The 56302-nt window shown below is 71.8% G+C and carries 52 protein-coding genes (1 of these 52 cut by a window edge); 23 read left to right on the top strand and 29 right to left on the bottom strand.

Annotation, left to right across the window (positions count from 1 at the left end; all coding sequences use genetic code 11):
* Positions 1-54: 54 nt before the first annotated feature.
* From MFF64_RS08040 to MFF64_RS08050, 3 genes are all read right to left on the bottom strand, one after another.
* Positions 55-639, bottom strand: coding sequence for a hypothetical protein (locus tag MFF64_RS08040; protein ID WP_099904799.1), 585 nt, complete (start codon positions 637-639; stop codon positions 55-57).
* Positions 640-831: 192 nt separating this feature from the next.
* On the bottom strand, positions 832-1062 hold the full coding sequence (locus MFF64_RS08045) for a DUF6894 family protein (RefSeq protein ID WP_099904801.1): 231 nt from the start codon (positions 1060-1062) through the stop codon (positions 832-834).
* 240 nt (positions 1063-1302) lie between these two features.
* Positions 1303-1623 carry a hypothetical protein gene (locus tag MFF64_RS08050; protein ID WP_099904803.1) on the bottom strand — a complete coding sequence of 107 codons (321 nt, stop codon included), beginning with the start codon at positions 1621-1623 and terminating at the stop codon, positions 1303-1305.
* 286 nt (positions 1624-1909) lie between these two features.
* Here MFF64_RS08050 and MFF64_RS08055 point away from each other — a divergent pair, with 286 nt between their 5' ends.
* Positions 1910-3586 carry a formate--tetrahydrofolate ligase gene (locus tag MFF64_RS08055; protein ID WP_238190359.1) on the top strand — a complete coding sequence of 559 codons (1677 nt, stop codon included), beginning with the start codon at positions 1910-1912 and terminating at the stop codon, positions 3584-3586.
* Between the two features lie 60 nt (positions 3587-3646).
* Here MFF64_RS08055 and MFF64_RS08060 read toward each other — a convergent pair whose 3' ends face one another.
* The 6 genes from MFF64_RS08060 to tsaD form a co-directional block, all read right to left on the bottom strand.
* Positions 3647-4300 (bottom strand): translational initiation factor, encoded by a 654-nt coding sequence (locus MFF64_RS08060; protein WP_207768007.1) that lies wholly within the window; start codon positions 4298-4300, stop codon positions 3647-3649.
* A gap of 136 nt (positions 4301-4436) precedes the next feature.
* A complete protein-coding gene (locus tag MFF64_RS37810; RefSeq protein WP_207768008.1) occupies positions 4437-4958 on the bottom strand; it encodes a PE family protein in 522 nt (173 codons plus the stop codon).
* Positions 4959-5492: 534 nt separating this feature from the next.
* A complete protein-coding gene (locus MFF64_RS37815) occupies positions 5493-6962 on the bottom strand; it encodes an outer membrane protein (RefSeq protein WP_273557144.1) in 1470 nt (489 codons plus the stop codon).
* A 183-nt stretch (positions 6963-7145) separates the two neighbouring features.
* A complete protein-coding gene (locus MFF64_RS08075) occupies positions 7146-8141 on the bottom strand; it encodes an NAD(P)H-dependent glycerol-3-phosphate dehydrogenase (protein WP_099903044.1) in 996 nt (331 codons plus the stop codon).
* Positions 8142-8822: 681 nt separating this feature from the next.
* Positions 8823-9740, bottom strand: coding sequence for a GNAT family N-acetyltransferase (locus MFF64_RS08080; protein ID WP_238190362.1), 918 nt, complete (start codon positions 9738-9740; stop codon positions 8823-8825).
* On the bottom strand, positions 9737-10813 hold the full coding sequence (tsaD, locus tag MFF64_RS08085) for a tRNA (adenosine(37)-N6)-threonylcarbamoyltransferase complex transferase subunit TsaD (protein WP_099905567.1): 1077 nt from the start codon (positions 10811-10813) through the stop codon (positions 9737-9739). The genes MFF64_RS08080 and tsaD overlap by 4 nt, the downstream gene beginning before the upstream one ends.
* A 117-nt stretch (positions 10814-10930) precedes the next feature.
* On the opposite strand from tsaD, the gene MFF64_RS08090 reads away from it, so the two are divergent.
* The 3 genes from MFF64_RS08090 (at position 10931) to MFF64_RS08100 (ending at position 15758) form a co-directional block, all read left to right on the top strand.
* Entirely contained in the window at positions 10931-11746 is an 816-nt protein-coding gene (locus MFF64_RS08090; protein ID WP_238190363.1) for a uroporphyrinogen-III synthase, read from the top strand.
* 121 nt (positions 11747-11867) lie between these two features.
* Positions 11868-14132: a COG4223 family protein gene (locus MFF64_RS08095; protein ID WP_099905571.1), complete on the top strand. Its 2265-nt coding sequence runs from the start codon at positions 11868-11870 to the stop codon at positions 14130-14132.
* A gap of 147 nt (positions 14133-14279) precedes the next feature.
* Positions 14280-15758: a heme biosynthesis protein HemY gene (locus tag MFF64_RS08100; RefSeq protein WP_238190366.1), complete on the top strand. Its 1479-nt coding sequence runs from the start codon at positions 14280-14282 to the stop codon at positions 15756-15758.
* A 237-nt stretch (positions 15759-15995) separates the two neighbouring features.
* On the opposite strand, the gene MFF64_RS08105 is transcribed toward MFF64_RS08100, so the two are convergent.
* The 4 genes from MFF64_RS08105 to MFF64_RS08120 all read right to left on the bottom strand — a co-directional run bounded on the left by MFF64_RS08105 (position 15996) and on the right by MFF64_RS08120 (position 21691).
* Positions 15996-17846 carry an ABC transporter ATP-binding protein gene (locus MFF64_RS08105; protein ID WP_238190368.1) on the bottom strand — a complete coding sequence of 617 codons (1851 nt, stop codon included), beginning with the start codon at positions 17844-17846 and terminating at the stop codon, positions 15996-15998.
* A gap of 187 nt (positions 17847-18033) precedes the next feature.
* Positions 18034-18963: an ABC transporter permease gene (locus MFF64_RS08110; protein WP_099903723.1), complete on the bottom strand. Its 930-nt coding sequence runs from the start codon at positions 18961-18963 to the stop codon at positions 18034-18036.
* Positions 18929-19888: an ABC transporter permease gene (locus MFF64_RS08115; RefSeq protein WP_099903721.1), complete on the bottom strand. Its 960-nt coding sequence runs from the start codon at positions 19886-19888 to the stop codon at positions 18929-18931. Before MFF64_RS08115 ends, MFF64_RS08110 begins: the two co-directional genes overlap by 35 nt.
* 9 nt (positions 19889-19897) lie before the next feature.
* Positions 19898-21691, bottom strand: a complete 1794-nt coding sequence (locus MFF64_RS08120) for a peptide ABC transporter substrate-binding protein (RefSeq protein ID WP_238190512.1) — start codon at positions 21689-21691, stop codon at positions 19898-19900.
* Positions 21692-21976: 285 nt separating this feature from the next.
* Here MFF64_RS08120 and MFF64_RS08125 point away from each other — a divergent pair, with 285 nt between their 5' ends.
* The 8 genes from MFF64_RS08125 (at position 21977) to MFF64_RS08160 (ending at position 30392) form a co-directional block, all read left to right on the top strand.
* Complete coding sequence (locus MFF64_RS08125; protein WP_238190370.1) at positions 21977-23395, top strand: M20 family metallopeptidase; 1419 nt, start codon at positions 21977-21979, stop codon at positions 23393-23395.
* A gap of 71 nt (positions 23396-23466) precedes the next feature.
* On the top strand, positions 23467-23823 hold the full coding sequence (locus MFF64_RS08130; protein ID WP_099906887.1) for a tRNA-binding protein: 357 nt from the start codon (positions 23467-23469) through the stop codon (positions 23821-23823).
* 23 nt (positions 23824-23846) lie between these two features.
* Positions 23847-24476 carry an urease accessory protein UreG gene (gene ureG, locus MFF64_RS08135; RefSeq protein ID WP_099906885.1) on the top strand — a complete coding sequence of 210 codons (630 nt, stop codon included), beginning with the start codon at positions 23847-23849 and terminating at the stop codon, positions 24474-24476.
* Positions 24476-25258, top strand: coding sequence for a hypothetical protein (locus MFF64_RS08140; protein WP_099906882.1), 783 nt, complete (start codon positions 24476-24478; stop codon positions 25256-25258). The genes ureG and MFF64_RS08140 overlap by 1 nt, the downstream gene beginning before the upstream one ends.
* A 138-nt stretch (positions 25259-25396) precedes the next feature.
* On the top strand, positions 25397-26623 hold the full coding sequence (locus MFF64_RS08145) for an MFS transporter (RefSeq protein WP_099906881.1): 1227 nt from the start codon (positions 25397-25399) through the stop codon (positions 26621-26623).
* Positions 26620-27456 (top strand): alpha/beta fold hydrolase, encoded by an 837-nt coding sequence (locus MFF64_RS08150; RefSeq protein ID WP_238190372.1) that lies wholly within the window; start codon positions 26620-26622, stop codon positions 27454-27456. Before MFF64_RS08145 ends, MFF64_RS08150 begins: the two co-directional genes overlap by 4 nt.
* A gap of 167 nt (positions 27457-27623) precedes the next feature.
* Complete coding sequence (locus tag MFF64_RS08155; RefSeq protein ID WP_099906880.1) at positions 27624-29168, top strand: coiled-coil domain-containing protein; 1545 nt, start codon at positions 27624-27626, stop codon at positions 29166-29168.
* 27 nt (positions 29169-29195) lie between these two features.
* Positions 29196-30392 carry a TAXI family TRAP transporter solute-binding subunit gene (locus MFF64_RS08160; RefSeq protein WP_238190374.1) on the top strand — a complete coding sequence of 399 codons (1197 nt, stop codon included), beginning with the start codon at positions 29196-29198 and terminating at the stop codon, positions 30390-30392.
* Positions 30393-30519: 127 nt separating this feature from the next.
* On the opposite strand, the gene MFF64_RS08165 is transcribed toward MFF64_RS08160, so the two are convergent.
* The 7 genes from MFF64_RS08165 to MFF64_RS08195 all read right to left on the bottom strand — a co-directional run bounded on the left by MFF64_RS08165 (position 30520) and on the right by MFF64_RS08195 (position 37926).
* On the bottom strand, positions 30520-31509 hold the full coding sequence (locus tag MFF64_RS08165) for a branched-chain amino acid ABC transporter permease (protein ID WP_099906097.1): 990 nt from the start codon (positions 31507-31509) through the stop codon (positions 30520-30522).
* A 28-nt stretch (positions 31510-31537) separates the two neighbouring features.
* Entirely contained in the window at positions 31538-32425 is an 888-nt protein-coding gene (locus tag MFF64_RS08170) for a branched-chain amino acid ABC transporter permease (protein WP_099906099.1), read from the bottom strand.
* Between the two features lie 79 nt (positions 32426-32504).
* Positions 32505-33710, bottom strand: a complete 1206-nt coding sequence (locus tag MFF64_RS08175; protein ID WP_099906101.1) for an ABC transporter substrate-binding protein — start codon at positions 33708-33710, stop codon at positions 32505-32507.
* A 199-nt stretch (positions 33711-33909) separates the two neighbouring features.
* Positions 33910-35124 (bottom strand): ABC transporter substrate-binding protein, encoded by a 1215-nt coding sequence (locus MFF64_RS08180; protein ID WP_238190514.1) that lies wholly within the window; start codon positions 35122-35124, stop codon positions 33910-33912.
* 32 nt (positions 35125-35156) lie between these two features.
* Positions 35157-35891, bottom strand: a complete 735-nt coding sequence (locus tag MFF64_RS08185; RefSeq protein WP_425324401.1) for an ABC transporter ATP-binding protein — start codon at positions 35889-35891, stop codon at positions 35157-35159.
* Positions 35892-35898: 7 nt separating this feature from the next.
* Positions 35899-36720, bottom strand: coding sequence for an ABC transporter ATP-binding protein (locus tag MFF64_RS08190; protein ID WP_238190376.1), 822 nt, complete (start codon positions 36718-36720; stop codon positions 35899-35901).
* Positions 36721-36843: 123 nt separating this feature from the next.
* Positions 36844-37926 (bottom strand): acyltransferase family protein, encoded by a 1083-nt coding sequence (locus tag MFF64_RS08195; RefSeq protein ID WP_238190378.1) that lies wholly within the window; start codon positions 37924-37926, stop codon positions 36844-36846.
* Between the two features lie 259 nt (positions 37927-38185).
* On the opposite strand from MFF64_RS08195, the gene MFF64_RS08200 reads away from it, so the two are divergent.
* Entirely contained in the window at positions 38186-38902 is a 717-nt protein-coding gene (locus MFF64_RS08200) for a DUF4142 domain-containing protein (RefSeq protein WP_099905489.1), read from the top strand.
* Between the two features lie 465 nt (positions 38903-39367).
* Here the strand turns inward: MFF64_RS08200 and modC are convergent, their stop codons facing one another.
* Both modC and modB read right to left on the bottom strand, forming a co-directional pair.
* Complete coding sequence (gene modC, locus MFF64_RS08205; RefSeq protein WP_099905487.1) at positions 39368-40453, bottom strand: molybdenum ABC transporter ATP-binding protein; 1086 nt, start codon at positions 40451-40453, stop codon at positions 39368-39370.
* Positions 40454-40466: 13 nt separating this feature from the next.
* Positions 40467-41153, bottom strand: a complete 687-nt coding sequence (gene modB / locus MFF64_RS08210) for a molybdate ABC transporter permease subunit (protein WP_099905491.1) — start codon at positions 41151-41153, stop codon at positions 40467-40469.
* A gap of 158 nt (positions 41154-41311) precedes the next feature.
* On the opposite strand from modB, the gene MFF64_RS08215 reads away from it, so the two are divergent.
* The 3 genes from MFF64_RS08215 (at position 41312) to MFF64_RS08225 (ending at position 43620) form a co-directional block, all read left to right on the top strand.
* A complete protein-coding gene (locus MFF64_RS08215) occupies positions 41312-41989 on the top strand; it encodes a glutathione S-transferase family protein (RefSeq protein ID WP_099905485.1) in 678 nt (225 codons plus the stop codon).
* A gap of 230 nt (positions 41990-42219) precedes the next feature.
* On the top strand, positions 42220-42984 hold the full coding sequence (locus tag MFF64_RS08220) for an HpcH/HpaI aldolase family protein (protein WP_099905483.1): 765 nt from the start codon (positions 42220-42222) through the stop codon (positions 42982-42984).
* A 21-nt stretch (positions 42985-43005) separates the two neighbouring features.
* Positions 43006-43620: an alpha/beta hydrolase gene (locus MFF64_RS08225; RefSeq protein WP_238190380.1), complete on the top strand. Its 615-nt coding sequence runs from the start codon at positions 43006-43008 to the stop codon at positions 43618-43620.
* A 42-nt stretch (positions 43621-43662) separates the two neighbouring features.
* Here the strand turns inward: MFF64_RS08225 and gatB are convergent, their stop codons facing one another.
* The 6 genes from gatB to MFF64_RS08255 form a co-directional block, all read right to left on the bottom strand.
* Entirely contained in the window at positions 43663-45135 is a 1473-nt protein-coding gene (gene gatB, locus MFF64_RS08230; protein ID WP_099902648.1) for an Asp-tRNA(Asn)/Glu-tRNA(Gln) amidotransferase subunit GatB, read from the bottom strand.
* Between the two features lie 88 nt (positions 45136-45223).
* Positions 45224-45538 carry a hypothetical protein gene (locus MFF64_RS08235; RefSeq protein ID WP_425324365.1) on the bottom strand — a complete coding sequence of 105 codons (315 nt, stop codon included), beginning with the start codon at positions 45536-45538 and terminating at the stop codon, positions 45224-45226.
* Positions 45529-47037 carry an Asp-tRNA(Asn)/Glu-tRNA(Gln) amidotransferase subunit GatA gene (gene gatA / locus MFF64_RS08240; protein ID WP_238190383.1) on the bottom strand — a complete coding sequence of 503 codons (1509 nt, stop codon included), beginning with the start codon at positions 47035-47037 and terminating at the stop codon, positions 45529-45531. Before gatA ends, MFF64_RS08235 begins: the two co-directional genes overlap by 10 nt.
* Positions 47038-47104: 67 nt before the next feature.
* Complete coding sequence (gene gatC, locus MFF64_RS08245; protein ID WP_099905764.1) at positions 47105-47392, bottom strand: Asp-tRNA(Asn)/Glu-tRNA(Gln) amidotransferase subunit GatC; 288 nt, start codon at positions 47390-47392, stop codon at positions 47105-47107.
* Between the two features lie 112 nt (positions 47393-47504).
* Complete coding sequence (locus MFF64_RS08250; protein WP_099905766.1) at positions 47505-47957, bottom strand: hypothetical protein; 453 nt, start codon at positions 47955-47957, stop codon at positions 47505-47507.
* Between the two features lie 148 nt (positions 47958-48105).
* Positions 48106-48807, bottom strand: coding sequence for a metal-dependent hydrolase (locus MFF64_RS08255; protein ID WP_099905768.1), 702 nt, complete (start codon positions 48805-48807; stop codon positions 48106-48108).
* 110 nt (positions 48808-48917) lie between these two features.
* Here MFF64_RS08255 and ruvX point away from each other — a divergent pair, with 110 nt between their 5' ends.
* Entirely contained in the window at positions 48918-49409 is a 492-nt protein-coding gene (gene ruvX / locus MFF64_RS08260) for a Holliday junction resolvase RuvX (protein ID WP_099905770.1), read from the top strand.
* A 54-nt stretch (positions 49410-49463) separates the two neighbouring features.
* Here the strand turns inward: ruvX and topA are convergent, their stop codons facing one another.
* Positions 49464-52247 carry a type I DNA topoisomerase gene (gene topA / locus MFF64_RS08265; RefSeq protein ID WP_099905772.1) on the bottom strand — a complete coding sequence of 928 codons (2784 nt, stop codon included), beginning with the start codon at positions 52245-52247 and terminating at the stop codon, positions 49464-49466.
* Positions 52248-52448: 201 nt separating this feature from the next.
* On the opposite strand from topA, the gene MFF64_RS08270 reads away from it, so the two are divergent.
* The 6 genes in view from MFF64_RS08270 to dprA are tightly spaced (at most 55 nt apart) and all read left to right on the top strand, a layout consistent with a single transcriptional unit that may run on beyond the window.
* A complete protein-coding gene (locus tag MFF64_RS08270) occupies positions 52449-53396 on the top strand; it encodes an aspartate carbamoyltransferase catalytic subunit (protein WP_238190516.1) in 948 nt (315 codons plus the stop codon).
* A gap of 19 nt (positions 53397-53415) precedes the next feature.
* Positions 53416-53634 carry a type II toxin-antitoxin system HicA family toxin gene (locus MFF64_RS38145; RefSeq protein WP_099901134.1) on the top strand — a complete coding sequence of 73 codons (219 nt, stop codon included), beginning with the start codon at positions 53416-53418 and terminating at the stop codon, positions 53632-53634.
* Entirely contained in the window at positions 53631-54017 is a 387-nt protein-coding gene (locus MFF64_RS08275) for a type II toxin-antitoxin system HicB family antitoxin (protein ID WP_165795625.1), read from the top strand. Before MFF64_RS38145 ends, MFF64_RS08275 begins: the two co-directional genes overlap by 4 nt.
* Positions 54018-54062: 45 nt before the next feature.
* A complete protein-coding gene (locus tag MFF64_RS08280; RefSeq protein ID WP_238190386.1) occupies positions 54063-55364 on the top strand; it encodes a dihydroorotase in 1302 nt (433 codons plus the stop codon).
* Entirely contained in the window at positions 55364-55963 is a 600-nt protein-coding gene (gene plsY, locus MFF64_RS08285) for a glycerol-3-phosphate 1-O-acyltransferase PlsY (RefSeq protein ID WP_238190388.1), read from the top strand. Before MFF64_RS08280 ends, plsY begins: the two co-directional genes overlap by 1 nt.
* 55 nt (positions 55964-56018) lie before the next feature.
* Positions 56019-56302, top strand: the beginning of a protein-coding gene (dprA, locus tag MFF64_RS08290; RefSeq protein WP_238190391.1) for a DNA-processing protein DprA. It continues 904 nt past the right edge of the window; 284 of the gene's 1188 nt are visible here — the first part of the coding sequence; the start codon lies at positions 56019-56021; the stop codon falls past the right edge of the window.

The raw sequence follows: 56302 nt of genomic DNA on the forward strand, positions 1-56302 counted from the left end.
CCATTCGGGCTTGCCTGGCGCCTTCGAACGCGCCCGTTCGAAGGCGCGGCGGTATTACCTGCCCCGTACGGCGACGTCGCGCGGGGTCGCGGAGCCGGCGGCCAGGCGGGCGCTCACGGTCAGCCCGAGATCGATGCAGAGCACCAGCAGGATGCCGGCGAGCAGCGCGATGACCGCCGCCTGGCCGCGGGGGCTGAATCCGAGCACCACCGCGCCCGGCCCATCCGCCGCCGGCGGGAGCGGCCCCCCGGAATCCGTCTCGGTGACCGCCCCCGGGGCGGTCGGCACCGCCTCCCGAAGGCCGAACCGGGGCCGGTAGCCGCCGACCGGCACGGCGATGCGGACCTCCAGCCCCTCGGCATGCTGGGCATAGGCGTCGTCCAGCGCCCGCCGCAGGCGTCCGGCCTCGACGCGGACGCTGGGATCCAGGCTCGGGTCGAAATCGGGGTTTCGGCCGAGGGCCTGGGTGGCAATGGTGTACGCCTTGATGGTCGCGCCGCGCCCGGCCAGTTCCTCCTCCACGACGAAGCGCAGGAACCGCGCGAGCTTCGGCGAGCGCAGAAAGGGTGGCGCGTGCAGAAGGATCTCCAGGGTCTCGACCACGCGGTCGGCCGGAACGTCCTCCTCGGTTTCGAGCATCGAATTGCCTTCCCGGCGCGGCCGGAGGCGCGCCCCGGCCCGTCGCGTCCCGCTGCCAGGGGCAGCTGGATCCACCAAACTCCCATCGAGTATAAGGATGGGATCGTGGGATGTTAGTCCCTGTCGAGCGGGAAGGCGATCCGTTCTGGGGACAGATCGCGCGGCGGGTGGTTCGCACGGAAGACGGGGCGCTCAGTGCCCGCTCGGCGGGAACGGTACGGTGAAGATCAGGGCGCGCGCCTCGTCACGCACCTCGACGCGCCAGGCGCGCCAATCGATCCGAGTAGCTTCCGGACCGTTCATCGCGTCGGCGATCAGGGTCTGCGCCTGGTCATGCGCCTCGTCGAGATCGCGGCAATCGAGCCCGGCCTCATCCGGCACGCTCTGCGCCGAGTCCATGATGTCGAAGAAGTAGCGGGGCACGGCAGTCTGGACTCGAAGGTTTGGATGGACAGACAGAAAGGGCTACCATCGCCTCACCAGTTGCCGGCTCGAGCCCGCAGAGCAATTTCGACGATCGCCTGTTAGGTTCACAATCCGGAAACGGAAGCGGCTGGCCAAAGTTCCGCTTGCTACTCGCCGGCCAGGCATAAGCCGTTCGGTCTAGTATCAGACGACCGCATCGGATCCTTGCCACATTGTCCCGGTTCGGCCGCGGGAACGTCAGCGGGTGTCCCGCTCGGCAGCGCCGCGCCAGGCGGGCTGCCGGTCATGGGTCGTCAGGGTGTCGCGGGAGGGCGACCGACCCGCCTCCATGGCGGTCCGCAGGCCGGCTCCGAGCGCGCGTCCGGCCTCCGCAGCGGCGGCCTCGGCCATCCGGGCGCGCAGGTCGCCCGGCATCGCGTCGAGAACCGGCCCGGCGATTTCGCCGAAAGCCGGCGCGGCCTGCGCCGTCCGGGCCGGGGCGGGGGCCTCGCCGAGGCGCAACGGCGACAGGTAGTAGATCACGCAGATCACCAGCCCGGCCCGCAACCAGAAGGCCATCCCGTTCTCCCGCTCAACCCGTCACCCCGGCGACGGCGGCACTCTGGCGCGACAATCGTGAAGCGTCTGCCGCTCAGGCGCCGGCGATCTGCCGACATGCCTAACAGCCCAGCATCGGCGTCGCGAACCTGTTGGCAACATGCGCGAGGGCCTTCAATTTTTCTGAGCATCCTGCTCAAGCGATTTGATCTTTTCGACAAGGGCGGCCTCCGCCTAAAATCCGCGCCAAGAATCCCCACCACGCCAAGCCGCCTCCCTCCGGCTCCAGAACGACGATCGGGACACAATGCCGACCGACATCGAGATCGCCCGCGCGGCCACCCTGCAGCCGATCACCGCGATTGCCCAGCGGATCGGAATTCCCGACGAGGCCCTGCACCCCTACGGCCGGCACATCGCCAAGATCGACCACGCCCACATCCGGAGCCTCGAGGCGCGGCCGGAGGGCAAGCTGATCCTGGTGACGGCGATCAGCCCGACGCCGGCCGGCGAGGGCAAGACCACCACCACGGTGGGCCTCGGCGACGCCCTCAACCGCATCGGCCGCAAGACCGTGATCTGCCTGCGCGAGCCCTCGCTCGGGCCCTGCTTCGGCCAGAAGGGCGGAGCTGCCGGCGGCGGCAAGGCGCAGGTGGTGCCGATGGAGGCGATCAACCTCCACTTCACCGGCGATTTCCACGCCATCACCTCGGCCCACAGCCTCGCCGCGGCCCTGATCGACAACCACGTCTACTGGGGCAACCCGCTCGGCATCGACCTGCGCCGGGTGGCGTTCCGGCGCGTCCTCGACATGAACGACCGGGCCCTGCGCAACATCACCCAGAGCCTCGGCGGCGTCGCCAACGGCTACCCGCGCGAGGACGGCTTCGACATCACCGTCGCCTCCGAGGTGATGGCGGTGTTCTGCCTCGCCCGCGACCTCGCCGACCTGGAGGTCCGCCTCGGCCGGATCGTGGTGGCGGAGACCCGCGACCGCAAGCCGGTGACGCTCGCCGACCTCAAGGCCACCGGCGCCATGACGGTGCTCCTCAAGGACGCGCTGCAGCCGAACCTGGTCCAGACGCTCGAGGGCAGCCCGGCGCTGATCCATGGCGGGCCCTTCGCGAACATCGCGCATGGCTGCAACTCGGTGATCGCGACCCGCGCGGGCCTGCGGCTCGGCGACTACGTGGTGACGGAGGCGGGCTTCGGGGCCGATCTCGGGGCGGAGAAGTTCTTCGACATCAAGTGCCGGCAGGCGGGCTTGAGCCCCTCGGCGGTGGTGATCGTCGCCACCGTGCGCGCCCTCAAGATGCATGGCGGCGTCGCCAAGGCCGATCTCGGCACTGAGAATGTCGCGGCGCTGGAGCGGGGCTTCGCCAACCTTGCCCGCCACGTCGAGAACGTGCGCCGCTTCGGCGCCCCGGTGGTGGTGGCGGTCAACCACTTCCACGCCGATACGGAGGCCGAACACGCGGCGCTCAAGGCGCTCTGCCGCGACCGCCTCGACGTCGAGGCGATCACCTGCCGGCATTGGGCCGAGGGCGGCGCCGGGGCCGAGGGCCTGGCCCACGCCGTCGCAAGTCTCGCCGATGCGGGACCGGCCGGAACCCCGCGCTTCGTCTATCCGGACGCGATGCCGCTCGAGGACAAGATCCGCACCATCGCCCAGACGCTCTACGGCGCCGCCGACATCCAGGTGGAGTCGAAGGCGGCGGGCAAGCTCGCGGCGTTCGAGCAGGCCGGCCACGGAAACCTGCCGGTCTGCATGGCCAAGACCCAGTATTCGTTCTCCACGGACCCGACCCTGATGGGCGCGCCGAGCGGCCACGTGGTGGCCGTGCGCGACGTGCGCCTCTCGGCCGGGGCCGGCTTCGTGGTGGCGATCTGCGGGGAGATCATGACCATGCCGGGCCTGCCGAAGGTGCCGGCGGCGGAAGGCATCCACCTCGACGCGGAGGGGCGGATCGAGGGGCTGTTCTGACGCGGCGGCGAGCGCCCGGCCGCACAGGCCGGGCGCCGCCTGGTCTCGGTCCGCACCGTCTCAGCGCACCGTGCCGCCGGCACCGCCGGCCCCTCCGACGCCGCCGCCGACCCCGGCCCCGCCGGCCCCGCCCGCACCGGCCCCCGGGCCGACACCGGAGCGGCCGCCCCGGCCGCCGACGCCGCCGGAGACGCTCGGTCCGTCGGGCGCCCGCTCACCCGTGCCGGACGCGGCGCGGCGCGGCGCGTCGGCATCAAGATTCGCCACGTAGTCGCTGCACGCCTCGGGCTCGCCGGGTCGCGGGACGGCGCCGGGCTTGAGCAGCGCCGCGCAGGCCCGGGCCAGTGCGGCTCCGGGCGCCGGCACCTCGTCGTCCTCGGGATGATCCGGCCGGGCCATGGCGGCGAACAGGCCGGCACAGTCGGCAGGCCGGAACCCGCCGGCGGCGCCCGATCGCGCCGGTGCCGCCTCCAGCAGGCCGACGCAGTAGGAACGCAGGCCCTCGCGCTCGGCCGGGCCGCCGCTCCAGCCGCCGACGCGGCCCGGCGCACCGGCCCGGCCCCCGGGCGCACCCGGGAGGCCCGCACCGTCGCCCGATCCGATCCGCACCACCGCGGTGCCGGAATGCGTGTCCGTGGACGAGGGGCCGGCGACGGCGACGGTGCCGGCAAACGCCGCGCCGCCCGCGGCCAGCAGCAGGGAGAAGGTCTTCATCGGATCTGTCTCACGTCCGGGATTCGGCCGCCGCCGAGGCGCCGCCGGGCCACGAAGGGCCGGGCGACGTCGATGCCCTTCCGCAGCGCGACGACCGTGGCCGCGGAAGGAGAGGGGAGGAGCGTCGAACCGCGCCTCAGTAGACGTTGCCGCCCTGGCCACCGGCGCCACCGACGCCGCCATGGCTGCCGTTGCCGCCGGCGCCCCCCTTGCCGCCCTTGTTGCCGTAGCCCGCCGCCGACCCGCCGCCGCCGCCCTGGCCTCCCTGGCCGCCATACGAGCCCATGCCACCCTTGCCGCCGCCGCCGCCCTTGCCGCCATAGGCGCCCGAGCCGCCGCCACCGCCGCCACCGCCCGCGCCGCCGTACCAGCCACTGCCACCGGCCCCGCCCTTGCCGCCCTTGCCGCCGTAGGAGCCGGTGCCGCCCCAGCCGCCACCACCGCCGCCGCCACCGTAATAGCCGCCGCCGCCCTGGCCGCCGTTGCCGCCGCGGCCACCCTTCGTGGCGCCGCCGCCGCCCCCGCCGGCCCCGCCATAGCCGCCGTAGTAGCCGCCGCCGCCCTGGCCGCCGCTGCCGGCGATGCCGCCGGCGAAGGCCTGGGGCGCGGCCGCCATCACGGCGACGGCCGATACGACCGCGAACATCGTCTTTCTCATGACAACCTCCTGCATCGGCACTCGCGGTGCCGGCGTGATGGATCGGGAGAGGGAAGGGGCCGTTGAACGCGCCGGACCCCGTGCGCGGTACGCATCACGAGCGCTTGACTGTACGAACGCCTGACTGTGTCTAAGACGTCCCGGTACCGGCACGCATCCTCAATCTTGAGGAGTTCGGCGGAAGGCTCGTCCTGTTCGCTGGACCTAATCTGGACCTTTCGGACTGAACACGGCCTGAATGTTAACCATGCACTCGGTTCAGCCGGTCGTCCGGTCTATACTATGGCAGAGTTACTTTGATACTCCGTGGATGTTCACGGGCTTCGATCCGTCACACTACCGTTTCGAAGTCTTCGCCGAATTCTTTCTCATCCCCGGCGATGAGGTGACACTACAGGACTGATCAGATGCCGCCGTGCCGTGGCGCACAAGGGCGAAGAGCTGGCGCAGCCGACAGGATATGCTCCGGGACTTCCGCAGGGGCCGCCCGGCACGGGCGGGCACGAACCCGGGCGGTACGGGTCGCCGCTCCCGTCAGGGCTGGAAGCTGAACGAGAGCCGGGTGCGCAGCACGAGGGCGTCGTTGCCGCGGCCCGGGACGGCGATCCGGCCGGGGCCGGGCGGCACGGGCGCGAGGGCGCGGTCGGACAGACCGTAATAGAGCGCCTCGACGCCGGCGCTGACGCGCTCGCTCAGGCGCGCCTCGAGGCCGCCGCCGACCACGAAGCCGATCTCGGTGTCGCGGGGGCGAAAGGCGAGGGCGGGGCCGCCCGTGCCGCTGGCGCCGCCCGGGCCCGCCAGGACGAGGCCGCCATTGCCCCCCGGCCCGCCATCGCCGGCGAAGACCGCCCGCACCCCCTCGTTCCGGGCGAAGGCGACCCCGGCGGTGGCGTAGAGCAGGGTGGCACCGGCGCTCCATCCGAGGCGGCCGCGAATCGTCCCGAGGGTGCGGTGGCTGGCAGCATCGGCGAAGGAGACGTCGCCCTCGGCGCCCAGGACCAGGGCCGCCCGCTGCCAGTTGTAGCCGACATGAAGGCCGCCGAGGATCGCCGGGCTCCGCGCGAGGCCCGCGAAGGCGAGGCCGCCCCCGCCTCCGCCGCCGCCATCGATGCCCCGGGTGCCGGCACCGCCGGGCTCGCCGGTCGCGAGCGCGGACGGGCCGAAGCGCCCGGCCGAGAGCCCGTGGAGCGCCCCGAGATGGCCGCCCAGGTAGCCGCCGGCCCAGTTGGCCGGGGCGACGGCCGCCCAGGCGGGCCCGGGATGCACCGTCAGGCGGCCACGCACCGTGAGGAAGTCCCGCGGGGCACCGAGGAGGCGGGGCCCGTCGAAGCTGTAGTAGAGAGCCTCGACGCCAGTGCTCACCCCGGGTGTCAGCTTGACCTCTATGCCGCCGCCGCCGACCACGCCGATCCCGTCGGTGCCACCCCGCGCCAGCACGGCGGAGCCGAACCCGTTGCCGCCGGCCCCGCCGGAACCGCCCGGGCCGGCATTGCCGCCCGCCCCGCCATTGCCGCCCACGAAGGTGCCGAGGACCAGGGCCGGCACCGTCCGGACCGCGAGGCCGGCGGTGCCGTAGACGAGCACCTGGCCGCTGGCGAGGCCGAGGCGGGAACGGACGCTGCCGAGGACGTCGTCGAGTGGGCCGAGGCTCGCCACGTCGCCCTCGAGGCCCGCCACGACGGCGCCCCACTGCCCGTTGACGCCGGCATGCAGGCCCTGGAAGACGGTGCGGCCCTCGACCGGCGCGACGGCGATTCCGGTGCGACCACCCCGGCCGCCGAACAGCGTCGGCACCACGCCGCCGCCGTCGCCGCTGGCGACACCGCGGGCGCCACGGCCGCCGGCCACGCCGCCGAACTGGCTGCCGACGTAGAAGCCCGACCAGTCCGGGAGGACGGGGAAGGCCGGCGCCGGGAGCGGACGGACCGGCGCATCGGCGGCCTGTGCGGCCTGCACGGCGAGCAGGCTCGCGCCGATCGCGCTCAGGAGGGTGATGCGAATCATGCGTCTCGTCCGGTCTCGGCGCAGTATGACTGTCGGGAATGGGACGAAGACTAGCCAATACTGCGCGAGCCGGCAGTTAAAAAGGCGCTACGGCGCGGCCTTTCGGCACCGACGCGGCTTTTCGGCCACGATACCCCGCCCGGGCTCGCGATCCGGAGACCGAGCTTGGATCGCGGCCCGCGCTCAGGTCTCGGCGCGCAGGGGCCGGCTGAGCAGGCCGGCGATGGCCTCGTCGAGAAGCAGGTCTCCGGCGACCAGCCCGGCCACGGCCTCCGCCACCGGCATCTCGACCCCGCGCCGCCGGGCGAGCCCCACCAGGGCCGCGGCGGTGAGCGCGCCCTCCGCCAGCTTGCCGCCCGACGCCTCCGCAAGGCTCGCCCCCCGGCCGAGGCGCTCGCCGAAGGCGAAGTTGCGCGACTGCGCCGAGGCGGCGGTGAGCACGAGGTCGCCGAGGCCGGAGAGGCCCATCAGGGTCTCGGGCCGGGCGTCCCAGGCGCGGGCGAAGCGCATCAGTTCGGCGAAGCTGCGGGCGACGAGGGCGGCGCGGGCGCTCTCGCCGAGGCCCCGGCCGATGGCGGCCCCGCAGGCGATGGCGAGCACGTTCTTGGCCGCCCCGCCGATCTCGACCCCGCGCGGGTCGCTGCCGTGATAGACCCGGAAGGTCGGCCCGGACAGGGCCACCGCCAGGCGCGCCGCCAGCGCGCCGTCACGGCTCGCGAGCGTCACCGCGGTGGGCAACCCGCGGGCGACGTCCGCCGCGAAGCTCGGCCCCGACAGGACCGCGATCGGAGCGCCCGGCGCGGCCTCGGCGGCGACGTCGGTGAGGAAGGTGTCGGTGCCGCGCTCGATGCCCTTGGCGCAGAGGATCAGGGCGGCGTCTCGCCGGAGAGCGGGATGCAGGGTGGTCAGCACGCCGCGAAGCGTCTGCGCCGGCGTCACCACCAGGACGGCCTCGGCCTCGGCGAGGTCCGAAACAGCGGCGGTCGCGCACACGCCGGGATGCAGCGTCACGCCGGGGAGGTGGCGGGTATTCTCGCGGGAGCGAGCCATGGCGGCGGCGTTGTCGGCGTCGCGCATCCATAGCACCACCCGCCGCGCCGCCGCCGCGGCGGCCGCGTTGGCGAGGGCGGTGCCCCAGGCGCCGCCGCCCAGGACCGCGATCGGGCCGATGCCGGTCATGATGCCCGTCCGAGAATGAGGGAGCGGCATCCGGCCGCCGTCCGACTGAGCGCCCATGTCATCCCATCCGCGACCTCATCCTCAGGTGCGACCAACGGGAGCCTCGAAGGAGGGCTCCAGAAGTCTCTGGGATCTCTGGGGTCCTCCTTCGAGGCTCGCTGACGCTCGCACCTGAGGATGAGGTCGTGGATGGGAAGTCGCCTGTCCGGCGCCGGTTGATACGACCGATCGAGCGAGACCCGCGTGGTCAACGATTGAAGCAAGAGAATGCGTCCCTGGATTTGGTCTTGAATTCGCAAGATCCCGGCACGCCCGTCCGGCGCCAAAGCAGCGGCCTCGCCGCACGGAAGGGCCCAGATCTCCTCAGGCGTCATGTCTTCTGTCATGGTGGCACCGGTCAGCGCTCCGTGTCGGACGAGTTGGCATCGATGAAGTCCTGATCGTCCTGCGCCTGCCGCTGCGCTTCGCATCGGAAGGCCGGTGCGCACCCATCCGGTACAAGGGTCCCGATGCGCCGCTGATCCGGAGCAGCATCCGCCCGGCTGCTCGGTCTCGACGCCTTCGGCTGGGTCCGCTGTCCAGGCTCCCCATCATGCATCCGGGCCTCGTCGGACAGAGCGGCACCCGGCTCACCGCGAGGAGCACCGGGAACGAGACGTCCGAGCCCGACGCGAGCGACCTCTATTCTAGGCGAGCGTCGCCCGGCCCGCCACCGTCGAGGAAATCCGCCGCCGCCAGCCGATACAGCCTGTGCGGCCGTAACGCATGACCCTCGGGCAGGCCGGGATGCTCGAAACCGCCAACCTCGCTCATGCCGAGGCGCTCCATCACCCGCCGCGAGGGCGCGTTCACGTCGGCCGTGTAGGCGACGACCTCGGTGAGCGCGCAGCGGGAGAAGACGTCGGCCAGCGCCAGACGGGCGCCGCGCACGGCGAAGCCCCGGCCCCAGGCGGGCCAGGCGAGCCGCCAGCCGATCTCGACGAGCCCCGTCGCATCGAGGCCGGTCTCCTGGCCGATCAGAGGCCCGAGGGGCAGCGGCCGCGCCGGGCGCCAGCAGCCGACGAAGCCGACGAATCCCTCGGGCGCCTCGACGACCCAGGGGCCGAACCCGTCCTCGTCGAAGCGGCGGGCCAGGGCCCGGGCCTCGGCCTGGCTCTCGCGGGCGGTCTTGGGAGCGGGAAAGAACCGCATCACCTCGGGGTCGGCGCAGAGCGCCGCGAACGGCTCGTCGTCGGCGAGTTGCCAGCGCCGCAGGGAGAAGCCGTCGCCGGGCAGGCACGCGGGCGGCGGCGGCACCCGGCGCTTGCGACGCCACAGCAGCGAGCGGTGGTTGAGCAGAGCGAGGTCCTGCCGGCCGGCCAGCACCGCCTCGCCGAGGCTCACCGCGAGCGCCAGGCGCTCGGGGGGCATGTTGGCCCAGGCGGGCGGGGCCACGCTCTCGCGCCAGGGCCCGCCGCAGGCATTGTCGAGCAGGATGCGGGCGAAGCAGTGATTGCGCGACACCGGCCAGTCCGGATGCTGAGCAGCCGCGGCGGGCAGGCGCTCGTCGACCAGGGCCCGCCAGCGGCGCTGCTGCGCCTCGGCTTCCGCGGGGGTCATCCGGCGGTGGTCTGGGCTTGGGCACCGTCCTTGGCGAGATCCTTGGCTTGCGCGAAGGGCCAGCGCGGCCGGGCCGGCGCCGTGATGTCGTCGGTGAGGCCGAGCCGCAGGCGCTCGATGCCGGCCCAGGCGATCATCGCGCCGTTGTCGCCGCAGAGCGGCAGGGGCGGCGCGACGAGCGGCAGCCCGGCCTCGCCGGCCTGGTGGGCGAGCGCGCGCCGCAGGGCGCCGTTCGCCGCGACGCCGCCGGCCGCCACGAGCGCGGTCGGATGGCCGGCGACGGCGCCGAAATCGCGCAACGCCACCCGCACCCGGTCGACCACCACGTCGACGACCGCCGCCTGGAAGCTGGCGCAGAGATCGGCGACGTCCTGGTTGGTGAGCGGCGCGATGCGCTCGGCCTCGATCCGCAGCGCGGTCTTGAGGCCGGACAGGGAAAAGTTCGGCTCGCGCCGGCCGAGCATCGGCCGCGGCAGGGCGAAGCGTTCCGGGTTGCCGCTCTCGGCGGCGCGCTCGACCTCCGGCCCGCCCGGATAGGCGAGGCCCAGCAGCTTCGCCACCTTGTCGAAGGCCTCGCCGATGGCGTCGTCGATGGTGCCACCGAGGCGCACGTACTCGCCGACCCCCTTGACCGCCACGAGCTGCGTGTGGCCGCCGGAGGCGAGCAGCAGCAGATACGGGAAGGCGAGGCCGTCGGTGAGACGGGCGGTGAGGGCGTGGGCCTCGAGGTGGTTGACGGCGATGAGGGGCTTCCGCGCCACCAGCGCCAGGGTCTTTCCGGTCACGAGGCCGACCAGCACGCCGCCGATCAGCCCCGGCCCCGCCGCCACCGCGATGCCGTCGAGGTCGGACAGCCCCATCCCGGCATTATCCAGCGCCCGGGCGACGAGCCGGTCCAGCACCTCGACATGGGCGCGGGCGGCGATCTCCGGCACCACCCCGCCATAGGCGGCGTGCTCGGCGATCTGGCTCAGCACCTCGTTGGAGCGGATCGCGCCGCGCCCGTCCTCCTCCACCGTCACGATCGCGGCCGCGGTCTCGTCGCAGGTGGTCTCGATCCCGAGGACGTTCATGGTGTGGGCATGGTCTCGCGAGGGGGCTGGCACGCCGCGCGGCGGCCGGTATGGTGCCCTCCAGATAACCCGCCGGCGCAGGGTCGGCAAAGGGGTCGGATGCATGAGGAAGGGTGCGTGACGCGGGCGAAGGAGTGCGGGACCGCCCTCAGGGTCTGGGTCGCGCGGCCGCTGCCGGCCGGCGCGCGCACGGCCGAGCGCGTCGCGGACCTCGGCCATCGCCCGCTCCTCGCCCCGGTCCTCGACCTGGCCCTCAGCGGCGCCCCGGCCCCGGAGGGCCCGTTCGACGCCCTGGTCCTGACGAGCGCGAGCGCGGTGCCGGCTCTGGCGGGCTCCCCCCTCGCGGCGCTTCCGGCCTATTGCGTCGGCGCCCGCACGGCCTGTGCCGCGCGGGCGGCGGGGCTCGGGCCCGTCCACGAGGCCGGGGGCGACGCCCTGGCCCTCGCCGACCTGATCGGCCGCGCCCTGCCGCGGGGCGCGCGCCTCCTCCACGCCGCCGGGCGCGAGCGCAAGGACGAGCCGGGCGACACGCTGGCCGCCCGCGGCTACCGGCTGACGGTCTGGGTCGCCTACGCGGCCCGGGCCCTGCCGGCCCTGCCGGAGCCGGTGGCGGAGGCCTTGGGGGGCGACAGCCTCGACGCGGCCCTGCACTATTCCCGGCGCAGCGCCGCGACGGCGCTGGGCCTCGCCCGGGCGGCGGGGCGGGAGGAGGCGTTTCGACGCGTGGCGCATCATTGCCTGTCGGCGGACGTGGCCGCGCCCCTGGTCGCGGCCGGGATCCTGTCCCATGTCGTCGCGGCGCGGCCGGACGAGGACGCCCTCCTGGCAGGCTTACGCCCGGACGGCTTGCTCTCGGACGGCCCGCGACCCATTCCACCGGACAGTGACGCAGAGGCGTCGCCGGCCCTTCGCCCGGGCCGGGAGCGATGCTAAGGGACGATCAACCAGTGCGCGGCCCGGGCGGGATCCTGCCCCGCGGTCGCGCTCACGCCGAGCCGAACAGGCCGCCTTCCGGCGCGCCCCGGCTCGGACCCACAGGTGAGGATCTTCGGCCGTGACCCCATCCGACAAGGACCAGAAGGATTCGCGCAACCGTCCGGGCGGGCGCGGCGGCAACCCGGCGGATGGGCCGATCATCGACCTGAAGGCCACCCGGGTCGCCGACGCGCCCAAGACCGAGCCGGGCAAGACCGAGCCGGCGAAACCGGCCGAAGCGGCCAAGGATGCTGCCAAGGATGCCGCGAAGACCGACGCGCCGAAGCCCGGCGTGACCGGCGCGGCTCCGAAGCCCGGCGAGCCGCCGAAATCCGCCGAGGTGAAGCCGGGGGACGCGCCGAAGCCCGGCATGACCGGTGCGGCGTCCGGCCAGGCCCCGGCACCCGGCGCCTCGGCGCCGAAGCCGGCCGGCGGCACGCCCGCGTCCGCGACGCCGTCCCCGACGGGAGGTGCCCCGAAGCCTGCGGCCGGCGCGGTGGTGACGGGTCCCGGAAGCGGCCCGCTGAAGGTCGGGGATGCCAAGCCAGGTGACGTCAAGCCCGGCACGCCGGTGACCGGCGGTACCGGCAGCAAGCCGCCGGAGACGGGCAGGCCCCTGGATTCCAAGGCGTCCGACACCAAGCCCCTGGAGACGAAATCCCTGGCCGCCGGCACCGGGGCGACGTCGGGCGCCACCTCGGCGGGCTCGGGTCCGAACCCGGCGAGCCCGGCCGGCGCGACGCTGTCGACGGTGCCCAAGACCGGCCCGCAAGCGACCGGCCCACAAGCGACTGGCCCGCAAGCCGGAGCGACGACGGGCGCCGGCGCGACACCGCCGAAGGATGCGCCAAAGCCCGAGGCCGCCCGGACCGCCAGCGCGATCCCGGCCTCCGCGGCGGCCCCGCAGGCCCGCTCCGGCGCCGGATTCGGCTCGCTGCTGGCCGCCTCGCTCCTCGGCGGCGTGGTCGGGGCGGGCCTCCTCTACGGCGTGACGACCTACGGCCCGGCCTACGGCATCAACCTGCCGAAGCCCGCGACGCCCGAGACCGATGCGGCCGGCACGGTGCCGCTGGAGCAGCGCTTGGCCGATCTGGCGCCGCGCGACAGCGTCCAGGCCCTCGACCGCCGCATCGCCTCGCTCGAGACGACCCTCCGCCCGCTGCCCGACGCGGTGCGCGCGGCCGACGCCGCGGCCAAGACCGCGGGCCAGCGCGCCGACGAGGCCCTGCGCAAGGCCGAGGCGGCGCCCGCCCAAGCCTCGGGTCAACAAGCCTCGGGTCAACAAGCCTCGGGTCAACCTGCGACCAGCCAGGCGGCGCCGGCGACCCAGGCCCCGACGCAGGCCGCGAACCAGCCTTCCGGTGCCGGCATCGACCCGGCCCGCCTCCAGGGCATCGAGAAGCAGCTCGCCGACCTCCAGGGCCGGACGGGCGGCGATGCCGGTCTGCGCCAGCGGGTCGACGGCCTCGCCCAGGCAGTGACGGCGCTTCAGGGCCGCGGCGACGGCGCCGACCTGCGCGGCCGCCTCGACGGGCTCGACAAGGGGCTGAAGGCGCTCCAGGCCGATCTCGGCACCCGCGCGGCGGCCGAGGAGCAGGCCGACAAGGCGCTGGGCCAGCGCCTCGACGAATTGCGCCAGGCGCTCGACGGCCGGGCGAAGGCCGCCGACCAGCGCTTCGACGCGCTCCAGCAATCCGTCGAGGCTCGCACCAAGACCGTCGACCAGCGCCTCGCCGACCTCGCCAAGGCGGTCGAGGGCCGGGCCGAGGCGAGCAGCGTCCAGGCGGCGCTCCGGGTGGTGGCGTCCGACCGGATCGCCAGCGCTCTCGCCTCCGGCGCGCCCTATTCCGACGCGCTGGCGACCCTGAAGCAGCTCGATCCCGGCCAAGCCGGGGCGCTCGCGCCGCTGGAGCCCTTCGCCCAGAGCGGTGCGCCGACCGCCGCCTCGCTCGCCCAGAGCTTCCAGCCCGTCGCCGCCAAGCTGAACGCGGCGGCCCTGGCCGCCCGGCAGCGGGCGGTGGCCGAGCGCGGCAGCATCACCGACCGGCTGACCAGCATGGCCGAATCGATCGTCTCGGTGCGCAAGGTCGGGACCGAGGCCGCGGCCCCGGCGGCGAGCAACGCCACCGACCCGACCGAGGCGGGCGTCGCCAGGATCCAGGACGCGCTCGCCCGCGGTGCAGTGGCGGAGGCGGCGCAAGCCTTCGACGCCCTGCCGGAGCAGGCCCGCCAGGAGGCCGCGGAGTTCGGCAAGCGCCTGAAGGCCCGCGCCGCGGCCGGCGAGGCCGCCCGGGCGCGGCTCGCCGCCTCCTTCGCGGCCCTCCAGGGGCCCGCGACCCGCTGATGCTCAGGCTGCGGCCACCCGCCAAGGTGGCTGCATCGTTCATTTCCGGTGCGGCCGCCACGGCGGCCGCCGTGACCTCCCGGGGCTCGATCGACGCCCCCTCGCGCGCCCGCAGCGGCAGCGCGGCTTTCTGGAGTTGATGGACAGATGTGGCGCGCACTCGCCTTCCTGGCTCTCCTCGCCCTCGCCGCCTACGGGGCGGTCTGGCTCGCCGACCGGCCCGGCGTGGTCACCGTGACCTGGGGCGGCTACGAGCTGGCGACCAGCCTCGCGGCGGCGCTCGTCGGCGTGATGGTGCTGGCGGTGGTGCTCGGCTTCATCTGGGCCTTCGCCCGCGGCATCCTGAACCTGCCGGAGCGGCTGACCCTGTCGAGCCGGCGCCGGCGCCAGGCCCGGGGCTACAACGCGCTCTCGCGCGGCATGGTGGCGGTGGGCTCGGGTGACCCGATCGCGGCGCGCCGCCACGCCGGCGAGGCCGAGCGCCTGCTCGGCGCCGAGCCGCTCGCCCTGCTGCTGACCGCTCAGGCCGCCCAGATCTCCGGCGACCGCGCCGGGGCCGAGCGCGCCTTCCGCCGGATGGTCGACGATCCCGAGACCCGGGTGCTCGGCCTGCGCGGCCTGTTCGTCGAGGCCCGGCGCCAGGACGACGAGACCTCGGCCCGCGCCTACGCGATCGAGGCCGCCCGCCTCGCCCCGAGCGTGACCTGGGCCAACGAGGCGGTGATGGAGAGCCAGTGCGCCGACCGCGACTGGTCGGGCGCCCTCGACACCGTCTCGCGCCGCGCGGCCCTCGGCCTGTCCGACAAGGCGGCGATGCGCCGCCAGCGCGCGGTGCTGCTGACTGCCAGCGCCCTCGACCTCGAGGCGGGCGATCCCGAGCGCGCGCTCGCCCAGGCCCGGGAGGCAGTGAAGCTCGCCCCCGACCTGGTGCCGGCGGCGGCCGTGGCCGGGCGGCTCTTCGCCCGCCGCGGCGACCTCAAGCGCGGCGCGAAGGTGGTCGAGGCGGCCTGGCGCGCCAACCCGCATCCCGACCTCGCCCGGGTCTACCTCGACCTGCGCACCGGTGATTCGAGCCGCGACCGGCTCGCCCGCGCCGAGACCCTGGCCCGGATCTCGTCCTGGCACCCGGAGGCGCGCTTCGCCATCGCCCGCGCCGCCCTCGACGCCCGCGAGTTCGGCCGGGCCCGCGACGTGCTGGCACCGCTGCTGACCGACCAGCCGACCGTGCGCGCCTACGAGCTGATGGCCGAGATCGAGGAGGCCGAGCACGGCGCCCAGTCCGGCAAGGCCCGCGAGTGGCAAGCCCGCGCCGCCCGCGCCCCGCGCGACCCGGCCTGGTGCGCCGACGGCCTCGTCACCGACCGCTGGGCACCGATCTCGCCGGTGAGCGGCCGCCTCGACGCCTTCGTCTGGCAGACCCCGCCCGACCTGCTCGGCCGCGCCCATGCCGGCCCGGCGCACGAGCCCGACCCCGCCGCGGTGACGGGCTCGCTCAACGGGTCAGGACCTGCTCCGAAGGCCGGCAACGGCGCCGCCACGATCGGCACGCTGCCCGGCGGCACCGTGACCCCGCCGGTGGTGCCGGTGTCGGCGAAGGTGCCGGAGGTGGTCGGGCCGGGGCGCTGAGCGCAGTGCTGCGGCTCTGACGGTCGGGGTCTGTCCGATCGCACCGAAACCCTCTGCATCATCCCGGGGCCGCACAGCGGAGCCCGGGATGATGCAGAGGCACTGAGGGTCCTTCAGAAAGACTGGCCGCGTTCCGCCTCGTTCCTTGTCACCTGCACGTCTGGATCCCGGGCTTCGCTTGCGCGGCCCCGGGATAACGCAGAGGGTATCAGAGCCCCGAGCGGGCTGCGCCAGCGCTCAGGCCACCGCCGCCATGCCCGCCGGCGCCTCCCATTCCGGCCCCCAGACCTGCACCACGTGCCCGGGCGCGACCTCGCGATAGAGGCGCTCCGGCGGCACGTAGTCGACCGGGCGGATCGGGCTCTTGATCTCGTCGCTGCGCACCGCGTGGAGCTGGCGCCGGCGGCCGGGATCGGGGACCGGAACAGCGGCGATCAGCTTCTTGGTGTAGGGATGCTGGGGGGCGCCGAAGATCGCCGCGCGCGGGCCGATCTCGACGATCTCGCCGAGATACATCACGGCGACCCGGTGGCTCACCCGCTCCACCACCGCCATGTCATGCGAGATGAACAGGTAGGCGAGGCCGAGCGACGCCTGCAGGTCGAGCATCAGGTTCACCACCTGCGCCTTCACCGACACGTCGAGGGCCGAGACCGACTCGTCGGCGACGATCAGCCGGGGCTCCAGCGCGAGAGTCCGGGCGATGCAGATGCGCTGCCTCTGGCCGCCGGAGAATTCGTGCGGGAAGCGGCTCGCCATCTCGGGCTTCAGCCCGACCCGGCGCAGCAGGTCGGCGGCACGCGCGCGGGCTTCGGAGCGGGAGCACAGGCGGTTGATCAGCAGCGGCTCGGCGATCGCCGCCCCCACGCTCATGCGCGGGTCGAGGCTGGCGAAGGGATCCTGGAAGATCATCTGCATCCGCCGGCGACACGCGCGCAGGGCCGAGGGCGACAAGCCGAGCACGTCCTCGCCGTCGACGAGCACCGAGCCGGCAACCGGCTCGATCAGCCGCAGCACCGAGCGGCCGGTGGTGGACTTGCCGCAGCCCGACTCGCCGACGAGGGCCAGGGTCTCGCCTGCCCGCACCGCGAAGGAGACGTTCTCGACCGCGTGGACCCGGCCGCGCACCCGCGAGAGCAGGCCGCCGCGGATATCGAACCGGGTGGTCAGGCCCTTGACCTCCAGGACCGGGCGCTCGCCCTCCCGCACGGTGTCGGGGAGCGGCACGGCCGCCTCGGGCTCGCCGGTGGCGCGGTCGACGATCGGGAACCGGGCGGGATGCGGCTGCCCCTTCATCGCCCCGAGGGTAGGCACGGCGGCGAGCAGCGCGCGGCTGTAGGGATGAACCGGGCGGCGGAAGATCTGTTCAGTCGCCCCTGCCTCGACGGCGCGGCCGTCGACCATCACCACGGTGCGGTCGGCGATCTCGGCCACCACCCCCATGTCGTGGGTGATGAACAGGACCGACATGCCCTCCTCCTCCTGGAGGAGCTTGATGAGGTCGAGGATCTGGGCCTGGATCGTAACGTCGAGCGCCGTGGTCGGCTCGTCGGCGATCAGGAGCTTGGGCCGGCAGGCGAGCGCCATCGCGATCATCACCCGCTGGCGCATGCCGCCGGAGAAGCGGTGCGGGTAGTCGTGCACCCGCGAGGCGGCGGCCGGGATGCGCACCTTGTCGAACAGCCGCACGGTCTCGGCCTCGGCTTGGCGCTGCGACAGTCCGCGGTGCAGCCGCAGGGCCTCGCCGATCTGGAAGCCGACGGTGAGCACCGGGTTGAGGCTCGTCATCGGCTCCTGGAAGATCATCGCGACGTCGTCGCCGCGGATCCGGCGCATCTCGGCATCGGGCAGGCGCAGGAGGTCGCGGCCCTCGAGCAGCACGCGGCCACCGGTGCGGGTCGAATCGCGCGGGGTGAGCCGCATGATCGACATCGCGGTGACGCTCTTGCCGGAGCCCGACTCGCCGACGAGGGCGACGGTTTCCTTCGGGCCGATGTCGAACGAAACGCCGTGCACCACCGGGCGCCAGGCCTGCTCGGAGCGGAACGCGACGGTGAGGTCCTGGACCGAGAGGATCGGGGTGGTCATCGCGGACTGCCGTACTCACGCAAGCTCCTACCCGCGACCTCATCCTGAGGCGCGAGCGTCGCTCGCCTCGAAGGAGACCTCCAGCGGTCTCCGAGGGATCTGGAGGCCTCCTTCGAGGCTGGGCGATCTGCGATCGCCCAGCACCTCAGGATGAGGTCCAGGGTGGGAATGACGGTGGCGGCGGCTCTCACAGCACCCGCCGCGGGTCGAGCGCGTCCCGCAGGCCGTCGCCGATGAAGTTGATCGACAGGACGGTCAGGAAGATCGCCGCCCCGGGGAACAACGCCCAGTGCGGCGCCACGTCGAGATGGTCCTTGGCGTCGTAGAGGAGCCGGCCCCAGGTCGGGATGTCGGGCGGGAAGCCCAATCCTAAGAACGACAGGGTCGATTCCGCGATGATCGCCGAGGAGACCTCGATCGTCGCCGCGACGATCACGGGACCCAGCGCGTTCGGCAGGATGTGGCGGGTGACGAGGTGCCAGGCGGTGGCGCCTTGCGAGCGCGCCGCCTCGACGAACTCCTTCTCGCGCAAGGACAGGAACTGCGCCCGCACCAGCCGCGCCACCGGCATCCAGCGCAGGCCGCCGATGACGGCGACGATCATCACGAAGACGCCGCCCTCGACCCCGAAGAGCTGCTTCAGCTGGTCGCGGAACAGGTAGATGATGAGGAGCAGGAGCGGCAGCTGCGGCAGCGACAGGAACAGGTCGGTCAGCCACATCAGCACCGGATCGAGAAAGCGGCGCGACATGCCGGCGAGGGCGCCGACGACGATCCCGACGACGGTCGCCACCACCATGGCGGCGAAGCCGACGGCGAGCGAGATGCGCCCGCCATAGATCATCCGGGCGAGCAGATCCTGGCCGAGGTCGTCGGTACCGAGCGGGTGGGCCCAGGACGGGCCCTGGAGCGTCGCCGCGAAGTCGATCTCGTCGATCGCCACCGGCCAGACCCAGCCGCCGACGAGGACCGCGAGGATCAGGAGGCCCAGCACTCCGACGCTGACAACCGCGAGGCGGTGGCGGCGGAAGCGCCGCCATGTGTCCCGCCCCGAGGCCGCCGGAGCGGGCGCCGGCGCCGCCTCAGCGGTAGGAGATGCGAGGGTCGAGCCAGCCATAGAGGAGGTCCGCGACGAGGTTGAACAGGACGACGAGGCAGGCGAACACGAAGGTGACGGCCATCACCACCGGGGTGTCGTTGGCGAGCATCGCGTTGATGAGGAGCGAGCCGATCCCCGGGATGCGGAAGATCTGCTCGGTGACGATGGCGCCGCCGAACACCGCCGGGATCTGCAGCGCTACCAGCGTCACGACCGGGATGAGCGCGTTGCGGGCGATGTGGCGGACCGTGACGGTGCCGTCCGACAGGCCCTTGGCCCGGGCGGTGGTGACGTAGTCGAGGCGGGCGACGTCGAGCACCGAGGCGCGGACGTAGCGGGTGTAGGACGCCGCCTGGAAGAAGCCGAGCACGCAGACCGGCATGATCGCCTGCCGGACATGCTCCCAGGCCCAGCGCCAGCCCGTCGCCGCGATGTCGGCCTGGTAGACGAAGGGCAGCCAGTCCAGCGTCAGGCTGAACAGCAGGATGAACAACAGGCCGGTGAAGAAGGTCGGCAGCGAGAAGCCGACGAAGGCGAGGGTGTTCGCCACCTGGTCGAAGACCGAGTAGGGCCGGATCGCCGCCAGGATGCCGACCGGCACGGCGATGACGAGAGCCAGCACCTGCGACGAGCCGACCACGAACAGGGTGGTCGGCAGGCGTTGCAGGATCAGCTCGTCGACGTCGACGCGGCTGGCGAAGGAGAAGCCCCAGTCGCCCTGGAGCATCGCCGTCAGCCAGTGCAGGTAGCGCACCAGGATCGGGTCATCGAGGCCGAACTTCAGCCGCAGCGCCTCGCGCACCTCGGGCGGCACGTTGGGGTTGGTGGCGAGCTCGCCGAACGGATCGCCGGGGGCGAGCGCCAGCACGGTGAACAGGATGAGGCTGATCCCGAGCAGGCTCGGGATCGCGATGAGCAGACGGCGGAGGAGATAGGCTCCCATCGGGTGTCGTTACGCCTGCTTGTACCACTCGGCCAGGAAGGCCAGCGAGTTGTCCCAGCCACTCGCGGGCGCCTCGAGCTTGCCGTTGACCGCCGAGACCTGGGCGCGGTGGAGGAGCGGCAGGACGTAGTCCGCCACCACCAGGTCGTTCATCTTGACGAACAGGGCGGCCCGCTTGACGAGGTCGAGCTCTCCTTGCGCCGCACGGTAGACCGCATCGACCTCCGGATTCTGCATCCGGCAGATGTTGCGGCCCTGCCACTTGTTAGCCTTGGTGGCGGCCTCCCAGGAGACGTATTGCAGCGCGAACACGGCCGGATCGGCCTGCGTCATGTTCCAGGTGTACATCTCCATGTCGGCGTAGAAATGCGGATAGGTATCCGGGTTCGCCACGTCGGAGGAGAAGAACACCGAGCCGGGGACCGACTTCAGCTCCATGTCGATGCCGGCCTTCTGGGCGGCCTGCTTGATGATGGCCTGGGTCTTCTGGCGCGGCGCGTTGATCGAGGTCTGGAAGACGAATTTCAGCTTCTTGCCGTCCTTGGCGCGGATGCCGTCGCCGCCCTTCTTCCAGCCGGCGTCCTCAAGGATCTGCGCCGCCTTGTCGGGCTCGAAGGCGAAGGAGGTGTTCTTCGACACGAATGGGGCCGGGCCGTTGAAGACGTTGGCGGTGGCCCGGCCGGTGCGGCCGTAGATGAATTGCTGGATCGCCGCGCGGTTGACGAGCAGGTTCATCGCCTTGCGCACCGCCGGATCGGAGAAGGCCGGGTGCTTGGTCTTGAGCGAGGCGCGCTCGCCGTCGACCTCGACGTTCGGGTCGGTGGCGTTGAGCAGCAGGAACTCGAGGTTGCCGCCGTAATCCATCTTGACCCGGCCCTTGCCCTCGGCCTCGAGCCGCTTGAGGATCTCGTCCTCGACCTGCATGTTCCAGGCGTAGTCGTACTCGCCGGTCTGCAGCACGGCGCGGGCGGCCGAGACCGCGTCGCCGCCGCCCTTCATCTCGATCGAGTCGAAGAACGGCCGGTTCGGCACGTGGTAATCCGGGTTGCGCACGCCGCGCAGGATGTCGCCGGGGCGGAACTCGCTGAACTTGTAGGGACCGGTGCCGACGGGTGCCAGGTTCGCCGGCGCGTCGCGGGACTTGTCGCCGGTGTAATCGGCGAAGACGTGCTTGGGGATGATCATCCCGGCGCTCGACACGAAAGCGTCGGCCCAGAACGGGGTCGGCTCCTTGAACGAGAGCTTGACCGTCAGGTCGTCAACCTTCGTGACCTTGACGTTGATGTAGCTGCCGCCGGTGACCGCGGCCGTGGCCGGATTGGCGGCGTACTCGGCGGTGAACACCACGTCGTCGGCGGTGAAGGGCTTGCCGTCGTGCCACTTCACGTTCGGCTTCAGCTTCCAGGTCACCGAGCGGCCGTCCGCCGCGACGCCGCCATTCTCCTTGGAGGGAATCTCGGCCGCCAGGATCGGGAACAGGTTGCCGTCGGCGTCCCAGGCCGCCAGCGGCTCGTAGAAGATCCGCGAGCCCTCCTGATCCTTGGTGCCGATGGCGAAATGCGGGTTGATCAGGGTGGCGGCCTGCCAGAACAGCAGCTTCAGCGGTCCTCCGCCGCCGGCCTTCGTCGGCTTGTAGGCGTCGCGCAGTCCGTTCGCCGCGAAGGCGACGCCGTTCTGCGCCAGCATCATCCCGGCCATCGGGGCGGTGAGGCCGAGCGCCAGCATCCGGCGCACGAAGCTGCGCCGGGACAGGCTCCCGTCCTTCACCTCGCCGATCAGGGTGCGCAGGTCATGCTCGGTCACGCCACGCTCGGTCATCGACAAACACCCTTCTGGCTGGCCTCTGGCGGCCGTCAGCATCGCGCCCGCCGCATGTCCTTACAAGCGGCTGCGTAAAAATCAGCACCAGTTGTCAGCGCTAACGAGATGGCGATAGGCAAAGCCCGGGCCAATTATGTGTGACCCGGTCAGCGCTTGAGCTATTCCAGCCGTGCGCCCCACGTCCGCACCCGCCGCGCTTGAGCCGGCAAGCCACCTGCATGACGCTCCCGCGCGAGGCGGCCCGAGGGCTGCGTACGGGAGGACCCCATGGACAACCGCAGCGCCGTGTGGCGTCAGGTCGACGCCCACAAGGACCGGCTGATCGCGCTCTCCGACGAGGTCTGGGGCACGCCGGAGGTCTGCTACACCGAGGCACGCTCGGCCGCGGCGCATGCCGCCGAGTTGCGCCACCAGGGCTTCCGGATCACCGAGGGCGCCGCCGGCATCCCGACCGCGGTGATCGGCGAAGCCGGGGAAGGCGGTCCGGTCATCGCGTTCCTCGGCGAGTACGATGCGCTGCCGGGCTTGAGCCAGGAGGCGGGCGTCGCTCGGCATGCCCCCATCGAGCAAGGCGGTCACGGCCACGGATGCGGGCACAACCTGCTCGGTTCGGCGGCACTGCTCGCCGCCACCGCGGTGAAGGACTGGCTCGCCGAGACCGGCCTGCCGGGACGCGTGCGCTATTACGGCTGCCCGGCCGAGGAGGGCGGTGCCGCCAAGGCCTTCATGGTGCGCGAGGGCCTGTTCGCGGATGCGGACGCCGCAGTGACCTGGCACCCGTCGAGCTTCTGGGAGGTCACGCCGCCGCTGTCGCTCGCCAACACCCGGGCCGATTTCGTTTTCACCGGCCGCGCCTCCCACGCGGCGGCCGCCCCGCATCTCGGGCGCTCGGCCCTCGACGCGGTCGAATTGATGAATGTCGGCGTCAACTACATGCGCGAGCACATGCCGAGCGACGCGCGGGTGCATTACGCGCTCCTCGACACCGGCGGCATCGCCCCGAACGTCGTCCAGGCCCATGCCCGGGTGCGCTACTCGATCCGCGCCCGCGATTTGCCCGGCATGCGCGACCTCGTGAACCGGGTGCGCAAGATCGCCGAGGGCGCGGCGCTGATGACCGAGACCACGATGGAGATGCGCATCGTCAGCGCGGTCTCGAACCTCGTCGGCAACACGCCGCTGGAGGAGGCCCTGCACGGGGTGATGGAGGATCTCGGCACGCCGCATTTCGACGAGGCCGACCGCGCCTTCGCTCAGCAGATCCAGGACACGCTGACGCCGCAGGACATCGCGGCGGTCTACCACACCATTGGACTTCCGGTGAGCGACGCCCCCCTCGCCGACTTCCTGGTGCCGCTCGATGCCAGGCGCAACCCGGCGATCGGCTCGACCGATGTCGGCGACGTGAGCTGGGTGGTGCCGACGGTCCAGGCCCACGCCCCGACGGTCGCGGTCGGCACCCCGTTCCACACCTGGCAGGTGGTGGCGCAGGGCAAGACCCCGGCCGCCCACAAGGCGATGGTGCAGGTGGCGAAAGCCATGGCGGCGCTCGGCGCCCGCCTCGCCACCGACGCCGCCTTGCGCGACGCCGCGAAGGCGGACCTCAAGGCCCGCACCGGGCCGGAGGGATACGTCTCGCCCCTGCCGGCGGAGGTTCAGCCGCCTCTGACGATGTCGGTGGGGTAGGGAGCCGGCTCGCCGGGTCGCGCCGGCTGGGCTAGGGATGCGGCGAAGCCTTCCTCGAACGCGGACGCCCCATGGACCAGACCCAGCCGCCGGCCCCGATCGCCATCGACGACTTCCTGAAGCTCGACGTGCGGGTCGGCACCATCGTCGAGGCGGCGCCGATCCCGGAGGCGCGCCGGCCGGCCTATCGCCTCGTCATCGATCTCGGCGAAGCGATCGGCTTGAAGAAATCCTCCGCCCAGGTGACGGTGCACTACACCCCCGAGACCCTGGTCGGCCGGCAGGTGCTCTGCGTCGTCAACCTGCCGCCGCGCCAGGTCGGCCCGGTGCGCTCCGAGGTGCTCACCCTCGGCGTGCCGGACGGGGAGGGCGCGGTGGTGCTGATCGCGCCCGAGCGGCCGGTGCCGAATGGCGGGCGGCTGTATTGATTGTCACGGAGATCCAACACACCATGAACTCAAGCCACGGCCCCAGTTCCAGCCACGGCCCGTTGCGGGTCGGCATCGGCGGCCCGGTCGGGTCGGGCAAGACCGCCTTGATGGAGGGCCTGTGCAAGGCCCTACGCGAGCGCTTCGACCTCTGCGCCATCACCAACGACATCTACACCAAGGAGGATGCGCGCCTCCTCACCGTGGCCGGCGCCCTGCCGGAGGAGCGCATCATGGGCGTCGAGACCGGCGGCTGCCCGCATACGGCGATCCGCGAGGACGCCTCGATCAACCTCGCAGCGGTGGCGGAGATGCGCCGGCGCTTCCCGGCCCTCGACCTGGTTCTGCTCGAATCCGGCGGCGACAACCTCGCGGCCACCTTCTCGCCGGAGCTCGCCGACCTGACGATCTACGTCATCGACGTGGCCGGCGGCGAGAAGATCCCGCGGAAAGGCGGGCCCGGCATCACCCGCTCGGACCTCCTCGTCATCAACAAGACCGACCTCGCGCCCCTCGTCGGCGCCGATCTCGGGGTGATGGAGGAGGACACGAAGCGGATGCGCGGCACGCGTCCCTACGTCTTCGCGTCCCTGCGCCAGGGCGACGGCGTCGAGGCGGTGGCGCGCTTCGTGGTGGAGGCCGGGGGGCTTTAGTGCTCCTCGACCTCGTGCACTGGCTCGTCCTGCCGGCGTCCCTGCCGGCGCGGCGCCTCGGCTATGCCGGCGACAGCGTGAGGCTCGCCGCGCGCTCGCGCCGGTGCCGCGCCGCCTGGGCGCCGCACCTCGCGGCGGCGAAGGAGGCGGTGCGGGCGGCGGTGCGGGATCTGCCCCGGCGCGACACCGTCGTGGTTCTGGGCTCGGGCCTCCTCGACGACGTGCCGATCGACGATCTCGCCGCCGCGTTCCGGCGGGTGGTGCTGGTCGATGCGGTACATCCCTGGCGGGGGCGCTGGCGGGCACGCCGCCACCCCAACGTCGCGCGCCTCACCCACGATCTCAGCGGCACGGAAGGCCTGCTGCTCGGCCGCAGCGGGGCCTTCGCGCCGGTGCTGCCGCCGGTCTGCCGGGAGGCCGACCTCGTGGTCTCGGCCAACCTCCTGTCGCAGCTGCCGATCCTCCCGGTCGCGCGGCTCGAGGCGGCGGGCCGGCTCGGGCCCTGGACCGACGCGGAGGCCTTCGGGCGCCGCATCGTGGCGGCCCATCTCGACGCCCTGGCAGAACTCCGTGCCCGCATCTGCCTCGTCACCGATCTCGACGAGACCGAGGAGGATCGAGCCGGGCAGGTGCTGGAGCGCCTCGACCTCCTCTACGGCGTCGATCCGGGGCCGGCGGCGTGCAAGTGGGAGTGGGTCCTGGCGCCATTCGGGGAAGAGGCGCGGGACCGGCGTCTGGTGCACCGCGTCGGTGCCTGGCCGGACTGGCGACCGGCGGCATGACATGAGGGCATGACGGTGGGCGTCCGGCGTGGCTTCGCGCCGGACGGAGAGGCGTCTACGGTCCTGCCGACGGTCGACGGTCGAGCGCGGGATCCCCTCGCTTGATCTGCCACCGTGCGAAGGGGGAGAAACGCGACGATGACCCGCGACGGCAGCGCGGCGACCACGGACGAAGCGCCGGCGGAGGCCTATTGGCGGCGCAACCTCGCGGTCTGCGTGTTCGGCTCCTTCACCACCATCGTGGCGATGACGCTGCTGCTGCCGTTCCTGCCGCTCTACGTCGAGGAACTCGGGGTCAAGGACCAGGCGGCGATCGTGCAATGGTCCGGGGTGGCGTTCGGAGCGACCTTCTTCAGCGCCGCCCTGGTGGCGCCGCTCTGGGGGCGGCTCGCCGACCTCTACGGCCGCAAGCTGATGCTGATCCGGGCGAGCCTCGGCATGGCGGTGGCGATGTCGCTGATCGGGCTCGCCGGCAACGTCTGGCAGCTCGTGGGCCTGCGGCTGCTCGCGGGCCTGCTCGGCGGCTACGCCTCGGGCTCGACGGTGCTGGTGGCGACGCAGACCCCGAAGGACCGCTCGGCCTGGGCGCTCGGCACGCTCGCCTCCGGCATCATGGCGGGCAACCTCGTCGGGCCCCTCGTCGGCGGGGTGCTGCCGCCGCTCATCGGCATCCGCGCCACCTTCTTCGCCGCCGGCGGGGTGATCTTCCTCGCCTTCCTGGCGACCCTCTTCCTGATCCGCGAGGAGCCGCGCCCGCCGCGCTCCGCCCGGGCCGGCGGCGGCTTCTCCAGCATCCCGGACAAGCGCCCGGCACTTGCCATGCTGGCGACCGGCATGCTCCTGATGCTGGCGGTGATGTCCGTCGAGCCGATCATCACCGTCTACGTCGCCGAGCTGACCCCCGATCCCGCCCGGGTCACCCTGATCGCGGGGCTGGCCATGTCGGCGACCGCCTTGGGCAGCATCCTGTCGGCGCCGCGGCTGGGGCGCCTCGCCGACCGGATCGGCCCCTGGACCGTCATCACGGCGAGCCTGACCGCCTCGGCGGTGCTCCTCGTGCCGCAGGCCCTGGTGACGAGCGAGTGGCAGCTCGTGGGCCTGCGCTTCCTGATGGGTCTGGCCTTGGGGGGGCTCCTGCCCTGCATCGCCAGCGTGATCCGCCACTCCGTGCCCGACCGGGTGGCCGGGACGATGCTCGGCTATTCCACCTCGTCGCAATATGTCGGGCAGGTGCTGGGGCCGCTGCTCGGCGGCTTCGTCGGCGGCCACATCGGCATGCGGGCGGTCTTCCTCGGCACGGCCGTGCTGATGGCGCTGGGGGCCGCCGGCACCGCCCTGGCGCGACCGAAGGGGATGCGGGCGTGAGCGAATCCGATTTCGTGCGACGGATGATCGACATCGGGGACGCCTCGGGCGGGCGCCTCGCCGCCCTGGAATTCGGGCCGGGCGACCGGCCCCTGGACGCGCTCCTGCTGCACGCCAACGGCTTCAACGCCCGCACCTATCGCAGCCTGCTCGCGCCGCTGTCCGATCGGCGCGTGCTGGCCTACGACCATCGCGGCCATGGCGGCACCACCCTGCCGGCGGAGCCCGCCGGGCGAACGGACTGGCAGGACGTCACGAACGACCTCATCGCCCTCATGGACCGGCTCGACGCGGGGCCCCTGGTGCTGATCGGCCACTCGATGGGCGGCACCGCCTCGCTGCTCGCCGCGGCCGAGCGGCCGGAGCGGGTGCGCCGCCTCGTGCTCCTCGATCCGGTGATCCAGCCGCCGGAGCGCCGCGGGGAGGGCCATGCCGGCCTCGCGGAGGGTGCCCTGAAACGGCGCAGCGAATTCGCGTCCCGGGAGGCGGCCATCGCCGCCTACAGGGGGCGCGGCGCGTTCCGCACCTGGCCGGAGGCGCCGCTCGCCGACTACGTGGCGGACGGCTTTCGCGACGTCGCGAACGGCGTGACCCTCGCCTGCACCGGGGCCTGGGAGGCGTCGAGCTACCTGGCGCAGGGCCACGATCCCTGGGGGGCGCTCGCCCGCCTGTCCTGCCCGGCCGAGATCCTGCGGGCCGAAACCGGCAGCACCTGCGCGCTGACCGAGAGTCGCGGATCCGTCGAGGTCGAGACGGTGCCGGGCACCACCCATTTCCTGCCCTTCGAGGCGCCCGAGCGGGTCCGGGCGGCGATTCGGCGGGCGCTCGCCTGACCCGAAAGGGGGAGGTGCTGCTTACGTCTTTCGGAGAGGGTGCGCCGCCCGAACCGTCCCCCATCGCGCAGATAGCTCCCGACTGCCCCAACGGCCCAATGTCGGCCGCATGATACGGCGCGGCTTTCCCCGCGGAGATCCGCCCGCTCACGCCGGAGGGGCGCGTCATGAAATTCTGGCTCGGCCTGACAGGATGTCTGGCGCTGGGGGTGATGGGCGCGACGCTGACCGTGGAAGGAAGCCCGCCGACGGCGGGGCCGATACCGGCGGCGCGCCCGAAGGCCACCCCGGCCTGGACCGATGTCACCGAGGCGGACCGGGCCGGGGTGCCGCGACAGATGCAGGCGCGCGTCATCCTGGCCCGCCAGGCGGGCGAGCCGGCCCGCCCGACGGGAGACCAGGCTCGCCAGGCGAGCGATCAGGCCCGTCAAGCAGGTGATCAAGCGAGCCCGACCGGGGATCAGGCCAGTTCGACACCGAAGCCCGCCGAGCCCGCGCGGACCGCCGTGGACACGCAGGCCCGGGATACGCAAGCTCTCGAGGAGGCCCGGCGACGGGCCGAGGCGCGGGTGCGGCAGGCGGAAGCCGAGGCGAATTCGGCCCGGCGGCGCCTGGAGCAGGAAGAGGCGCGCGCCAACGCCCTGTCGGACGCCGCGATGGTGGCCCGCCGCGACCTGATCGCCGCCCGGGCCGAGGTCGAGGAGTTGCGGGCACGGGCGGCTCAAGGACCCGAGCCTGACAGGGCGACGGCGCAGGCCCAGGCGGTCGCCGCCGCCGCCGAGGAGGCCCGCCGGGCCGCGGAGGAGACCGCCGACGAGAGGCGGCAGGCGCTCGCGGAGGAGCGGGCGCGGTCCGAGCAGCTGGCGGTGGCCCTCGCCGAGGCGCACCGGCGCGTCGCCGTGCTCGAGACCGCGGCCGAGGCCGCGCAGGTCGCTCATCAGGCGCAGGCGCAAACGGCGGCGCGGGAGCGGGCGATGATGCGGGCGGGCCTGCGCCGCCTTGCCGTCGCGCTCCGCGCCGCCCAGGTCGCCCAGTCGGAGGCCGCCGCCCGCGAGGCGCAGGCCGCCGGCGCACGCGACCAGGCCGAGCAGGGCCGGATCGCCGCCGAGCGGGTCGCCGCCGAGGCGCGCGGGTGGCTCGATCGCCTGAAGGCCGGTCGCGACCGCGCGGACGAGGCCAGCCTTCGGGCCGCCGCGGCACCGAAGCCGCAACCGCCCTCGCTGGTGTTCCAGACCCGCCCCGGCCCGACGCCACGGGGAGCATCGCCCTCGACCGCGCCGATGCCGGCGAGCGCGGACGCACCGGAGACGCTCGACGAGGAGCGTCTGCTGGCGCGGGTCGCGGTCCTGATCGGGCGCGGCGACATCAGCGGAGCGCGGCTCTTCCTCACCCTCGGCGTGCGGAGCGGCAGCGCCCGGGCCACGGCGCTCCTCGCCGAGACCTACGACCCCGACAAGCTCGCCGCCCTGCAGGTCCGCGGTCTGCGCGGCGACCCCGAGAAGGCGAGCGCCCTGTACCGCCAGGCACAGGAAGGCAAGGGACCTGAGAACCAGGGACCTGTGAACCAGGACCTCGCGAACCGGGATTCCGCGGAGACGCCGCCGGCCGGCCCCGCGCATCGGGGGCCGGCGGGCTGGATCAACCCGATCCGCCAGGCCGGCCTGCCGAGCCCCTTCGTGCCCCCCCTGGCCGCCCCATGGGGCGTCGAGTGATCCGCATCCGAGACGGGGAGAGATCGCATGACCCGCCGCGCCGCGCTCTGGCTCGCCCTTCTGCTGCCCTGGACCGGCCCGGAGGCCGGCGCGCAGCCCGCCGATCCCCCGCCCGCCGCCGCACCGGCGCCGGCGCCGGCGCGGCCGACTCTGGCTCCTCCGCCCCGGCCTCGGGTGCAGGGATCGGGACCGCGGGAGAGCGCCGAGGACGTGGCGCTCGGCAGCCACCTCAACGCCAACACCGTGGCGGTGATCTCGGGCACCCCCGGCGGCACGTATTTCCGCATGGCGAGCGATCTCGCCTTCGTGCTCGACGGGATCAATGACCTGCGGGTGCTGCCGGTGATGGGCAAGGGCGCCGGGCAGAACGCCTACGACCTGCGCTACCTGCGCGGGATCGATATCGCCTTCGTGCGCACCGATTCCCTCGACCAGCTGCGCAAGGACAAGCGGGTCGGCAACGCCCGGTCGCACATCGCCTACATCGCCCGGCTGTTCAACGACGAACTGCACGTCGTCGCCTCGCGGGAGATCACCGACATCCGCCAGCTCACCGGCCGCAAGGTGAGCTTCGACGTGCGCGGCAGTGGCACCGACGTGTCCGGGCGGGCGATGTTCGCCGGCCTCAGCCTGGCAGTCGACGCGGTCAACGTTGACCAGCCGACGGCGCTCGCCATGCTGCAGCGGGGCGAGATCGCCGCCATGGTCTCGGTGGCAGCCAAGCCCGTGGCGGTGCTGGCCGAGTTCCAGGCCGGCGACCGCTTCCACCTGCTCGACGTGCCCTTCGCGGGCGGCGTCGCCGAGAACTACATGCCGGCGGAGCTGACCCACGCCGATTACCCGCTCCTCGCACCCGAGGGGATTGCGGTGCGCACGCTCGCGGTCGGCACCATCCTGGCGGCCTATAACTGGCCGAAGGGCAGCGAGCGCTACGGCCGCATCGCCCGGTTCGTCGACGCCTTCTTCAGCCAGTACGACGCCTTCCTCAAGGCCCCCCGCCACCCGAAATGGCGCGAGGTGAACCTCACCGCCGAGGTCGCCGACTGGCCCCGCTTCCCCGCGGCCAGGGACTGGCTGGAGCACCGCATCGCCCCGGCCCCGCGGGTCGCGGCGGCGCCCGGGGAGGTGGCGCAGTTCCTGGCCCAGCGCCGGAACTCGGGCGAGGTCGATCGCGACCAGCTGTATCAGGAGTTCCTGAAGTGGCGGGATGGGCGAGGGCGGTGAGGGGAGCTCGCGCAAGCTCCTCAGCATCTCCCACCCGCGCCGAGCAAGATGCCGGAAGAGACCTGAACGAAGACGGCGCCGGGCTCCTCGCGGAACCGGCGCCGTCTTCGTTGTGACCGTGATACGGTCAGAGCGGCCGTTTCAGCGTCCGGGCGACGAGGCCGAGGATGCCCTCGCGGAACACCAGCACGCAGACCACGAACACCACGCCCTGGATGATCGTCACCCAGGCGCCGAACTGCGCCAGGTAGTTCTCCATCGCGATGATCACGAAGGAGCCGAGGATCGGGCCGAACACCGTGCCCATGCCGCCGACCAGCGTCATCAGCACCACCTCGCCCGACATCGACCAGTGCACGTCGGTGAGCGAGGCGAGCTGGAACACGATCGCCTTGGTCGAGCCGGCGAGGCCCGCGAGCGTGGTCGAGAGCACGAACACCGCGAGCTTGTACTGGTTGGCCCGGTATCCGAGCGAGATCGCGCGGGGCTCGTTGTCGCGGATCGCCTTCAGCACCTGGCCGAACGGCGAGTGGATGATGCGGTAGATCAGCAAGAGCCCGAGGAAGAAGATCACCGCCACCAGCGCGTAGAGCACCCGGTCGTCGGCGAGGCTGATGACGCCGAACAGGTTGCCGCGCGGCACCGCCTGGATGCCGTCCTCGCCGCCGGTGAACTTGGCCTGGAGCGAGAAGAAGAACACCATCTGGGCCAGCGCCAGGGTGATCATCGAGAAGTAGATGCCCTGGCGGCGGATGGCGAGCGCGCCGAAGACGAGGCCGAGGAGGGCTGCCACCAGGGTGCCGCCGATGATGGCGAGTTCCGGGGTCAGGCCCCAGACCTTGGCGGCGTAGGCGGTGACGTAGCTCGCCATGCCGAAATAGGCGGCGTGGCCGAAGGACAGGAGGCCGCCGTAGCCGAGGAGCAGGTTGAAGGCCAGCGCGAACAGCGCGAAGCACAGCACCTTCATCAGGAAGACGGGATACAGGATGAAGGGCAGCACCGCGAGCAGGACCGCGATGATGACGAAGACGAGGCGGTGGAACGCCTTGGCGTCCTTGCCCTCGGGCATGGTGGCGGCGATCGGGGAGGCGTCGGTGGACGCCGCGGCGGAGGACATCGTCGTGTGTTCCTTCAGGCGTGGCGGGTCAGGCGGTGCGGCCGAACAGGCCGGCGGGCTTCACCAGCAGCACCAGCACCATGATGACGAAGATCACGGTCGAGGAGGCTTCCGGGTAGAACACCTTGGTCAGGCCCTCGATCAGCCCGAGGGTGAAGCCGGTGACGATGGAGCCGAGGATCGACCCCATGCCGCCGATCACCACGACCGCGAACACCACGATGATGATGTCGGCGCCCATGTTCGGGTTCACCGAGTAGACCGGGGCGGCGAGCACGCCCGCGAAGGCGGCGAGCGCCACGCCGAAGCCGTAGGTCAGCGTCAGCAGGAGCGGCACGTTCACCCCGAAGGCCTGGACCAGGGTCGGGTTCTCGGTGGCGGCGCGGAGATAGGCGCCGAGCTTGGTCTTCTCGATGACGAGCCAGGTGGCGATGCAGACGACGAGCGAGGCGACGACGACCCAGCCGCGATAGTTCGGCAGGAACATGAAGGGCAGGCGCTGGCCGCCCGACAATTCGGAGGGGATCGCGTAGGGCAGGCCCGACACGCCGTACTCGTTGCGGAACAGGCCCTGGATGATCAGCGCCAGGCCGAAGGTCAGGAGCAGGCCGTAGAGGTGGTCGAGCTTGTAGAGCCGCGAGATCAGCAGCCGCTCCAGGATCACCCCGAACAGGCCGACCACGATCGGCGCCAGCAGCAGCGCCCACCAGTAGCCGAGGCCGGCATAGTTCAGCAGCATCCAGGCGACGAAGGCGCCCATCATGTACTGGGCGCCGTGGGTGAAGTTGATGATGTTCAACAGGCCGAAGATGATCGCCAGCCCGAGCGACAGGATGGCGTAGAACGAGCCGTTGATGAGGCCGAGCAGGAGCTGGCCGAAGAGCGCCTGCATGGGGACGCCGAGGATCGTGGGCATGGGGTCTGGCGACTCGCGTGGGGACCGGGCCGGGTGTGGATGAGGCCGGCGGCGCCGGACGGCGCCGCCGGAAGTGACGTTAGCTCTTGTTCACCAGCGGGCAATTGCCCTGGTTGAGGGGCCGGAAGGCCTCGTTGCCGGGGATCGTCGCCAGCGTCTTGTAGAGGTCCCACGGGCCCTTCGACTCGGCCGGCTTCTTGACCTCGAACAGGTACATGTCGTGGATCGTGCGGCCGTCGGGCCGGATGTTGCCCTTGCCGAACAGCGGATCGTCGGTCGGGATCTCCTTCATCTTCGCCACGACCTTGGACCCGTCGGAGGCCGACTTCAGCGCCTCGACCGCCTTGAGGTAGTGGAGGACGCTGGCATACACGCCGGCCTGCACGGCGGTCGGCTTCTTGCCGCCGGCCTGCTTGGCGAAGCGGTCGGAGAAGGCCCGGGTGCCGTCGTTCAGGTCCCAGTAGAACGGCTCGGTCAGGACCAGCCCCTGCGCCACTTTCGGGGTGAGCGCGTGGATGTCGGAGGAGAAGATCAAGAGGCCGGCGATGGCCTGGCCGCCCTCGGTGATGCCGAACTCGGCCGCCTGCTTGATGGCGTTGATGGTGTCGCCGCCGGCATTCGCCAGCCCGATCACCTTGGCGCCCGAGCCCTGGGCCTGGAGCAGGAAGGACGAGAAGTCGGCGGTCGGGAACGGGGTCTTGACCGCGCCGATCACCTTGCCGCCGTTCTTGTTGACGACCTCGGTGGTGTCCCGCTGCAGCGCCTGGCCGAAGGCGTAATCGGCGGTCAGGAAGAACCAGGTGGTGCCGCCGCGCTTGACCATCGCGCCGCCGGTGCCGTTCGCCAAGGCCACCGTGTCGTAGGTCCAGTGCACGGTGTTGGGCGAGCATTGCGGCCCGGTGAGGTCCGCGGTGCCGGCGCCCGAGTTGATGAAGGCCTTGTTCTTCTCGCGCGTGACCTGGTTGATGGCCAGCGCCACCGAGGAGGTCGGCACGTCGAAGATCGCGTCGACCCCGTCGCGGTCGTACCAGGCGCGGGCGATCGAGGCGCCGACATCCGGCTTGTTCTGGTGGTCGGCGGCGACGATCTCGACCTTCAGGCCCTTCTCAGCGGCCTTGAAGTCCTCGACCGCCATGCGGGCGGCGGCGACCGAACCCTCGCCCGAGATGTCGGCGTAGACGCCCGAGCGGTCGTTCAGCACGCCGATCTTCACCGGCGTTTGCGCGAGCGCCTGTCCGCAAGCGACGGCGCAGAGCGCGCTGGCGAGCAACAACCGTTTCAGCATTAACAATCCTCCCTGATGGCGCCGCCCGCACACGGCGGCGATCGACTTCGAAGTCCGGGCAGGTTGGCCGCGCCCGTGGAGCGCCGCGCCCGCTTCTCGGTCGGGGCCTTCCGGCCCCTCCAGGCTGAACCGCATCGCGGTCCGCCTGTTGTGTTCGGTCCCGCCTCGTGATCGCCGCTCCGGCCGGCGACCACGATGCTCAGGGCCTCGCCCCGTCCGCCTGGGCCGCCTTGACGACGAGCGGGCAGCCGCCCTGATCCAGGGGCCGGAAGGCCTCGCTGCCGGGAATCGTCGCGAGCACCCGGTAGAGATCCCACTCGCCCTTCGACTCGGCCGGCTTCTTGACCTCGAACAGGTACATGTCGTGGATCTTGCGGCCGTCGGCCCGGATCGTGCCCTTGCCGAAGAGCGGGTCGTCGGTCGGCAGTTCCTTCATCTTCGCCACGATCTGGCGGCCGTCGTCGACGGCGCGCAGGGCCGCCACGGCCTTGAGGTAGTGGAGCACGCCGGCATAGACCCCGGCCTGGGCGGCGGTGGGCTTGCGACCGGAAAAGCGGCGGGCGAAGCGGTCGGAGAAGGCGCGGGTGCCGTCGTTGAGATCCCAGTAGAACGGCTCGGTCAGGACCAGCCCCTGCGCCACCTTCGGGGTGAGCGAGTGGATGTCGGACGAGAAGATCAGCAGGCCGGCGAGGGCCTGGCCGCCCTCCGTCAGCTTTAGCCGCGCTGCCTCGCGCACTGCCCCGATCGTGTCGCCGCCGGCATTCGCCAGCCCGATCACCTTGGCGCCCGATCCTTGCGCCTGACGGAGGAACGGCGCGAAGTCCGAGGCCGGGAACGGCGTCTTGACGCTGCCCAGCACCTTGCCACCGTTGCGCAGGATCAGCGCCGTGGTGTCGCGCTGGACCGCCTCGCCGAAGGCGTAGTCGGCGGTGACGAAGAACCAGGTGTCGCCGCCGCGCTTGACCATGGCGCCGCCGGTGCCGTTCGCCAGGGCCACCGTGTCGAAGGTCCAGTGCACGGTATTGGGCGAGCAGTCCGGCCCGGTGAGGTCGGCGGTGCCGGCGCCCGAATCGACGAAGACCTTGTTCTTCTCGCGGGTGACCTGATGGATGGCCAGCGCCACCGACGAGGTCGGCACGTCGAAGATCGCGTCCACCCCCTCCCGGTCGTACCAGACTCTGGCGAGCGCCGCGCCGACGGCGGGCTTGTTCTGGTGGTCGCCGGCCACGACCTCGACCACGAGGTCGTGGCCCTGCGGGCGGAAATCCTCCACCGCCATGCGGGCGGCGACGACCGAACCCTCGCCCGAGATGTCGGCGTAGACGCCCGACCGGTCGTTCAGCACGCCGATCTTCACCGGCGCGATCTTCGCCGGTGTCTCGGCAAGCGCTGCCACATCGGGCGCAAGACCCATCAGCAGGGCCGAGAGGAGGACCGGGACCCGCATCACACGCCGAGATAGGTGTGCAGCTTGTCGATGTTGGCGTCGAGTTCGCTGTTCGGGATCATGTCGATCACCCGGCCCTGCTCGACCACGAAGTGCCGGTCGGCCACGGTCTGCGCGAAGCGGAAGTTCTGCTCCACCAGGACGATCGTGTAGCCCTCGGTCTTCAGCCGGGCGAGGGTGCGCCCGATCTGCTGCACGATGACGGGGGCGAGACCCTCGGTCGGCTCGTCGAGCAGGATCAGCTTGGCGCCGGTGCGCAGGATGCGGCCGATGGCGAGCATCTGCTGCTCGCCGCCCGAGAGCTTGGTGCCCTGGCTGCCCGAGCGCTCCTTGAGGTTCGGGAACAGGGTGTAGATCTGCTCGACCGTCATCCCGCCGGGCTTCACCCGCGGCGGCAGCATCAGGTTCTCGTAGACCGACAGGCTCGAGAAGATGCCGCGCTCCTCCGGCACGTAGCCGAGGCCGAGCTTGGCGATGTTGCGCGAGGCCATGCCGATGGTCTCGGTGCCGTCGTAGCGGATCGAGCCCTTGCGCTTGCCGAGGATGCCGATGATGGCGCGGAGCGTCGTGGTCTTGCCGGCGCCGTTGCGGCCGAGCAGTGTCACCACCTCGCCGGGCTTCACGTCGAAGGTGATGCCGTGCAGCACGTGGCTCTCGCCGTACCAGCCCTCGAGCCCCTGCACCGCGAGAAGCGGGGCGGTGGCGCTTGCCGCCGCCGGGACCGGTTTCGTCATCACCGCCTCAGCCATGACCGGCTCCGATATAGGCTTCGACCACGCGGGGATCCTTCGACACGGTGGCGTAGTCGCCCTCCGCCAGCACCTGGCCGCGCGCCAGCACGGTGATGCGGTCGGAGAGCGAGGCGACGACCGACAGATTGTGCTCGACCATCAGGATGGTGCGGTTGGCCGAGACGCGGCGGATCAGCGCCGCGGTCCGGTCGACGTCCTCGTGGCCCATCCCGGCCATCGGCTCGTCGAGGAGCAGCATCTCGGGTTCGAGCGCCAGCGTGGTGGCGATCTCGAGGGCCCGCTTGCGGCCATAGGAGAGTTCCACCGCCGGAATGTCGGCGAAGTCCGACAGGCCGACCGCCTCGACTAGCTCCAAAGCCTCCTGGTTGAGGGCGCGCAGCACCGTCTCGGAGCGCCAGAAATCGAACGAATCGCCGCGCTTGCGCCGCTGCAGCGCGATGCGGACGTTCTCCTTGACGGTCAGGTGCGGGAAGACCGCCGAGATCTGGAACGAGCGCACCAGGCCGAGGCGAGCGACGTCCGCCGGCTTCATGCCGGTGATGTCGCGGCCGTTATAGCGGATCGAACCCGCCGACGGCGTCAGGAACTTCGTCAGCAGGTTGAAGCAGGTGGTCTTGCCGGCGCCGTTCGGGCCGATCAGCGCGTGGATGGTGCCGCGCGTCACCTCGAGCGTCACGCCGTTCACGGCGCGAAACCCCTTGAACTCCTTGGTCAGCCCCTCGGTGGACAGAACGATGTCCTGGCCCGTGGCGCCGGTGGCTGTGCCGCCTCCTCGGGGGCGTTCCTCAACGTGGGTGGTCGGTTGGGCCATGTCGGCGCGTCACCCCTGCGTTTCCTCACTCGCGCTTATGCGCGTATCGCATAGCGAAACAGCATGCCGCCGATGGAGTGTCAACGGGTTCGGACCGCCCCGGCAAGGGGAGATCCGAGCTTGTCAGATCTTATTCGCGGCCGGTTCCGGCTCAGGAGACGGTTCGAGCAGCGTCCGCGCCGCGCGGGTAAGGGGCCGCTCGACGATGCGGTGCAGCAAGAGCGCGGCGATGCTGGCGAGGACCACCATCAGGAGCGCCAGCGGCCCGGGGCCGATCGGCGCCGTGAGGCCGGTCGCCTCGGCGATCACGCGCAGGCCCCGTACGACGAAGGGATGAGCCAGATAGAGTGCGTAGGACGCGTCTCCCAGTATCACCGCCGGGCGGAGACGGGGACTCGCGGCGCCCGCGGGTCCGAGCGCCGCGGCGGCGACCAGGAGCGTGGCGGGCCCGCCCCAGGCGACGCAGCGGGGCAGGGCGGGGGCCTCGCCGGCCAGCGACAGGAGGGCCAGGCCGGTGATGGCCAGCGCGAGGCGCGCGGGGCCGGGCAGACGCAGCCCCTCCTGCCGCACGAGAGCGAGGGCGACCCCGCAGGCGAATTCGAGCACGATCGGGTCGCTCCAGAACGCCAGCGGCACCGGCAGCGGCACTGCGACCCGACCAATGGCGACGAGGCCGGCGAGGAGCGCGAGCACGCCGAGGATCGCCTGTCGCCGGCCCCACGGCAGCGCGAGGGCGAAGAGTGCGTAGAACGCCATCTCGTAGTTGAGCGTCCAGCCGAGCGAGTAGAGCGGCTGCACCGTCCCGTCCGTCCGAGCCATCGGCCAGAACAGGTAGGAGGCCGCGAGGGTGGCGGGCCCCTCGGCGCCGGCACCGACGAGACCGGGCCTGAGCCAGGCGAGGGCGAGGGCGAGGGTGGTGGCGAGCCAGTAGAGCGGCACCACCCGGGCGATCCGGTGGGCGAGGAAGATCCTTCGGGCCTCCGCCCGCCCGTGCAGCGGGGCCGCCGCGTGCACGATGATGAAGCCGGAGATGACGAAGAACACGTCGACCCCGGCCGGCCAGGGCAGCCAGGTCGCGGGAGCGAAGGGAAGTCCCGCCCGGGCGGCGAGGCCTGCGACCTCGAACTGCGCGTGGCCAGCCGCGACCATCAGGGCGGCCAGCGCCCGCAAGATCTGGATCAACGGCAGGGGTGTAGGGCGTGTCACGGGAGGCGGGCCGCATCGCGTTGGCGCCCGGACCGTCCGGGGCGTCGAGGGCCGTCATACCGGAGGCGATCGCCTCCCGGCCAGGGGCCGGCAGTCCGGATGGTGACGCAACGGCGGGAACAATGTTCGCGAACGCTCGTTGTCCAGCCCGAAAGCGTCCTGCCAAGAATGGTCTTGCCAAGCCGAGCCGAACGAACGGCGCGATGTTCGGCCATTGACCGATTGTGACGCTCAAGAACAGATTTTCAGGAGATCACCGATGAAGAAGCTCGTTGCCCTGACCGGCCTTGCCGTTGCTCTCGCGACCCCCGCCTTCGCGCAGCAGATCGGCAATTTCAACGAGTTCCGCTCGATGGCGCTGATGTCGAACGCGTTCGAGGTCAAGTCGAGCCAGATCGCCCTCGACAAGTCGCGCAACCCGCGGATCCGGGAATACGCCCGTGAGATGATCCGCGACCACCGCGCCGCCAACGTCGCTCTGCTCGGTGGCCGTGAGAACGTGGCCCGCGGCACCGGCGCCGGCATCGGCGGTCTGATCGAAGCGCCCTTCGCCATCGCGGGCGGCGCGGTCGGCGCGGCCACGGGTGCGGCGGCCGGCGTGGTCGGCGGTACGTTGCAGGGCGGCCCGGTCGGCGGCCTCGAGGGCCTCGGAGCCGGCGCGGCCCGCGGCGCCCAGGTCGGCGCGAACGCGGTCGACTTCGATGGCGACGTGACCACTACGGCGGCTACCCAGGCCGTTCCGCTGAGCCCGCAGCAGCAGGCGATGCTCGCCGAGCTCGCCGACACCCCGGCCGGCCCGGCCTTCGATCGCACCTACGCCCGCATGCAGGTGCAGGCTCACGGCATGACGGTCGCCAACTACCAGGCCTACGCCCAGTCGGGCCCGAACCCGGCCCTGCGCGCCTACGTCCAGCAGGCCCTGCCGGTGATGCAGCAGCACCTGGCGATGGCGCAGCGGCTGCCGGGCGCCCGGTAAGATCTCGCGGTTAAGTGATGTGACGGGGCGGGGGGCCGGAAGGCCCGCCGTTTCCGTTTAGGCAGCAGCGCCACCTTGAGAAGATCGGTCGGTGTTTATCGATCGGAAAGCCCGCCGGCTCTGCATTCGAGAGGTGAGACTCCGCGGGTGGCCGCCCGCGGGCCATCTTGTCAGGTGAACCTACTCGTGACACGAGCCCGATCGTGATGGTCAGCGACCATCCGGTCGGGCTTTTCGCGATGGTGATGGTGAGCGACCATATCCTTCCCAGCCGTGCCTGCTCAGCCCTTGCGGGTTTCGAGGGTGGCCGGCGATGTCCACCGTAAACCCCACGCGTCACGGGGCTCCCGCAGCCGGGAAGGTGTCGTCTGACGTAAGGAAGCTAGCGGGTGTCGGGCTGATTGACGCTGCCTCGATGTGGTCACTTCCGAGCTTTGGCGCACTGCCGACGCTCGCGGTCTCACCTTAAATCTCCACCACCCCGATCGTCTCCTCGTCGAACGCGACGCTCTTGACGATCGCCAGCACAGGCAGTCCCGGTGCCAGGGCGAGTTCGTGGACGGCGAGGCGCGTGACCTCGGCGACCAGGCTCGCATCGCCGCAGGCGATCTCGACCCGGGCGTGGGGCCCGTCCCCCGGCGTCACGGCGGTGACGGTACCAAAGAGGACATTGCGGGCGCTCAACGATCGCGGGGCTTCGCGCGCCACCAGCACGTCGCGGGCCCGCACGCGCACCCGCACGCCGGCCCCGATCGGCAGGCCCAGGCGCGGCACCGTCAGGCGGCCGGGCGGGCCGTCGAGATGAGTGAGGCCGAAGGCCTCGTCGTGGGCGGCGATCCGCAGGTGCAGGAGGGCGCCGGTCTCGTGACCCGGGAAGAGGGCGCCCCGGCGCAGCACCTCGGCGGCGGGGCCGCAGGCCGCCACACGGCCGTGGTCCAGCACCACCACCGTGTCGGCGAGGCGCGCCACCTCGGCGACGGCGTGGCTGACATAGACGATCGGCACCCGCGCCTCGTCGCGTAGGCGCGCCACGTAGGGCAGGATCTCGGCCTTGCGCGCCTCGTCGAGGGCCGAGAGCGGCTCGTCCATCAGCAGCAGCCGCGGGCGGGCGAGCAGGGCCCGCCCGATCGCCACCCGCTGGCGCTCCCCGCCCGACAGCCCGGCCGGTCTCCGATCGAGCAGGGGGGCCATGCCGAGGAGATCGGCCACCGCCTCCAGGCTCGGCCCGCCGGACCGCTCTCGCGAAAACCAGCGCCCGAACAGCAGGTTCTGGCGCACGCTCAGATGCGGCAGGAGCCGCGCCTCCTGGAACACGTAGCCGATCCGGCGCCGATGCACCGGCACCCGGACGCCGCATTCCGTATCGAGGAGGGTGACGCCGTCGACCACCACCCGCCCGTGATCCGGCCGCAGGAGCCCGGCGATCACGTCGACGAGGGTCGACTTGCCGGAGCCGGACCGGCCGAACAGGGCGGTGACCCGCCCCTCTGCCGTGAAGGCCGCATCGAGCGCGAAGGCGCCTCGGGCGTGCCGGACCGCGACCTCGATCATCCCGAAAGTCCGATCATGCCCCGAGCCTGCGCCGGGCCCGCCGGGCCAGCCACTCGGAGGCGAGGAGCGCCGCCATCGACAGGGCGACCGAGACCAGGGTGAGGCGCAAGGCGCCGGCCTCGCCACCCGGCACCTGGGTCAGGGTGTAGATCGCCGAGGGCAGGGTCTGGGTCTCGCCCGGGATGTTCGACACGAAGGTGATGGTCGCACCGAACTCCCCCATCGCCTTGGCGAAGGCCAGGACCGCGCCGGCGAGGATGCCCGGCAGGGAGAGCGGCAGCGTGACGACGAGGAAGACCGCCGCCGGCGGGGCCCCGAGCGTGCCGGCGGCCTGTTCGAGCTTGCGGTCGACCGCCTCGAGGGAGAGCCGCATCGCCCGCACCATCAGCGGAAAGCCCATCACCGCGCAGGCGAGCGCCGCCCCGGTCCAGCGGAACGAGAACACGATGCCGATCTCGGCGAGCGCCGCCCCGAACCATCCCCGGCGCCCGAAGGCGAGGAGCAGCAGGTAGCCGGTCACCACCGGCGGCAGGATCAGCGGCAGGTGGACCAGCCCGTCGAGGAGCGCCCGGCCACGGAACTCGCGGCGGGCGAGCAGATACGCCACGGCGAGCCCCGGCAGCAGGCTCGCCAGCGTCGCCACGCTCGCCACCAGCAGGCTGAGCCGGAGCGCGCTCCACTCGTCGGGGGTGAGGAACAGGGCGGAGTCTTCCCGAGGATCCGATCCCGCACCATGGCGGATCGGCGCCCGGAGTCCAGGCCCCGCACGGCAACGCTGGGTTTCAGGCCGGCCAATTGATCCGCGCCCGTATCTGGGGCCCTGTGGCGAAGGCTCCACGCCGCTCCCCGGAGGCCCGGATGATCACCTTCTACTTCAACGGCTCGCCCAACCCGACCAAGGTCGCACTCTTCCTGGAGGAGGCGGGGCTGCCTTACGAGCCCGTGGCGGTGGACACCCGCAAGGGCGAGCAGTTCGCGCCCGAGTTCCTCACGCTCAACCCGAACGGCAAGGTGCCGGTGATCGTCGACGACGGCACCGTGGTGTTCGATTCGAACGCGATCCTGCTCTACCTCGCCGAGAAGACCGGCCGCTTCTTAGCCCCGGCCTCCGAGCGCGGCGCGCTGCTGTCCTGGCTGATGTTCGTGGCGACCGGCATCGGACCGTTCTCGGGACAGGCGGTGCATTTCCGCCATTTCGCCCCCGAGAAGGTGGCTTACGCCAACGACCGCTACCAATTCGAGGTGAAGCGCCACTACGGCGTCCTCGACCGGCACCTCGCGGGGCGAGAGTGGATGGTGGGCGACGCCTACGGCATCGTCGACATGGCGGTCTGGGGCTGGGCCCGGATGCTGCCCTTCATCCTCGGCGAGGGCGCGTTCGACGCGTTTCCGGACCTGAAGCGCCACCACGATGCGATCGCGTCGCGACCCGCCGCCACCAAAGCCATCGCCCTGAAGGACCGCTTCACCTTCAAGGCCGAGATGGATGCCGAGGCGCGAGGACATATGTTCAAGCATCTGACGCCCGCCGCTTGAGATCCTAGAAAAGCAAGAGAATTTTTCGCATCCGGTGCCGCTTCACGGCGTCAATCCGGGACTCGTCGAAGGCGAGAGCCCGGGATTCAGAAACCGCAGTTGGAAAAGAATAAAGCGGGCGCTATCCGCCTCTGTCTAAACCTGCCGCGTCGCTGGAATCCGGGCTCCGCTATGCGGTCCCCGAATGACTCTGTAAGTGTGAAACCGGTCGAGAGAGGAGGAAATATGCCATGAGACCATTCGACAACCCGTTCAAGCGCGGCCTCGCCGAGGGGCGGCGGCAGGCGGGCCTGTGGATGACCACCGGCTCGCCCGGCATTACCGAGCTCGCCGCCGGAGCCGGATTCGCCTGGATGCTCATCGACATGGAACACTCGCCGAACGACCTCATCCAGGTCGTCGACCACCTGCGGGCGGCTGAGGGCGGCACCGCCGAGCCGGTGGTGCGGGTGCCGTGGAACGAGCCGGTCATGGTCAAGCGCCTGCTCGACCAGGGTGCCCGCTCGCTGATGTTCCCCTTCGTGCAGAATGCCGAGGAGGCGCGTCGGGCGGTGGCGGCGACCCGTTACCCGCCCCACGGCATAAGGGGATTCGCCGGCACCTCCCGGGCCACGGGCTACGGCCTGCGGCCGGATTACCACGCCCGCTCGGCCGACGAGGTCTGCGTCGTGGTGCAGGTCGAGACCAAGGAGGCGCTGGAGGCCGCCGGCGAGATCGCCGCGGTCGAGGGCGTCGACGGCGTGTTCATCGGCCCGAACGACCTCGCCGCCAGCATGGGCCATCTCGGCCAGCCCGGCGCGGCCCCGGTCCGCGAGGCGATCGCCGGGGCCCTGCCGCGGATCCGCGCTGCCGGGAAGGCCGCCGGTCTGCTCAACTTCAACGAGAGCGGCGCCAGGGCCGATTTCGAGGCCGGGTTCGGCTTCGTGGCGGTGGCCGGCGACGCCTTCCTGCTCGCCTGCGAGACGCAGCGGGTCGCGAAACTGTTCAACACCTGAGCACTACTCCGGAGGACGCCGATGGCCGCCCTGTCGTTCCAGCACCGCTTCGAGCCCGCCGCCGATTCGGGGGCGATGCCGCTCCTGCTCCTGCACGGCACCGGGGGCGACGAGAACGACCTCCTGCCCCTCGGCCGGGCGCTGTCGCCCGGGGCGGCCCTGCTCTCGCCCCGGGGCCAAGTGCTGGAGGGCGGCGCGCCGCGCTTCTTCCGCCGCCTCGCCGAGGGGGTGTTCGACGAGGCCGACGTGGTGCGCCGGGCCGGCGACCTCGCCGGCTTCGTCGCGGCGGCGCGGGCGGAGTACGGCCTTGCCGCACCGCTCGCCGTCGGCTTCTCGAACGGCGCCAACATCGCCGCCGCCCTGATGCTGCTGCATCCGGGCGTGCTCGCCGGCGCCGTTCTGCTGCGGGCGATGGTGCCGCTGTCCACCCCGCCGGCCGAGCGTCTCGCGGGCGAGCCAGTGCTGATCCTGTCGGGCCGGATGGACCCGATCGTGCCCGCCGACAACGCCGCGCGGCTCGCCGCGATGTTGAAGGAGGCGGGGGCCGCCGTCACCCACGAGGTGCTGCCCGCCGGCCACGGCTTGTCGCAAGCGGATCTGGTCCGCGCGAAGACGTGGCTGACCGGGCGGCCGTGACGCGTCGCAGGAGGAGGGTTCCCGCTGGAGCCGCGGAGATCGCTACTCGATCCCGAGCTTCGCCTTCAGCAGGGCGTTCACCGCCGCCGGGTTGGCCTTGCCGCCGGTGGCCTTCATGGTCTGGCCGACGAACCAGCCGAGCAGGGTCGGCTTGGCCTTGGCCTGCTCGACCTTGTCCGGATTGGCGGCGATGATCTGGTCGATCGCCGCCTCGATCGCGCCGGTATCGGTCACCTGGCGCAGGCCGCGGCTCTCGACGATGCCGCGCGGGTCGCCGCCCTCGCTCCAGACGATCTCGAACACGTCCTTGGCGATCTTGCCCGAGATGGTGCCGTCGCCGATGAGATCGACGATCGCGCCGAGCTGCGCCGCGGAGACCGGGCTGTCCTCGATCGCCTTGCCTTCCTTGTTCAGGCGGCCGAACAGCTCGTTGATGACCCAGTTCGCCGCGATCTTGCCGTCGCGGCCCTTGGCCACCGCCTCGTAGTAGTCGGCGGAGGCGCGCTCGGCCACCAGCACCGTCGCGTCGTAGGGCGACAGGCCGTAGGATTCGATGAAGCGAGCCTTCTTGGCGTCGGGCAGCTCCGGCAGGCCGGCGGCCAGCCCATCGACGAAGGCCTGATCGAACTCGAGCGGCAGCAGGTCCGGATCGGGGAAGTAGCGGTAATCGTGCGCCTCTTCCTTCGAGCGCATCGAGCGGGTCTCGCCCTTGTTGGGATCGAACAGGCGGGTCTCCTGGTCGATCGTGCCGCCATCCTCGATGATGGCGATCTGGCGCCGCGCCTCGACCTCGATCGCTTGGCCGATGAACCGGATCGAGTTGACGTTCTTGATCTCGCAGCGGGTGCCGAAGGGGTCGCCGACCTTGCGCACCGAGACGTTGACGTCGGCGCGGAGGTTGCCCTTCTCCATGTCGCCGTCGCAGGTGCCAAGGTAGCGCAGGATGGTGCGCAGCTTCGTCACATAGGCCTTGGCCTCCTCCGACGAGCGCAGGTCCGGCTTCGAGACGATCTCCATCAGCGCCACGCCCGACCGGTTGAGGTCGACGAAGCTCATCGACGGGTGCTGGTCGTGCAGCGACTTGCCGGCATCCTGCTCGAGGTGCAGGCGCTCGATCCCGACCCGGATGCTCTCGCCGTCGGGCAGGTCGACCAGCACCTCGCCCTCGCCGACGATCGGGCTCTTGTACTGGCTGATCTGGTAGCCCTGGGGCAGGTCCGGGTAGAAGTAGTTCTTCCGGTCGAACACCGAGCGGTGGTTGATCTGCGCCTTGAGGCCGAGGCCCGTGCGCACCGCCTGGGCGACGCATTCGCGGTTGATCACCGGCAGCATGCCGGGCATCGCGGCGTCGACCAGCGAGACGTTGTCGTTCGGCTCGGCCCCGAAGGCGGTCGGCGCGCCGGAAAACAGCTTCGAGCGGCTGGTGACCTGGGCATGGATCTCCATGCCGATCACCACCTCCCAGTCGCCCAGCGCGCCCTTGATCAGCTTCTTGGGGTTCACGGGAGCGTTCATGAGGGTCTTCTGTCTCTCGCACGACTCTTCCCCTGTCCCGCAGGAGAGGGGTTCGGTTGCGCCTAGTAGGAAGGGCGGCGCGCAGGCGTCAAGCGCGCGGCGCGAAGGTCCGCCGGGCGGCGTAGCCGATGACCGCGTAGATCAGCGCCGCGCCCGTGCGCACGGGGAAGAAGGTCGGGAGCTCGCGCCCGATCGGCGCCGGCCAGGGCACGCCGATGCCGGTCAGCACCCAGGAGACCAGCACCGAGACGACCAGCGCGATCATCGCGACCAGCACCACCTTGCCGAACTGGTCCGCCTTCCAGCCGAGATACAGCGCGAGCCCGATCAGGACGGGGTCGAACGCCGCCCAGATCCAGACTTCGGGCGGATAGTAGGGGACGGTCGGGTGGTTCACGCCCACCACGCCTGCGGCAGGGCGATGCGGCCCGCCGCCTCCTCGATGACCTGGCCGGCCGCGAACAGCGTCTCCTCGTCGAAGGGACGGCCGATGAGCTGGAGGCCGAGCGGCAGCCCTTGCGCGTCGAGCCCCGCCGGCACCGCGAGCCCGGGCAGGCCCGCCATGTTCACCGTCACAGTGAACACGTCGAGGAGGTACATCTCCACCGGATCGGCCTTCGCCTTCTCGCCGAAGCCGAAGGCGGCCGACGGGGTGGTGGGAGTCAGGATCGCGTCGACGCCCGAGGCGTAGACCTGCTCGAAGTCGCGCTTGATCAGCGTGCGGATCTTCTGGGCGCGGACGTAATAGGCGTCGTAATAGCCGGCCGAGAGCACGTAGGTGCCGATCATGACCCGGCGCTTGACCTCGCGGCCGAAGCCGGCGGCGCGGGTCCCCTCGTACATGCCGACGATGTCCTTCGCCGGCACGCGCAGGCCGTAGCGCACGCCGTCGTAGCGGGCGAGGTTCGATGACGCCTCGGCCGGCGCCACGATGTAGTAGGCCGGCAGGGCATACTTGGTGTGCGGCAGCGACACCTCGACCACCTTGGCGCCGGCGGCGCGGAGCCACTCGGCGCCCTGCTGCCAAAGCCGCTCGATCTCGGCCGGCATGCCGTCGACCCGGTACTCCTTCGGGATGCCGATGGTCAGGCCCTTCACGCCGCGGTTCACCGCCGCCTCGAAATCGGGCACCGGGATGTCGACGGAGGTGGTGTCCTTGTCGTCGTGACCCGACATCGAGGTCAGCAGAATCGCGGTGTCGCGCACCGTGCGGGCGATCGGCCCGGCCTGGTCGAGGGAGGACGCGAACGCGACGGTGCCCCAGCGCGAGCAGCGGCCGTAGGTCGGCTTGATGCCGACCGTGCCGGTGAAGGCCGCCGGCTGGCGGATCGACCCGCCGGTGTCGGTGGCGGTGGCGCCCAGGCACAGACGGGCCGCGACAGCGGCGGCCGAGCCGCCGGACGAGCCGCCGGGCACCAGCTTGGTATCGGAATTCGTTCCGTCGGCACCCTTGCGCCGCCAGGGCGAGATCACGGGGCCATAGGCGCTGGTCTCGTTCGACGAGCCCATGGCGAACTCATCGAGGTTGAGCTTGCCGAGCATCACAGCGCCGTCGCGCCACAGGTTGTGGCTGACGGTCGATTCGTAATGCGGCTGGAACCCTTCGAGGATCTTCGAGCCCGCCGTGGTGGCGACCCCGTGAGTGCAGAACAGGTCCTTGATGCCGAGCGGCAGGCCCTCGAGGGGCCGGGCCTCACCGGCGGCGAGCTTCTGGTCGGCGACCTCCGCCATGGCCAGCGCCCGGTCGGGCGTCTCAAGCAGGTAGGCGTTCAGCACGCGCGCCTTCTCGATCGCCGCGATATGGGCCTCAGCCAGCTCCCGGGCGGAGAACTCCTTCGCCCGCAGGCCGTCGCGGGCCTGCGCCAGGGTGAGGTCGGTCAGCTCTGCCGGCTTGGTGCTCACGATCGTTCGTCCTGTCGCGGCCCGTCGGCCGCCATGGGTGCGCTGTCTTTAGGTCTTGAAGTCGATGTTACTCGACGACCTTCGGCACCAGGAAATAGTTGTCCTCGGTCAGCGGCGCGTTGAACACGATCTCGCGGGCGTGCCCGCCATCGGTGATCACGTCCTCGCGGCTCTTCATCGCCATCGGGGTCACCGAGGTCATCGGCTCGACGCCGGTAACGTCGACCGCGTCGAGCTGCTCGACGAAGGACAGGATGGCGTTGAGCTCGTCCTGGAGCGGGGCCACCTCCTCGTCGGTGACTGCGATCCGCGCCAGGTGCGCGATGCGCCGGACCGTCTTGGCGTCGACCGACATGGGCACTCCGTTCGGACAAGCGGGAAACGGGCTTGGGCAGCCCGGCGGCCGGCTCGCGGCCGCGGGGCGCTATAACACCGGCTTTCGCGCTGCCGCAACGGGCGGGGGGCGGTCAGGCCGCCGGCCTCCGCGGCGGCAGCGCCGCGATGGCGTGAGCCCGGGTGTCCGGCACCTCGATCAGCACCGCCCGCGGCTTGAAGTGCCGGCGCGCTTCCGTGCCGCCGAGATACAGCACCGCCGCGGCGGTCACCAGCATCAGCTTGTGCTTGCGCGGCATCCGCGGGCGCGCCGCCGCCGGAGCGGGGGCCGCCTCCGGGAGGCTCGCGGCCCTGCGGATTCCGCGGCCGATGGCGAGAATGGCGTCCGCCGGCACGCGCCGGCGGGGCGGGGCGGATGCGCCCGGCACGAAGCTCCCGGTCGCGGCGGGCAGGGGGCCCCGCAGCGGGCTCAAACCCCCGTCGAGGTCGAGGGTCATCGCGCCCTGCACCCGCGGGGCCGGATCCTGGGCGGGAGCCCGCACCTGCCGGCCGATGGCGAGCGCGAAGGGAAGGATGACGGCAGCCACGGCGACCTCGTTGCGGCAAGACGGCAGGTTAACGCTTCGTTAATCCCACCGGCCCCGCTTCGCCATGTCAACCTTTCGTTAACCTTAACGGCACTGCGCGCACCGTTCCGTGACGGCCACCCCGGGGGAGGGCGGCCGCTGCGTCGTCCTACTGCACCGTGACGGCGGTGCCCTTGTGCGGCACGATCACCTGCACGCCGCTGCCGTCGAGGGCGGCGACGAAGCGGTCGGCGCTTGGGTCGACGATCGGGAAGGAGCCGTAGTGGCACGGGATCACGGCCTTCGGCTGGAAGAAGCGCTTCACGGCGAGGGCCGCAGTCTCGGCCCCCATGGTGAAGCGGTCGCCGATCGGCACCATCAGCACGTCGGGGCGGTAGATTTCCTGGATCAGCGCCATGTCGCCGAAGATGTCGGTGTCGCCCATGTGGTAGACCGTCGGCTCGCCCTCGGCCCGCACGATCACCCCGTTCGGCAGCCCGAGCGGCACCGTGACCCCGGCCTCGCTCATGCCGGCGGAGTGGTCGGCCCGCACCAGGCTGACCCGGAAGCCGCCGACATCGACGGTACCGCCGGTGTTCATCGGCTCGAACTGGGTCACGCCCTTCGAGGCCAGCCACATGCACAGGTCGTAGTTGGTGACGACCTTGGCACCGGTCTCGGCGGCGATCTCGACCGTGTCGCCGACATGGTCGCCGTGGCCGTGTGTGATCAGGATGTGAGTGGCGCCCGCGGTCGCCGCCTTGCGGTCACCCTCGAAGGCCGGGTTGCCGCTGAAGAACGGATCGATCAACACGTGAGCGAAGCCGAAATCGAGGCGGAAGGCGGAATGGCCGAACCAGGTGATGCGCATCGGACGATCTCCGGGCGAGGGATTTGTCGGAATGGGAATCGGCGGCCGACCGCCCGGACGCTGTGCCAGGGCGGCATCGGCACCGCCTACTTAATGCAGGGAGGCCGGCCGTGAACCGGGAGACGATCGCGGCCTTCGCGGCCGAGTCGCGCGGGGGCGCCCGCCTGCTCGGGCTCGACCTCGGCACCAAGACCATCGGCCTCGCCCTCTCGGACGTGCAGCGCCGGATCGCCTCGCCGCTGGAGACGATCAAGCGGGTCAAGTTCACGCCCGACGCCGCGGCTTTGGCGGGAATCGCGACGAAGCACGGGGTCGGCGGGCTGGTGGTCGGGCTGCCCCTCAACATGGACGGCAGCGAGGGCCCGCGGGTGCAGTCGACCCGGGCCTTCGTGCGCAACCTCAAGCCGATCCTGCCCCTGCCGGTGCTGTTCTGGGACGAGCGCCTGTCCACGGCCGCCGTCACCCGCACCCTGCTGGAGGCCGACGCCTCCCGGGCGCGCCGGGGCGAGCTCGTCGACAAGCTCGCTGCCGCCTACATCCTGCAGGGCTGCCTGGATGTCTTGGACGGGGTTCGGGAGGACGGGGACTTTTCGGAGGAATAGGGCGCGACGCCCGATCCTCCCCCCCCTCTGCGGGGGAGAGTTGGAGGGCGCGCTTTACTCGCCGGCCGCGCTCTTCGCGGTCGGCTTCTTCGCCGGAGCCTTCTTGGCAGCCGGCGTCGCGGCAGCGCTCTTGCCTGGAGTCTTGCGCGCCGCAGGCTTCGGCTTCGGCTCGGCGGCCTCGTCGCCCGAGGTCTCCTTGGCCGCGACCTTCGTCTTGCCAGCAGTGGTCTTGCCGGCAGCCGTCTTGCCGGCAGCCGTCTTGGCCGGGGCCTTGCGCGCCCCCGCCTTCTTCTTCGTCCCGCCCCCAGCCTCGCGGCGCGCCGCGATCAGCCGCAGCGCCTCGTCCAGGGTCACCGCCCCAGCGTCGGCTCCCTTCGGCAGGGTGGCGTTGATCTCGCCGTCGGTGACGTAGGGTCCGTAGCGGCCGGCCTTGACGGTGACCGGCTTGCCGCTGTCCGGCGCGGTGCCGATCAGGCGGCCGGGATCCTGCGCCGGGCGCCCGCCGCCCTGTTCCTTCTGGACGATCAGGTCGATGGCGCGGTTGGCGCCCACCTCCAGCACGTCGTCGTCCTTGCCGAGATTGGCGTAGGTCTTGCCGTGCTGCACGTAAGGCCCGTAGCGGCCGATATTGGCCAGGATCGGCTCGCCGGTCTCCGGATGCCGGGCCACCTCGCGGGGCAGCGAGAGCAGCTTCAGCGCCTTCTCCAGATCGACGGCTGACGGAGCGAGGCCGCGGGGCAGGGACGAGCGCTTGGGCTTCTCCGCGCCCTTCTCGGCCGAGGCCTCGCCGAGCTGGACGAAGGGGCCGAAGCGGCCGTCGCGCAGGGTCACCGGCAGGCCGGTCTCCGGATCGTCGCCGAGCACCCGCACGCCGGGCTGGCCGCCCTCGCCCGAGCCCTCGCCGTCACCGTCGAGGCCGGTGGCGTTGAGCTGGCGGGTGTACTTGCATTCCGGGTAGTTCGAGCAGCCGACGAAGGCGCCGAACTTGCCGAGCTTGAGCGAGAGCTGGCCGCTGGCGCAATTCGGGCAGGCGCGCGGGTTCGCGCCGTCGGCCTTGGCCGGGAAGATGTGCTCGGCGAGCAGCCCGTTGAGGGCTTCGAGGACTTCCGCCGTGCGCAGCTCCTTGGTGCCGGCGATCGCCGCCGAGAAGTCGCGCCAGAAATCGCGGAGCACCGCGCGCCAGTCGATCTCGGCGTTCGAGACCCGGTCGAGCTGCGTCTCGAGGTCGGCGGTGAAATCGTACTCGACGTAGCGGCGGAAGAAGCTCTCGAGGAAGCCGGTGACGATCCGGCCCTTGTCCTCCGGGACCAGGCGCTTCTTGTCGATCTTGACGTATTCGCGGTCGCGCAGGACCTGGAGCACCGCGGCGTAGGTCGAGGGCCGGCCGATGCCGAGCTCCTCCATCCGCTTGACCAGGCTCGCCTCGGAGTAGCGCGGCGGCGGCTCGGTGAAGTGCTGGGTCGCGGCGATGCGCTCGCGGGCGAGCCCGTCGCCCGCCTTCATCGGCGGCAGGCGGCGGGATTCCTCGTCCTCCTCGTCGTCCTTGCCCTCCTGGTAGAGGGTGAGGAAGCCGTCGAACTTCACCACCTGGCCGGTGGCGCGGAGCTCGATGCGGCGCGGGCCGACCTGGGCGGCGATCTCGACCGTGGTGCGTTCCAGCTCCGCCGATTCCATCTGGCTCGCCACCGTGCGGGTCCAGATCAGCTCGTAGAGCTTGGCCTGCTCGGGCTCGAGGAAGCGGGCGACCTCCTTCGGCAGCCGGGCGAGATCGGTAGGACGCACCGCCTCGTGGGCCTCCTGCGCATTCTTGGCCTTGACGCTGTACTTGCGCGGAGCGCCGGGCACGTAGGCGTCGCCGTACTCGGCGCCGATCACCTGGCGCGCCTGGGCGACGGCCTCCGGCGCCATGTCGACGCCGTCGGTCCGCATGTAGGTGATGAGGCCGACGGTCTCGCCGCCGATCTCGACGCCCTCGTAGAGCCGCTGGGCCACCCGCATGGTCTGGGCCGGCGCCAGGCCGAGCTTGCGCGAGGCCTCCTGCTGCAGGGTCGAGGTGGTGAAGGGCGGCTGCGGATGGCGCTTGGCGGGCTTGGCCTCGACCGAGGCGACCGTGAAGGTGGCAAGCTCCAGGTCGCGCCGGAAGGCCCCCGCCTCCTCCGCGGTGCCGACGTCGAGGCGCTGGATCCGCTTGCCGTCGGCGCCCACCAGCCGGGCCTCGAACACCGCGCCGCTCTCGGTCTTCAGGGTCGCGACGATCGACCAGTATTCCCGCGGCTTGAAGGTCTCGATCTCGCGCTCGCGGTCGCAGACGAGGCGAAGCGCCACCGACTGCACGCGACCCGCCGAGCGGGCGCCCGGCAGCTTGCGCCACAGGACCGGCGAGAGGTTGAAGCCGACGAGGTAGTCCAGTGCCCGCCGCGCCAGGTAGGCGTCGACGAGAGCTTGGTCGATCGCCCGCGGCTGAGCCATCGCGGTCTCGACCGCGTCCTTGGTGATGGCGTTGAAGGTGACGCGCTCGACCGCGACGTCCTTGAGCACCTTCTTCGCCTGCAGCGCCTCCAGCACGTGCCAGGAGATCGCCTCGCCCTCGCGATCCGGGTCGGTCGCCAGGATCAGGGTGTCGGCGCCCTTGACCGCTTTCGCGATCTCGGCGACGCGCTTCGCCCCGCGATCCTCCAGCTCCCACAGCATATGGAAGTCCTGCTCGGGATCGACCGAGCCGTCTTTCGCCGGAAGATCCCGGATATGCCCGAACGAGGCCAGCACCTCGTAGTCGCTGCCGAGGTATTTATTGATCGTCTTGGCTTTCGCGGGCGACTCGACGACGACGACTTTCATGGACGGGCTGCCTCTTCGAAGAGCACACCGCGGCAGATCGGGCTTCAACTTGTGCGGGGCGGCCGGCACGGGTTTTCGCGCGGCGAAGCGGACAAGTGGGTGATGACGCGGCGGTTGTCAAATACCGCCGATGATGCGGGTGCGTTCCTCAAGCGCATCCTTGCGGGCCGCTCCCGCGGCTCCTATAGCCCTTCGCTCAGGATGAGCACCCAGGCACCCCCCGGCTTCCCGCACCGCCACCTCCTCGGCATCGAGGGCTTGTCGCCCCTCGACATCGTGGCGCTCCTCGACCGTGCCGACGAGGCCGTCGAGATCAGCCGCCAGGTCGAGAAGAAGCGCACGACCCTGCGCGGGCGCACCCAGATCAACCTGTTCTTCGAGCCCTCGACGCGGACCCAGTCCTCGTTCGAGCTGGCCGGCAAGCGCCTCGGCGCCGACGTGATGAACATGTCGGTCGCCTCCTCGTCGGTGAAGAAGGGCGAGACCCTGATCGACACCGCCGCGACCCTGAACGCGATGCGCCCCGACATCATCGTGGTGCGCCACCACCAGGCAGGCGCCGTGCACCTGCTCGCCCGGAAGGTCGATTGCGCGGTGGTGAATGCCGGCGACGGCGCCCACGAGCACCCGACCCAGGCGCTGCTCGACGCGCTGACCATCCGGCGCAACAAGGGCCGGGTCGAGGGGCTGACGGTCGCGATCTGCGGCGACGTCCTGCACTCGCGGGTGGCGCGCTCGAACATCATCCTGCTCCAGGCGCTCGGCGCCCGGGTGCGGGTGATCGGCCCCTCGACCCTGCTGCCGCCGGGCCTCGCCCGCTTCGGCGTCGAGGTCTTCACCGACATGCGCAAGGGGCTGAAGGATGTCGACATCGTGATGATGCTGCGCCTGCAGCGCGAGCGGATGAACGGCTCGTTCGTTCCGTCCGTGAAGGAGTATTTCCGCTATTTCGGCCTCGACGGCGACAAGCTTCGCCATGCGAAGCCCGACGCGCTGGTGATGCATCCGGGCCCGATGAACCGCGGCGTCGAAATCTCGTCGGAGGTCGCCGACGGCGCGCAGTCGCTGATCCGGGAGCAGGTCGAGATGGGGGTCGCGGTGCGGATGGCGGTGCTGGAGGCGCTGGCCACGCACCTGCCGAACGCGTGACGGCGCCCCACCGCTTGACATGCCGCCGCGGGCCTTCGACCTTGACATCCAGGCGATCCAACGGCGCCTCGAACGCGAGGGGTGGAGGATCCGGCCCTCCAAGGGCCCGTACGACATTTACATGATGCCGGGACGCCCGCACGTCGCGGTGCCCCGGGGCCGCGGCAGCCTTCCGCCCGGGACAGCCCGGTCGATCGCGCGCAACGCCGGATGGCTGGACGGGAGCGAGGAGCCGTGACGGCGTATTTCGGCATACTGGAGAAGGAGCCCGGCACCCTGTGGGGGCTCTGGTTCCCCGACCTGCCGGGCTGCATCGCCGCCGGCGAATCGGCCGACGACACCCTGGCCCAGGCCGCCGAGGCATTAGGCCAGTGGGCGACCCTGGCGCGGGAGGACGGTGCCGCCCTTCCGGCGCCCCGCTCCATCGAAGTCCTGCGGTCTGATCCTGACGTCGCCGGCGCCCTTGCGGCGGGCCACGTCGCGGTCGCGGTGCGGCCGCCCGCCGACGAACTCGGCCTCGACGACGCCCAACTCCAGGCGGTCGACCGGGTTGCCGAGCGGCGAGGCCTGACCCGCAGCGGCCTCGTCCGCGCCCTGGTGCTCGACGAGATCGCCGGGTGAAACCCGCCCGCGGCTCCCATCCCGTCTTCTTCGTTCCGTAGGCCGATGCCCTCCTCCTGCCTCCTCCTCACCAACGCCCACCTGATCGACCCCGCCACCGGCCGCGAGGGCCCGGGCGCGGTTCTCGTCCGCGACCGGTCGATCGCCGACGTCCACTGGGGCACCCCCGCTTCCGTGCCCGAGGGCGCCGAGGTGATCGAGTGCGGCGGACAGGTGCTCACCGCCGGTCTCGTCGACCTGCGCGCCTTCGTGGGCGAGCCCGGGGCCGAGCACCGCGAGACCCTGGCGAGCGCCAGCGCCGCGGCCGCCGCCGGCGGCGTGACCACGCTGGTGTGCATGCCCGATACCAACCCGCCGATCGACGACCCGGCGATCGTCGACTTCGTGCTGCGCCGGGCGAGGGACACCGCCAGCACCCATGTCCTGCCGGCGGCCGCGATCACCAAGGGCCTCGCCGGCCAAGTGATGACCGAGTTCGGCCTGCTCACCGAGGCCGGTGCCGTCGCCTTCACCGACGGGCTCAAGGCGGTCACCAACGCCCAGGTGATGCGCCGAGCGCTCACCTACGCTCGCGATTTCGGCGTGCTGCTGATGCAGCACGTCGAGGAGCCGACGCTGGTCGGCGACGGGGTGATGAACGAGGGCGAGATGGCCTCGCGGCTCGGCCTGCACGGCATCCCGCGGGAGGCCGAGACGATCCTGCTCGAGCGCGACATCCGCCTCGTGCGCCTGACCGGCGGGCGCTACCACGCTGCGATGATCTCGTGTGCCGATTCGGTCGAGATCGTGCGGCGGGCCAAGGAGGCGGGCCTGCCGGTCACCTGCGGCGTGTCAGTCAACAACCTGGTGCTGAACGAGAACGACATCGGCCACTACCGCACGTTCTGCAAGCTCTCGCCGCCGCTCCGCACCGAGGCCGATCGCCAGGCGGTGGTGGCGGCACTCAACGAGGGCGTGATCGACGTCATCGTCTCCGATCACAACCCGCAGGACGTCGAGACCAAGCGCCTGCCCTTCGCCGAGGCCGCCGACGGGGCGCTCGGGATCGAGACGCTGCTCGCCGCCGCGCTCCGCCTGGTCCATGCCGGCGACATCGCGCTGCCGCGGCTGCTCGCCGCCCTCTCGGCCGCGCCGTCGCGGGTGCTCGGCCGCGAGACCGGGAGCTTGAAGCCCGGCGCCCCCGCCGACCTCGTGCTGATCGACGCGGACGCCCCGTACGTCCTCGACAAGCGCCAGCTGAAGTCGCGCTCGAAGAACTCGCCCTTCGACGAGGCGCGGCTGCAGGGGCAGGCCTCTCTCACCATGGTCGCCGGCCGCATCGTCCACCGTAGCGAGGAGACGCGCTGATGGCGCCGGACTGGACGCAGGTCGCCCTCTGGCTCGTCGTCGGCTACCTCTTCGGCGCGATTCCGTTCGGGCTGATCCTCACGCGCTTCGCCGGCCTCGGCGACGTGCGGGCGATCGGCTCGGGGAATATCGGCGCCACCAACGTGCTACGCACCGGTCGCAAGGGGCTCGCCGCCGCGACGCTGCTCGGCGATGCCCTGAAGGGCACCGCCGCGGTGCTGCTCGCCACCCGGCTCGGTGGGCAGGAAGCGGCGCTCGCCGCCGGCCTCGGCGCCTTCCTCGGCCACCTCTTCCCGGTCTGGCTCGGCTTCAAGGGCGGCAAGGGGGTCGCCACCTTCATCGGCGTGCTGCTCGGCCTGTTTCCCCTCGGAGTCCTGATCTTCGCCGTGGTCTGGCTCGGCCTCGCTGCCCTGCTCCGCTACTCCTCGGCCTCGGCGCTCGCCGCCTCCGCCGCCACTCCCGCCGCCCTGTGGGCCTTCGGGCAGGGGCGCCTCGCGGTGCTGTTCTGCGTGCTCGCCCTGCTGCTATGGTGGAAGCACGCGCCCAATATCCGCCGCCTCGCGGCGGGGACCGAGGGGCGCATCGGACAGAAGGGCTGAAGGTCTGACATCGGCCCTCACCCAAGGTTCGGCAGACCTTGAACGGGAGAGGGCCTTGCACCTCAGCGACGCGCAGCGCCTCGACTGGCTCCGGCTGATCCGCTCGGAGGGCATCGGCCCGCGCACCTTCCGGGGATTGGTCAACCGCTTCGGCGGCGCCGGCGCGGCGCTGAAAGCCCTGCCGGGCCTCGCCAAGGCCCGGGCCAAGCCGATCCGGATCACCACGAAGGCGGAGGCCGAGCGCGAGATCGCGGCGGCCGCCCGCCTCGGCGCCCGGTTCGTGGCGATGGGCGAGCCCGACTACCCCCTGCCGCTCCAGGCCACCGCCGATGCGCCGCC

The sequence above is a fragment of the Methylobacterium frigidaeris genome, from assembly GCF_022179185.1.
GTDB classification, from domain to species: Bacteria; Pseudomonadota; Alphaproteobacteria; order Rhizobiales; family Beijerinckiaceae; genus Methylobacterium; species Methylobacterium frigidaeris.

Excerpts from the sequence above, each read along its gene's own strand:
- MFF64_RS37815 (WP_273557144.1), bottom strand. The coding sequence starts at position 6,962 with ATGATTCGCATCACCCTCCTGAGCGCGATCGGCGCGAGCCTGCTCGCC.
- MFF64_RS08050 (WP_099904803.1), bottom strand. The coding sequence starts at position 1,623 with ATGGCCTTCTGGTTGCGGGCCGGGCTGGTGATCTGCGTGATCTACTAC.
- MFF64_RS08115 (WP_099903721.1), bottom strand. The coding sequence starts at position 19,888 with ATGGGAGCCTATCTCCTCCGCCGTCTGCTCATCGCGATCCCGAGCCTG.
- MFF64_RS08055 (WP_238190359.1), top strand. The coding sequence starts at position 1,910 with ATGCCGACCGACATCGAGATCGCCCGCGCGGCCACCCTGCAGCCGATC.
- MFF64_RS08220 (WP_099905483.1), top strand. The coding sequence starts at position 42,220 with ATGAGACCATTCGACAACCCGTTCAAGCGCGGCCTCGCCGAGGGGCGG.
- MFF64_RS08080 (WP_238190362.1), bottom strand. The coding sequence starts at position 9,740 with ATGACCCCCGCGGAAGCCGAGGCGCAGCAGCGCCGCTGGCGGGCCCTG.
- MFF64_RS08155 (WP_099906880.1), top strand. The coding sequence starts at position 27,624 with ATGAAATTCTGGCTCGGCCTGACAGGATGTCTGGCGCTGGGGGTGATG.
- MFF64_RS08280 (WP_238190386.1), top strand. The coding sequence starts at position 54,063 with ATGCCCTCCTCCTGCCTCCTCCTCACCAACGCCCACCTGATCGACCCC.
- MFF64_RS08170 (WP_099906099.1), bottom strand. The coding sequence starts at position 32,425 with ATGCCCACGATCCTCGGCGTCCCCATGCAGGCGCTCTTCGGCCAGCTC.
- modC (WP_099905487.1), bottom strand. The coding sequence starts at position 40,453 with ATGATCGAGGTCGCGGTCCGGCACGCCCGAGGCGCCTTCGCGCTCGAT.
- MFF64_RS08215 (WP_099905485.1), top strand. The coding sequence starts at position 41,312 with ATGATCACCTTCTACTTCAACGGCTCGCCCAACCCGACCAAGGTCGCA.
- MFF64_RS08200 (WP_099905489.1), top strand. The coding sequence starts at position 38,186 with ATGAAGAAGCTCGTTGCCCTGACCGGCCTTGCCGTTGCTCTCGCGACC.
- plsY (WP_238190388.1), top strand. The coding sequence starts at position 55,364 with ATGGCGCCGGACTGGACGCAGGTCGCCCTCTGGCTCGTCGTCGGCTAC.
- MFF64_RS08060 (WP_207768007.1), bottom strand. The coding sequence starts at position 4,300 with ATGAAGACCTTCTCCCTGCTGCTGGCCGCGGGCGGCGCGGCGTTTGCC.
- topA (WP_099905772.1), bottom strand. The coding sequence starts at position 52,247 with ATGAAAGTCGTCGTCGTCGAGTCGCCCGCGAAAGCCAAGACGATCAAT.
- MFF64_RS08185 (WP_425324401.1), bottom strand. The coding sequence starts at position 35,891 with ATGACGAAACCGGTCCCGGCGGCGGCAAGCGCCACCGCCCCGCTTCTC.
- MFF64_RS08255 (WP_099905768.1), bottom strand. The coding sequence starts at position 48,807 with ATGCGCATCACCTGGTTCGGCCATTCCGCCTTCCGCCTCGATTTCGGC.
- MFF64_RS08110 (WP_099903723.1), bottom strand. The coding sequence starts at position 18,963 with ATGGCTGGCTCGACCCTCGCATCTCCTACCGCTGAGGCGGCGCCGGCG.
- gatB (WP_099902648.1), bottom strand. The coding sequence starts at position 45,135 with ATGAACGCTCCCGTGAACCCCAAGAAGCTGATCAAGGGCGCGCTGGGC.
- MFF64_RS08100 (WP_238190366.1), top strand. The coding sequence starts at position 14,280 with ATGTGGCGCGCACTCGCCTTCCTGGCTCTCCTCGCCCTCGCCGCCTAC.
- ureG (WP_099906885.1), top strand. The coding sequence starts at position 23,847 with ATGAACTCAAGCCACGGCCCCAGTTCCAGCCACGGCCCGTTGCGGGTC.
- MFF64_RS08145 (WP_099906881.1), top strand. The coding sequence starts at position 25,397 with ATGACCCGCGACGGCAGCGCGGCGACCACGGACGAAGCGCCGGCGGAG.
- MFF64_RS08130 (WP_099906887.1), top strand. The coding sequence starts at position 23,467 with ATGGACCAGACCCAGCCGCCGGCCCCGATCGCCATCGACGACTTCCTG.
- tsaD (WP_099905567.1), bottom strand. The coding sequence starts at position 10,813 with ATGAACGTCCTCGGGATCGAGACCACCTGCGACGAGACCGCGGCCGCG.
- MFF64_RS08105 (WP_238190368.1), bottom strand. The coding sequence starts at position 17,846 with ATGACCACCCCGATCCTCTCGGTCCAGGACCTCACCGTCGCGTTCCGC.
- MFF64_RS08075 (WP_099903044.1), bottom strand. The coding sequence starts at position 8,141 with ATGACCGGCATCGGCCCGATCGCGGTCCTGGGCGGCGGCGCCTGGGGC.
- MFF64_RS08165 (WP_099906097.1), bottom strand. The coding sequence starts at position 31,509 with ATGTCCTCCGCCGCGGCGTCCACCGACGCCTCCCCGATCGCCGCCACC.
- MFF64_RS08125 (WP_238190370.1), top strand. The coding sequence starts at position 21,977 with ATGGACAACCGCAGCGCCGTGTGGCGTCAGGTCGACGCCCACAAGGAC.
- MFF64_RS08040 (WP_099904799.1), bottom strand. The coding sequence starts at position 639 with ATGCTCGAAACCGAGGAGGACGTTCCGGCCGACCGCGTGGTCGAGACC.
- MFF64_RS08160 (WP_238190374.1), top strand. The coding sequence starts at position 29,196 with ATGACCCGCCGCGCCGCGCTCTGGCTCGCCCTTCTGCTGCCCTGGACC.
- MFF64_RS37810 (WP_207768008.1), bottom strand. The coding sequence starts at position 4,958 with ATGAGAAAGACGATGTTCGCGGTCGTATCGGCCGTCGCCGTGATGGCG.
- gatC (WP_099905764.1), bottom strand. The coding sequence starts at position 47,392 with ATGTCGGTCGACGCCAAGACGGTCCGGCGCATCGCGCACCTGGCGCGG.
- MFF64_RS08180 (WP_238190514.1), bottom strand. The coding sequence starts at position 35,124 with ATGGGTCTTGCGCCCGATGTGGCAGCGCTTGCCGAGACACCGGCGAAG.
- MFF64_RS38145 (WP_099901134.1), top strand. The coding sequence starts at position 53,416 with ATGCCGCCGCGGGCCTTCGACCTTGACATCCAGGCGATCCAACGGCGC.
- MFF64_RS08225 (WP_238190380.1), top strand. The coding sequence starts at position 43,006 with ATGGCCGCCCTGTCGTTCCAGCACCGCTTCGAGCCCGCCGCCGATTCG.
- MFF64_RS08270 (WP_238190516.1), top strand. The coding sequence starts at position 52,449 with ATGAGCACCCAGGCACCCCCCGGCTTCCCGCACCGCCACCTCCTCGGC.
- MFF64_RS08190 (WP_238190376.1), bottom strand. The coding sequence starts at position 36,720 with ATGGCCCAACCGACCACCCACGTTGAGGAACGCCCCCGAGGAGGCGGC.
- MFF64_RS08175 (WP_099906101.1), bottom strand. The coding sequence starts at position 33,710 with ATGCTGAAACGGTTGTTGCTCGCCAGCGCGCTCTGCGCCGTCGCTTGC.